55 protein-coding genes (2 of these 55 running past the window's edge) are annotated in these 57,671 nt (G+C 54.1%); 23 read left to right on the forward strand and 32 right to left on the reverse strand.

Features of this window, described 5'->3' with window-relative positions; translation table 11 throughout:
• Window positions 1-1,008 carry the 5' portion of a PSD1 and planctomycete cytochrome C domain-containing protein gene (locus F1728_RS20355; protein WP_155365616.1) on the reverse strand. The gene continues 1,425 nt to the left of window position 1, outside the view, so only the first 1,008 of its 2,433 coding nucleotides appear in the window; it begins with the start codon at window positions 1,006-1,008; its stop codon lies off the left edge, out of view.
• A gap of 367 nt (window positions 1,009-1,375) precedes the next feature.
• Between F1728_RS20355 and F1728_RS20360 the strand changes: the two genes are divergently transcribed.
• The 5 genes from F1728_RS20360 to F1728_RS20380 all read left to right on the forward strand — a co-directional run bounded on the left by F1728_RS20360 (window position 1,376) and on the right by F1728_RS20380 (window position 7,406).
• A complete protein-coding gene (locus tag F1728_RS20360) occupies window positions 1,376-2,353 on the forward strand; it encodes a threonine ammonia-lyase (RefSeq protein WP_155365617.1) in 978 nt (325 codons plus the stop codon).
• A 177-nt stretch (window positions 2,354-2,530) separates the two neighbouring features.
• The gene (locus F1728_RS20365; RefSeq protein ID WP_145043483.1) at window positions 2,531-3,298 is read left to right on the forward strand and encodes a glucose 1-dehydrogenase; all 768 of its coding nucleotides are present in this window, start codon (window positions 2,531-2,533) and stop codon (window positions 3,296-3,298) included.
• 98 nt (window positions 3,299-3,396) lie between these two features.
• Window positions 3,397-4,161, forward strand: coding sequence for a 3-keto-disaccharide hydrolase (locus tag F1728_RS20370; RefSeq protein WP_155365618.1), 765 nt, complete (start codon window positions 3,397-3,399; stop codon window positions 4,159-4,161).
• A gap of 77 nt (window positions 4,162-4,238) precedes the next feature.
• Complete coding sequence (gene xylB, locus F1728_RS20375; protein WP_155365619.1) at window positions 4,239-5,771, forward strand: xylulokinase; 1,533 nt, start codon at window positions 4,239-4,241, stop codon at window positions 5,769-5,771.
• Between the two features lie 471 nt (window positions 5,772-6,242).
• Window positions 6,243-7,406 (forward strand): sulfotransferase family protein, encoded by a 1,164-nt coding sequence (locus F1728_RS20380; RefSeq protein WP_155365620.1) that lies wholly within the window; start codon window positions 6,243-6,245, stop codon window positions 7,404-7,406.
• Here F1728_RS20380 and F1728_RS20385 read toward each other — a convergent pair whose 3' ends face one another.
• The 5 genes from F1728_RS20385 to F1728_RS20405 form a co-directional block, all read right to left on the reverse strand.
• Complete coding sequence (locus F1728_RS20385; protein WP_145190597.1) at window positions 7,407-7,934, reverse strand: hypothetical protein; 528 nt, start codon at window positions 7,932-7,934, stop codon at window positions 7,407-7,409.
• Window positions 7,935-8,176: 242 nt separating this feature from the next.
• Complete coding sequence (gene cydB / locus F1728_RS20390) at window positions 8,177-9,217, reverse strand: cytochrome d ubiquinol oxidase subunit II (RefSeq protein ID WP_155365621.1); 1,041 nt, start codon at window positions 9,215-9,217, stop codon at window positions 8,177-8,179.
• 5 nt (window positions 9,218-9,222) lie between these two features.
• Window positions 9,223-10,581, reverse strand: a complete 1,359-nt coding sequence (locus tag F1728_RS20395; protein ID WP_155365622.1) for a cytochrome ubiquinol oxidase subunit I — start codon at window positions 10,579-10,581, stop codon at window positions 9,223-9,225.
• 61 nt (window positions 10,582-10,642) lie between these two features.
• Window positions 10,643-11,602, reverse strand: coding sequence for a M28 family peptidase (locus tag F1728_RS20400; protein ID WP_228030259.1), 960 nt, complete (start codon window positions 11,600-11,602; stop codon window positions 10,643-10,645).
• A gap of 57 nt (window positions 11,603-11,659) precedes the next feature.
• Window positions 11,660-12,466, reverse strand: a complete 807-nt coding sequence (locus F1728_RS20405; RefSeq protein WP_155365623.1) for a sulfite exporter TauE/SafE family protein — start codon at window positions 12,464-12,466, stop codon at window positions 11,660-11,662.
• A gap of 126 nt (window positions 12,467-12,592) precedes the next feature.
• On the opposite strand from F1728_RS20405, the gene F1728_RS20410 reads away from it, so the two are divergent.
• Window positions 12,593-13,237: a TlpA disulfide reductase family protein gene (locus tag F1728_RS20410; RefSeq protein WP_155365624.1), complete on the forward strand. Its 645-nt coding sequence runs from the start codon at window positions 12,593-12,595 to the stop codon at window positions 13,235-13,237.
• Here F1728_RS20410 and F1728_RS20415 read toward each other — a convergent pair.
• Complete coding sequence (locus tag F1728_RS20415; RefSeq protein WP_155365625.1) at window positions 13,230-13,982, reverse strand: DUF1614 domain-containing protein; 753 nt, start codon at window positions 13,980-13,982, stop codon at window positions 13,230-13,232. The genes F1728_RS20410 and F1728_RS20415 overlap by 8 nt on opposite strands.
• Before the next feature lie 227 nt (window positions 13,983-14,209).
• Between F1728_RS20415 and aroC the strand changes: the two genes are divergently transcribed.
• Both aroC and F1728_RS20425 read left to right on the forward strand, forming a co-directional pair.
• The gene (gene aroC / locus F1728_RS20420; RefSeq protein ID WP_155365626.1) at window positions 14,210-15,352 is read left to right on the forward strand and encodes a chorismate synthase; all 1,143 of its coding nucleotides are present in this window, start codon (window positions 14,210-14,212) and stop codon (window positions 15,350-15,352) included.
• Between the two features lie 19 nt (window positions 15,353-15,371).
• On the forward strand, window positions 15,372-15,791 hold the full coding sequence (locus F1728_RS20425) for a secondary thiamine-phosphate synthase enzyme YjbQ (protein WP_145043458.1): 420 nt from the start codon (window positions 15,372-15,374) through the stop codon (window positions 15,789-15,791).
• Between the two features lie 30 nt (window positions 15,792-15,821).
• Here the strand turns inward: F1728_RS20425 and F1728_RS20430 are convergent, their stop codons facing one another.
• From F1728_RS20430 to groL (F1728_RS20485), 12 genes are all read right to left on the reverse strand, one after another.
• A complete protein-coding gene (locus F1728_RS20430; protein WP_155365627.1) occupies window positions 15,822-17,171 on the reverse strand; it encodes an outer membrane protein assembly factor BamB family protein in 1,350 nt (449 codons plus the stop codon).
• A 57-nt stretch (window positions 17,172-17,228) separates the two neighbouring features.
• A complete protein-coding gene (locus tag F1728_RS20435; protein WP_145442583.1) occupies window positions 17,229-17,966 on the reverse strand; it encodes an EF-hand domain-containing protein in 738 nt (245 codons plus the stop codon).
• 321 nt (window positions 17,967-18,287) lie between these two features.
• On the reverse strand, window positions 18,288-19,616 hold the full coding sequence (locus F1728_RS20440) for a Gfo/Idh/MocA family protein (protein WP_155365628.1): 1,329 nt from the start codon (window positions 19,614-19,616) through the stop codon (window positions 18,288-18,290).
• Window positions 19,617-19,757: 141 nt separating this feature from the next.
• Complete coding sequence (locus F1728_RS20445; RefSeq protein ID WP_155365629.1) at window positions 19,758-20,384, reverse strand: gamma carbonic anhydrase family protein; 627 nt, start codon at window positions 20,382-20,384, stop codon at window positions 19,758-19,760.
• On the reverse strand, window positions 20,371-21,471 hold the full coding sequence (locus F1728_RS20450) for a DMT family transporter (RefSeq protein ID WP_155365630.1): 1,101 nt from the start codon (window positions 21,469-21,471) through the stop codon (window positions 20,371-20,373). Before F1728_RS20450 ends, F1728_RS20445 begins: the two co-directional genes overlap by 14 nt.
• Window positions 21,455-21,664, reverse strand: coding sequence for a DNA gyrase inhibitor YacG (locus F1728_RS20455; RefSeq protein WP_145043445.1), 210 nt, complete (start codon window positions 21,662-21,664; stop codon window positions 21,455-21,457). Before F1728_RS20455 ends, F1728_RS20450 begins: the two co-directional genes overlap by 17 nt.
• A 79-nt stretch (window positions 21,665-21,743) precedes the next feature.
• Window positions 21,744-22,043 (reverse strand): FmdB family zinc ribbon protein, encoded by a 300-nt coding sequence (locus tag F1728_RS20460; RefSeq protein WP_145043443.1) that lies wholly within the window; start codon window positions 22,041-22,043, stop codon window positions 21,744-21,746.
• 40 nt (window positions 22,044-22,083) lie between these two features.
• Window positions 22,084-22,641, reverse strand: a complete 558-nt coding sequence (gene grpE, locus F1728_RS20465) for a nucleotide exchange factor GrpE (protein WP_155365631.1) — start codon at window positions 22,639-22,641, stop codon at window positions 22,084-22,086.
• Between the two features lie 85 nt (window positions 22,642-22,726).
• Window positions 22,727-23,863 carry a molecular chaperone DnaJ gene (dnaJ, locus tag F1728_RS20470; RefSeq protein WP_145190558.1) on the reverse strand — a complete coding sequence of 379 codons (1,137 nt, stop codon included), beginning with the start codon at window positions 23,861-23,863 and terminating at the stop codon, window positions 22,727-22,729.
• Between the two features lie 175 nt (window positions 23,864-24,038).
• On the reverse strand, window positions 24,039-25,658 hold the full coding sequence (groL, locus tag F1728_RS20475; RefSeq protein ID WP_155365632.1) for a chaperonin GroEL: 1,620 nt from the start codon (window positions 25,656-25,658) through the stop codon (window positions 24,039-24,041).
• Window positions 25,659-25,819: 161 nt separating this feature from the next.
• Window positions 25,820-26,110 carry a co-chaperone GroES gene (locus F1728_RS20480; RefSeq protein WP_145312224.1) on the reverse strand — a complete coding sequence of 97 codons (291 nt, stop codon included), beginning with the start codon at window positions 26,108-26,110 and terminating at the stop codon, window positions 25,820-25,822.
• Window positions 26,111-26,250: 140 nt separating this feature from the next.
• Window positions 26,251-27,957, reverse strand: coding sequence for a chaperonin GroEL (gene groL / locus F1728_RS20485; RefSeq protein WP_145442577.1), 1,707 nt, complete (start codon window positions 27,955-27,957; stop codon window positions 26,251-26,253).
• Window positions 27,958-28,678: 721 nt separating this feature from the next.
• Between groL (F1728_RS20485) and F1728_RS20490 the strand changes: the two genes are divergently transcribed.
• Both F1728_RS20490 and glpK read left to right on the forward strand, forming a co-directional pair.
• The gene (locus F1728_RS20490; protein WP_228030260.1) at window positions 28,679-30,058 is read left to right on the forward strand and encodes an ammonium transporter; all 1,380 of its coding nucleotides are present in this window, start codon (window positions 28,679-28,681) and stop codon (window positions 30,056-30,058) included.
• A 243-nt stretch (window positions 30,059-30,301) separates the two neighbouring features.
• Window positions 30,302-31,789 carry a glycerol kinase GlpK gene (gene glpK / locus F1728_RS20495; RefSeq protein WP_155365633.1) on the forward strand — a complete coding sequence of 496 codons (1,488 nt, stop codon included), beginning with the start codon at window positions 30,302-30,304 and terminating at the stop codon, window positions 31,787-31,789.
• 33 nt (window positions 31,790-31,822) lie between these two features.
• Here the strand turns inward: glpK and F1728_RS20500 are convergent, their stop codons facing one another.
• Together F1728_RS20500 and F1728_RS20505 are read right to left on the reverse strand one after the other, a co-directional pair.
• Complete coding sequence (locus F1728_RS20500; RefSeq protein WP_155365634.1) at window positions 31,823-32,512, reverse strand: potassium channel family protein; 690 nt, start codon at window positions 32,510-32,512, stop codon at window positions 31,823-31,825.
• A gap of 59 nt (window positions 32,513-32,571) precedes the next feature.
• Window positions 32,572-34,320: a TrkH family potassium uptake protein gene (locus tag F1728_RS20505; RefSeq protein ID WP_194242458.1), complete on the reverse strand. Its 1,749-nt coding sequence runs from the start codon at window positions 34,318-34,320 to the stop codon at window positions 32,572-32,574.
• A gap of 162 nt (window positions 34,321-34,482) precedes the next feature.
• Between F1728_RS20505 and F1728_RS20510 the strand changes: the two genes are divergently transcribed.
• The 5 genes from F1728_RS20510 (at window position 34,483) to F1728_RS20530 (ending at window position 39,221) form a co-directional block, all read left to right on the forward strand.
• A complete protein-coding gene (locus tag F1728_RS20510; RefSeq protein ID WP_155365636.1) occupies window positions 34,483-35,889 on the forward strand; it encodes an HD domain-containing protein in 1,407 nt (468 codons plus the stop codon).
• A 200-nt stretch (window positions 35,890-36,089) separates the two neighbouring features.
• Window positions 36,090-36,458: a hypothetical protein gene (locus F1728_RS20515; protein WP_155365637.1), complete on the forward strand. Its 369-nt coding sequence runs from the start codon at window positions 36,090-36,092 to the stop codon at window positions 36,456-36,458.
• A 266-nt stretch (window positions 36,459-36,724) separates the two neighbouring features.
• A complete protein-coding gene (locus tag F1728_RS20520; RefSeq protein WP_155365638.1) occupies window positions 36,725-37,072 on the forward strand; it encodes a hypothetical protein in 348 nt (115 codons plus the stop codon).
• 595 nt (window positions 37,073-37,667) lie between these two features.
• A complete protein-coding gene (gene folP / locus F1728_RS20525) occupies window positions 37,668-38,453 on the forward strand; it encodes a dihydropteroate synthase (RefSeq protein WP_155365639.1) in 786 nt (261 codons plus the stop codon).
• A 78-nt stretch (window positions 38,454-38,531) separates the two neighbouring features.
• Window positions 38,532-39,221 carry an SGNH/GDSL hydrolase family protein gene (locus F1728_RS20530; protein ID WP_155365640.1) on the forward strand — a complete coding sequence of 230 codons (690 nt, stop codon included), beginning with the start codon at window positions 38,532-38,534 and terminating at the stop codon, window positions 39,219-39,221.
• 32 nt (window positions 39,222-39,253) lie between these two features.
• On the opposite strand, the gene F1728_RS20535 is transcribed toward F1728_RS20530, so the two are convergent.
• Both F1728_RS20535 and F1728_RS20540 read right to left on the reverse strand, forming a co-directional pair.
• On the reverse strand, window positions 39,254-40,216 hold the full coding sequence (locus tag F1728_RS20535; RefSeq protein WP_155365641.1) for a carbohydrate kinase family protein: 963 nt from the start codon (window positions 40,214-40,216) through the stop codon (window positions 39,254-39,256).
• Window positions 40,217-40,300: 84 nt separating this feature from the next.
• On the reverse strand, window positions 40,301-40,891 hold the full coding sequence (locus F1728_RS20540) for a DUF2062 domain-containing protein (protein ID WP_149337422.1): 591 nt from the start codon (window positions 40,889-40,891) through the stop codon (window positions 40,301-40,303).
• Between the two features lie 530 nt (window positions 40,892-41,421).
• On the opposite strand from F1728_RS20540, the gene F1728_RS20545 reads away from it, so the two are divergent.
• Genes F1728_RS20545 through F1728_RS20555 form a run of 3 tightly spaced genes read left to right on the forward strand, consistent with a single transcriptional unit; the run spans window position 41,422 to window position 43,647 of the window.
• Window positions 41,422-41,793, forward strand: a complete 372-nt coding sequence (locus tag F1728_RS20545; protein ID WP_155365642.1) for an STAS domain-containing protein — start codon at window positions 41,422-41,424, stop codon at window positions 41,791-41,793.
• 33 nt (window positions 41,794-41,826) lie between these two features.
• Complete coding sequence (locus tag F1728_RS20550) at window positions 41,827-42,627, forward strand: biotin--[acetyl-CoA-carboxylase] ligase (RefSeq protein ID WP_155365643.1); 801 nt, start codon at window positions 41,827-41,829, stop codon at window positions 42,625-42,627.
• 15 nt (window positions 42,628-42,642) lie between these two features.
• Window positions 42,643-43,647: a D-2-hydroxyacid dehydrogenase gene (locus F1728_RS20555; RefSeq protein ID WP_155365644.1), complete on the forward strand. Its 1,005-nt coding sequence runs from the start codon at window positions 42,643-42,645 to the stop codon at window positions 43,645-43,647.
• Between the two features lie 1,237 nt (window positions 43,648-44,884).
• On the opposite strand, the gene F1728_RS20560 is transcribed toward F1728_RS20555, so the two are convergent.
• The 4 genes from F1728_RS20560 to F1728_RS20575 all read right to left on the reverse strand — a co-directional run bounded on the left by F1728_RS20560 (window position 44,885) and on the right by F1728_RS20575 (window position 46,992).
• Window positions 44,885-45,208, reverse strand: a complete 324-nt coding sequence (locus F1728_RS20560; protein ID WP_155365645.1) for a DUF6959 family protein — start codon at window positions 45,206-45,208, stop codon at window positions 44,885-44,887.
• 76 nt (window positions 45,209-45,284) lie between these two features.
• Window positions 45,285-45,959 (reverse strand): ankyrin repeat domain-containing protein, encoded by a 675-nt coding sequence (locus tag F1728_RS20565; RefSeq protein ID WP_155365646.1) that lies wholly within the window; start codon window positions 45,957-45,959, stop codon window positions 45,285-45,287.
• A gap of 45 nt (window positions 45,960-46,004) precedes the next feature.
• Entirely contained in the window at window positions 46,005-46,475 is a 471-nt protein-coding gene (locus tag F1728_RS20570) for a VOC family protein (protein WP_194242459.1), read from the reverse strand.
• A gap of 25 nt (window positions 46,476-46,500) precedes the next feature.
• A complete protein-coding gene (locus F1728_RS20575; protein ID WP_155365648.1) occupies window positions 46,501-46,992 on the reverse strand; it encodes a MarR family winged helix-turn-helix transcriptional regulator in 492 nt (163 codons plus the stop codon).
• Window positions 46,993-47,276: 284 nt separating this feature from the next.
• Here F1728_RS20575 and F1728_RS20580 point away from each other — a divergent pair, with 284 nt between their 5' ends.
• From F1728_RS20580 to F1728_RS20595, 4 genes are all read left to right on the forward strand, one after another.
• Window positions 47,277-48,146, forward strand: a complete 870-nt coding sequence (locus F1728_RS20580) for an aminoglycoside phosphotransferase family protein (RefSeq protein ID WP_155365649.1) — start codon at window positions 47,277-47,279, stop codon at window positions 48,144-48,146.
• A 725-nt stretch (window positions 48,147-48,871) separates the two neighbouring features.
• Complete coding sequence (locus tag F1728_RS20585; RefSeq protein ID WP_155365650.1) at window positions 48,872-50,230, forward strand: DUF1501 domain-containing protein; 1,359 nt, start codon at window positions 48,872-48,874, stop codon at window positions 50,228-50,230.
• A 116-nt stretch (window positions 50,231-50,346) separates the two neighbouring features.
• Window positions 50,347-50,652 carry a Dabb family protein gene (locus tag F1728_RS20590; RefSeq protein ID WP_155365651.1) on the forward strand — a complete coding sequence of 102 codons (306 nt, stop codon included), beginning with the start codon at window positions 50,347-50,349 and terminating at the stop codon, window positions 50,650-50,652.
• Between the two features lie 28 nt (window positions 50,653-50,680).
• Window positions 50,681-52,123, forward strand: coding sequence for a neutral/alkaline non-lysosomal ceramidase N-terminal domain-containing protein (locus F1728_RS20595; RefSeq protein ID WP_155365652.1), 1,443 nt, complete (start codon window positions 50,681-50,683; stop codon window positions 52,121-52,123).
• A gap of 81 nt (window positions 52,124-52,204) precedes the next feature.
• Here the strand turns inward: F1728_RS20595 and fae are convergent, their stop codons facing one another.
• The 3 genes from fae to F1728_RS20610 form a co-directional block, all read right to left on the reverse strand.
• Window positions 52,205-52,753, reverse strand: a complete 549-nt coding sequence (gene fae, locus F1728_RS20600) for a formaldehyde-activating enzyme (RefSeq protein WP_145190482.1) — start codon at window positions 52,751-52,753, stop codon at window positions 52,205-52,207.
• A gap of 235 nt (window positions 52,754-52,988) precedes the next feature.
• Window positions 52,989-53,858, reverse strand: coding sequence for a phytanoyl-CoA dioxygenase family protein (locus tag F1728_RS20605; RefSeq protein WP_155365653.1), 870 nt, complete (start codon window positions 53,856-53,858; stop codon window positions 52,989-52,991).
• A gap of 12 nt (window positions 53,859-53,870) precedes the next feature.
• Window positions 53,871-55,193, reverse strand: a complete 1,323-nt coding sequence (locus F1728_RS20610) for an acetylxylan esterase (protein WP_155365654.1) — start codon at window positions 55,191-55,193, stop codon at window positions 53,871-53,873.
• A gap of 316 nt (window positions 55,194-55,509) precedes the next feature.
• Between F1728_RS20610 and F1728_RS20615 the strand changes: the two genes are divergently transcribed.
• Window positions 55,510-55,974, forward strand: a complete 465-nt coding sequence (locus F1728_RS20615) for a hypothetical protein (RefSeq protein WP_228030261.1) — start codon at window positions 55,510-55,512, stop codon at window positions 55,972-55,974.
• A gap of 86 nt (window positions 55,975-56,060) precedes the next feature.
• Here the strand turns inward: F1728_RS20615 and F1728_RS20620 are convergent, their stop codons facing one another.
• Complete coding sequence (locus F1728_RS20620) at window positions 56,061-57,122, reverse strand: hypothetical protein (protein WP_155365655.1); 1,062 nt, start codon at window positions 57,120-57,122, stop codon at window positions 56,061-56,063.
• A 62-nt stretch (window positions 57,123-57,184) separates the two neighbouring features.
• A protein-coding gene (locus F1728_RS20625) for a hypothetical protein (protein WP_155365656.1) crosses the window boundary here: on the reverse strand, window positions 57,185-57,671 show its 3' portion. The gene runs 341 nt beyond the window's last position; the window shows 487 of its 828 coding nt (coding positions 342-828); its start codon lies off the right edge, out of view; it ends in the stop codon at window positions 57,185-57,187.

A 57,671-nucleotide genomic window follows, 5' to 3' on the forward strand; every position in this document is an offset into this window, starting at 1 on the left:
ATCGTGGCACTGGCAGCAGCCCATCGTGGCTCCCATCCAGACTCCCGAGAAGTTGCGAATCCGGTCGGCAGCGTAGATCGCCAGATACTCTTTCCGCTGGACACCCCCTTCGTGGGATGTCTGCAGAACGCGGTTGTATCCGGTCGCGATTTTCTGTTGTAAGCTGGGATCAGGCAGCAGGTCACCTGCCAGTTGCTCACGGGTAAACTGATCAAAGGGCAGATTGTGATTGAAGGCGTCGATCACGTAATCCCGGTAAGGGGAAATGTGGTGATCCTGGTCGCCGTGGTATCCCACCGTATCTGCAAAGCGGACCAGATCCAGCCAGTACATCGCCATCCGTTCGCCATAATGCGGCGATGCCAGCAGGCGATCAACCTGCTTTTCATATGCAGAGGGACTCTCATCCTTCACAAATGCGTCGACTTCTGCCCGCGTGGGCGGCAGTCCGGTCAGGTCGAAACTCAGGCGACGGAGTAGAGTAATTTTGTCTGCCTCCGGCGACGGTTTCAGTCCCTGCTCTTCCAGGCGTGAGAGGACGAAATTGTCAATCCAGTTCACGGGCCACTGCTGGTCTTTGACTTGAGGGACCGGGCTGGCATGGGGTTTGACATACGCCCAGTGTTGCGACCATTGTGCGCCTTCAGCGATCCATTGTTTGAACAGTTCGATCTCTTCACTCGTCAGTTTCTTGCCTGAGTCGGCAGGAGGCATGACGGTGTCTGCATCGTGACTGGAAATCCGTGCGAAGAGCTCACTCTGGTCCGGCTGCCCGGGATGGATGATGGCCGTTTCAGAGGTAGAATTCAGACCGGTTTCCTGATCGAGCCGCAAGTCGGCTTCGCGATGCTCCGCATCGGGGCCGTGACAGTGGAAACAGTTCCGGGAAAGGATCGGTCGGATGTCTCGGTTGAAATTGACCTGGGGAGGTCCGGCGTTTGCCTGTACGGGGAGCGTGAATAACGCCAGCAGAGTGATGCCTGGAAAACAGCGCAAGACTCGCAACATGGTAATTCGCCCTCAGTCGAATACACGAGAGAAGTGCCGGGAGGCAGCGAGCCCGGATTACCTGGCACATCAAACGCGAGGAAAACTGGTTTGGTGTTACCGGTCCGTAACGAATCGAGTTAACGGTAGCCGGACAAACAACATCCGGCAGGTAGGAACATGTTGGACAGAGAGAGGAATTTCTTCAGCCCTGACCTAATCATATCAGTCGCTCCGGGCACCTGCAACAAGGGTTCTCGGCTTTGCTGCCGAAAAACAGTGGGGCAAAACTTGACAATCGCCGGCGATCTCACGAACTTCAAAAGAGCAGCGGTGTCATAGCGGTATCGCTCACTCCCGACATTTTCATTCAATACAGGTTCCGAAAATGCAAGCTCCAACGTTTCAGGATATCCAGGAGGCCCTCCCCCGCGTGAGAGAGGTGCTGGCACCCACTCCCCTTTTCGAATGGCCTGGCTTGGGTCAGTTAACGGGCACTCGACTATTCCTGAAACACGAAAACCACCAGCCGGTCGGTGCGTTCAAAGTGCGTGGCGGTATTAACCTGGTGAGTACCCTGTCTGACGCAGAGCGTGAAGCAGGTATCATGGGCTGTTCGACCGGCAATCATGGTCAGTCCCTGGCATTCGCGGCCCGCAGATTTGGTATCAAGTGTACGATCGTGGTCCCGCGACATAATAATCCCGACAAAGTCCGCGCTATCCAGATGCTGGGTGCTGAAATCATTGAGGCGGGTGAAGACTTCAATGAAGCCAAACACTATCTGGAAACCGAACTGGTCGATGGGAAGCGACGTTACGTGCACTCGGCCAATGAACCCAAGCTGATTGCAGGCGTGGGAACCCAGGGCATCGAAATCTTTGAAACCCTGCCCGATCCGGATGTGGTCATTGTGCCGGTGGGGATGGGCAGCGGTGTCTGTGGCACGGGCATCGTTGCGAAACACCTGCATCCCCAAACGGAAGTTATCGCGGTGCAGGCAGAGAATGCACCGGCAAATCAGCTTTCTTGGAAAGCAGGCAGCCCGCAGACAACCGAGACCGCACAGACCTGGGCGGAAGGAGTCGCGACCCGCGCTGGAGCCGAGCTGACACAACAGATCATGCAGTCGGTGGTCGATGACTTTCTACTGGTCGGCGAAGATGAGATGCGGCTGGCGGCTTACCACATTCTCAAAGAGACCCACAACCTTGCCGAAGGAGCCGGTGCAGCGGCGCTGGCAGCTGTCTTGAAATATCAAGATCGGTTTGCGGGTAAAAAGGTGGTGGCGGTCCTCAGTGGTGGCAATCTGAATCTTGCTGAACTCCCGGAGATTTTGCGGCTCGGCTCCGAACAATCCGCATGAATTGAATTCTTTAACGCGCAATAAAACTAAAGCTCATTTATTTAATCCAGGCCCGCGAATTCGCTTTAGCGTTGGATTGGAATTCCCTCGCGGTAATTGTTACCGTAAATGTCAAACCCGGAGTGTCGCTGGACTATCCGGATTTGATCCTGCAAAACAGATCCTGCGAGGGAAAAAATGAGATTTCGAGATCGCGTCGTGATTGTCACCGGTGGCAGCAAGGGGATCGGCGAAGGCTGTTCCCGTGTCTTTTGTGCAGAGGGTGGCCACGTGGCGATACTGGCCCGGGGCATTCAGGCAGGTCAGGCACTGGCTCGCGAACTGAACGAAGCCGGCCCCGGAAAAGCGATGTTCGTGCAATGCGATGTCGGTGAGCACGAACAGCTCCGCTCCGCAATCGAACTGGTCGTCGAACAGTATGGACGACTTGACTGCATCATCAATAATGCCGGCGTGCATCCGCCCGCGATGTCCCTGGAAGAAACCAGCATCGAAGAGATGGAACAGTTGATGCGCGTCAACTTTCTGAGCACCTTCGCGGGGGCCAAATACGCGTTACCCCACTTGCGGAAAACCAAAGGGACGATCATCAATATGTCGTCGATTACCGCAGTTCTGGGGCAGCATCACTCAACGGCTTACTGCTCCACCAAAGGCGCGCAGGTCAGCTTTACCAAATCACTGGCGATTGAGCTGGGCGAAGCAGGCATCCGCGTGAATGCGATTCTTCCCAGTAATATCGACACACCACTGATGCACGACTGGGCAGCGACACTGCCCGATCCCCAGACCGCTCTGAAACGAGTTGCTGATCTGCAGGTCTTCAAGCGGATGGGAACCATCGAAGAGATGGGTAAACTGGCTTTGTTCCTGGCCACTGAGGATTCCAGTTTTATTACCGGACAGGCCATTGAAGCCGAAGGGGGCGCCAGCCTCGATTACTGATCGCAGTTATCTGTGAAAACCGCTTTCCGGGCCTCATGGGGCTCAGATTCCGATTACCGATTATTAACTCAATTCAAGATAGATCACAGGAGTAAAGTATGACTGGTCTGAAACGCGTTTTTCGTGTTCTCATTGTTTTAATGTTTCTGGGAACCGCATATCACACGTACGCCAACCTGGTCGAAGAATATAAAAATGGTCTGATCTGGGAAGAACCCAAGGTTGTGGAAACTGCCCCGCATCAGCCTCCATCCGATGCGATCGTCCTCTTCGATGGGAAGAATATGGATCAATGGAAGGGGGGCGACAAGTGGAAGATCAAAGACGGGTATGTCGTGGCTGACAAACAGAGCATCGAGACCAAACAGTCATTTGGCGACTGCCAGCTGCACATTGAATTTGCGACTCCAGCCAAAGTCGAAGGCAACGGCCAGGGGCGTGGCAACAGTGGTGTGTTTCTGATGGGAAATTATGAAGTCCAGATTCTCGATTCGTATGACAACAAAACCTACTTCGACGGTCAGGCTGCTGCCATCTACAAGCAGTATCCGCCACTGGTGAATGCCTGCCGCAAACCAGGTGAATGGCAGTCTTACGACATCATTTTCAACGCGCCCCGTTTCAATGAGTACGGCCAGTTGATCAAGCCTGCATACCTGACCGTCATTCAGAACGGCGTTATCGTACAGAACCACACGGAACTGCAGGGGGCAACTTACTACCACCAGCCGCCCTTCTATACGGCCCATGAAGATAAGCTGCCCATTGAGTTGCAGTTTCACAAGAATCCCGTCAAATTCCGGAATATCTGGATTCGCGAGCTGGCAGAAATTCATCCCGTCGGCTGTGTCTGTCCTGAGTAAAACTGTATGCTGAACCTGTCAGCAGTTTTCCGTTTCACTGCATAAGATGAACTGACCGAGAGAGAAGGAACCAAAGCATGGCTGTTTTTCTGGGTGTGGATGTAGGAACCAGTGGTACCAAAACGCTGGCGATGCAGGAAGATGGAACCATTCTGGCGTCTGCGACGGAAGAGTACCCGCTCTATAGTCCGCACCCCGGCTGGTCGGAACAGAACCCGGAAGACTGGTGGCAGGCAACAATCAAGAGTATTCGGAAGGTCCTCAAGACGGGCAAAATCAAAGCCGCAGACGTCAAAGGCATCGGGTTGAGCGGGCAGATGCACGGCAGTGTGTTTCTGAATAAGAAATATGAAGTCATCCGCCCTGCTTTACTGTGGAATGATCAACGCACCGCAGCTGAGTGTGCGGAAATTGAACAGCGGGCCGGCGGTCGTAAAAAGCTGATCAAGCTGGTCGCCAATCCGGCCCTGACCGGTTTCACTGCGCCCAAGATTCTCTGGTTGCGGAATCATGAACCGAAACATTTCGACAAGACCGTTCAGGTTCTGCTGCCCAAAGACTATATCCGTTTCCGTCTGACCGGCGAATTCGCGACCGAAGTCAGCGACGCATCCGGTACTCTGCTGCTGGATGTCAAACAGCGGAACTGGAGTCGTCCTTTGTTGAGTAAGCTCGAACTGGATGACAGTCTGCTGCCCGACGTTTATGAATCCGAAGATGTCAGCGGGCATCTGACCGCTGACGCAGCCGGTCTGCTGGGACTCTCCAAGGGAGTCGCAGTCGTCGGCGGTGGTGGAGACCAGGCTGCGGGAGCCGTGGGGAACGGTATCGTCAAAAAAGGTGTGATCTCGGCGACGATGGGAACCAGCGGCGTGGTCTTCGCACACAGCGATGAAGTACAGATCGATCCTGAAGGACGCGTGCATACGTTCTGCCATGCGGTGCGCGATAAGTGGCACGTCATGGGCGTGGTTCTTTCCGCCGGGGGAAGTCTGCAGTGGTATCGCAATCAGTTGTGCGAACAACAGGTGGCGGAGGCGAAACGCAAGAAGGTCGATCCTTATGAACTGATTTCCGCCCAGGCAGAGCAGGCGCCTCCCGGAAGCGAAGGCCTGTTCTTTCTGCCTTATCTCACCGGCGAGCGGACACCTCATGCCGATCCCGATGCGCGGGCTGCCTGGATTGGGCTGAGCTTAAGACATGGTCGCTCCCATCTGGGGCGGGCAGTCATGGAAGGTGCGACTTATGCGATGCGGGACTCGCTGGAAATTATCAAGGAATTGAATATTCCGGTCAGGGAAATTCGACTCTCGGGTGGTGGTGCCCGCAGCCCCTTCTGGAGACAGCTGCAGGCGGACATCTACGGTCAGAAGGTGGTAACCATCAACGCGGAAGAAGGACCAGCTTATGGGGTGGCGCTGCTGGCAGCTGCGGGAACCGGGGCCTATAAAGATGTGGTCGAAGCCTGTTCATCCACCATTCGGGTGGTGCAGAGTACGAGCGTAAACTCAAAGGCGAAAGGCATCTACAACAAAGCCTATCCCGTTTTTCAGGGGCTCTACTCCTCACTTAAGGAGGATTTCCCCCGCATTAATCAGCTCTTAAAGTAGGCTGGTGTCCACTAAGTCTACGGATTCCCGTAACTGAGAACAGTTTGCCCAATCAGGCCATCCGACTTGGGAAACACCTGTTTCGCAACTATTTTACGTAAGTTCAATTGTGTAACTGAGGCGAAACAGTTAGTTTAAGATGGGAATGGACGCGTACTTTGTGACGAGTCTTGATGTCTGTATTTGGCCAATCCCCACTTACAGATTAGAGTTCTTCCAAGTCTGGCTTAACGGATGCCGAAATAATCCATGACAGGTCCCCATACCCGACTGGATCAATATTGGATAGAGTGGTAGAAAAAGTCAGGCGACCTCCACTAATCCACATGCCTTCCCCAAGACAAATACAGAAAAATCGATTATATTCTAAACGCTTCAGCCAGGTTGAATGCTTCAGCTTACTGAAGGCGGGCAACACCACGACAGGCAGGCGTTGAATTGCGTTGATTAAGTGTAGGACACTCTCTGCAGATGACCAAACAATCGGTAAATAAAAATGGATCGACCCAGGGCCCGTTTTGCGTCTGGTCCGGCATCGATTTTGTCAACTTCGTCAAACTGATGCGGTTGCGTCCTACTATTCGCTGGTCCGGTATTTACCGTTTGATTTCTTCAGGCGTTCTGAGTCTTTCCAATTCCTGTTTGAGTGGACTCGAAAGCCTGATCTACAGTCGCAAAGTCAAGCAGACAAAACTCGAATCACCGGTCTTCATCATCGGTCACTGGCGGAGTGGCACCACGCTGCTGCATAACCTGATGTCGATGGATCAGCAGTTTATCTATCCCAATATGGGAGCCATGCTGTTTCCCTCACACTTTCTGCTGACCGAACGCGTGCTGAAACATGTCGTTAAGCATCTGATTCCCAAACAGCGGCCGATGGACAATATGCCCGTCACCTGGGACCTGCCACAAGAAGATGAAACATCGATCCTGTTACTGCACCTGATGTCCCCCTACCTGGCGATCGCGTTCAGTGATCAGCCCGAAGTCTATGATCGGTTTTATGAACTCGATCAGCTGACTCCCAAAGAAGACAAAGTCTGGCGGGATACCTTCCGCTACTTCATGCAGAAACTGACCTATCGCTCTGGTGGTAATAAGCGTGTGCTGTTGAAATCGCCGACACACACGTTTCGTATCCGTTTCCTGCTGGATATGTTCCCCGATGCCCGGTTCGTCTATATCCATCGCAACCCGTACAAGGTTTATAATTCGACATTGCACTTGCGGAAAACCATGTTTGGCGACAACGGCTTTGCCCCGCTCGACATGGAAAAACTTGAAGAGGATATGTCGAACATTTACGTCAATCACCTGCACGTTTACGAGCGGGATCGCCAGATTGTTCCGGAAGGACAATTACACGAAGTCAGCTTTGAAGATCTTACTGCCGATCCCGTGAGTGAACTGAAAAAAGTCTACGAGCATCTGAACCTGACCGGGTTTGAAGACCTGGAAAAGAACATGCAGCCGTATTTGAAGGATCAGAAATCCTACAAGAAAAACAAATATGAAATGGACGCCACCCAGGAAAAGAAGATCTACGAACGCTGGCAGAAAGCCTTCGAGATGTTCGGCTACGAACGGCTGCCTTCCGATGCCCTCATCAAGAAAGCCCGTGTCGCTTCCTGATCACGCGTCTGACTGATCGTTATTCTCTTTCTCAGACGACTCTGATTTCCGGTGCTGTTTCTGTCTGAGTTCTGTCAGCTGCTTTTCCAGGATCCGCTGCTGGTCCTGAATCCGTGAGATCAACGTCGTCGAGCGGACGCGCGAGGCACTCATGTCAGCAATCGCGCTCAGGATCACCCAGAACGCGATCAGCAGGATACCGCCCCAGTAGACGGCGAAGAGCCCCGGGTAGGTCTTCCAGGGCATGTAGGGAGCATCGCCAATGACGATCAGGAAACCAATCAGGATCAGCAGTCCCGAGGTTTGCATCCGCCTGCGATATTGTTTGGAGAAGAACTGGTAGTCATCATCGCTCAGTTCATCGTCATGCTGACGATGAAACCAGGAAGTGCGATGTAACTGAATCAATCCTGCTCCGAATAAAACCAGGAGTGTGCCGACAATAATGCCGGGAATTGTATCTGCCACAATGGGTACATCCTTGAGTGTTGATGGGGGAACCCCCTTGATCTGTTGAAATGTCGCCATTCCAATCTTCCCGTCTGCTCAGTTTCAAGTCTAACAAATTCGGTTTCAGATGAAACGCGTCCAGCGAAAATTTATTGTGCAGACCGGCTGAGGGAGGAAACATGGAGAAAACGGCGAAGCAGACATTTTGTCCGGATTGAAAACAGGCTGACTGGGATGCAGGGATTTGTTGTTTTTCAGCAACATTTTCCTACGCTTCTGGGAATCGGAGTTGATGCGGACAGCAATCCTTCCTGGTGATTTCAATGGTCGTCGGTCGCTGCAGCGGAAATGACTTTTGGTAGTGAACGAAAGAGGATCGTGAAATAAACGCCGACCAGAGTGATCCCGGGAATCCACCACCAGAGAGTGACGGCCAGCTTTTCGGGAGACGGCGACGTGTTATAAATCGTCAGATGATGCTCCGGATTCAGCCCGGGTAGCAGATTTGGGTAGAGCGCAGCGGTGCCACCAAAGATGAACAGGTAGATAAATCCGACCGAACACAGGAACGCGAACATCGGGCGATTCAGTCTGCGGAGCAACAGCGTGCTTCCCAGTGCCAGGAATGCCAGGACGGGCAGAATCCAGATCCACGGATGATCAGAGATACTCGCTTGAGCATGGGGCTGGACCAGATAACAGGCGGGGAACATGATCAGAGTGAGCAGGATGGAGCCTCCCCATAACCAGTTGGCACTCATTTGTGCTCTTTGTTGAATTGCGCCGTCTGTTTTGGCAATCAGCCAGAGTGCACCATGGTGCAGCAGAATCACTGCGGAGGTGATGCCTCCCAGAATCGTGAACCAGTCCAGAATGCCTGTCTGCTTGCCGATTCGGAAATTGGTCCACAGTGGTTCGAAGAAGTCACCTTCTGCATTGAGGGGGACGCCGCGAAAAACATTCGCCATTGCCGCTCCCGGAATAATGACCAACAGTCCGCTGGAGACAAACAGCATCATATTCCAGAAATGGACCCACAGGGAATCTTCGAGAAAGTGCGGCAGCTCAATACTGATGGCCCGGAAGATCAACAGCCATACGACCATCGTCAGGGGGAGATAGAAGCCGCTGAACATCGCACTCATAAATCCCGGAAAGGCCATCATCATGGTGCCACCCGCGGCGATCAGCCAGACTTCGTTTCCATCCCACAGAGGAGCGATGGACTGCATGATCTGTTTCTGTTCCGACCGATTTTTGGGCAGGATCAGGTGCAGGACCCCGATTCCCAGGTCGAAGCCATCCAGCACGACATAGGTGGCAATCATAAAGACCAGCAATATTAACCAGAGTGTTTCCATCTCGCTTATATACCCTCTTCAGTAGCGATTTCAGCATCAACTTGTGGCAGTCTGTCCGGTCCGTGGGCAATCAGGCGGGTAGCCAGGAAAAAATACAACACGGACAACAGCAGATAAAGTCCCAGAAAGCCCAGCAGGGTAAACATCACGTTCCCTTCCGAAATATTCCGGGAGGCACCGTCTGCGGTTTTCATCAATCCATAAATCAACCAGGGCTGTCGACCGATCTCAGCAGTAAACCAGCCTGCCGTATTCGCGATGAAGGGAAAGGGCAGCGAAAGCATCAGCAGCCAGAGCAACCAGCGCGTGGTGTGCAATTTCCCTTTGAACAGCATCAGGCTGCTCAGTCCCATCAGCGCGATGAAGATCGTGCCTAAACCGGCCATGATGTGATATGAGAAGTAAAGCAGTTCAATATTGTCCGGCCAGAGATCGCGATCGTAGGCGGTCAATCCCTTTACTTCCGCATTCCAACTGGCATAGGTCAAAAAGGAAAGCACGTTGGGGATAATGATCGGGTTATCGATCTTAAGTTCATCCAGGTTGGGTTGGCCGATCAAAACCATGCCGGCACCATCTTCGGTATGAAAGTGGCCTTCCATGGCTGCGAACTTGACAGGCTGATGCTTCAGCACCTGTTTCGCCTCCCAGTCTCCGGTGGGCATGACGGCGATCAGACTGGCTGTAAATCCGACGATTACGGAGACCTTCAAATACTTCCTCGAAATATCCACATGCTCACGTTTCAGCAGATGGTAGGCGGCGATCGAAGACATGGTGAAGCTGCCCGTGATCACGGCGCCGGTCATCGTATGCAGATATTGTTTGAGTGCCCAGGGATTACTCAGCAGTGCCCAGATGCTGGTAAGGTGGTAGACGCCGTTCTCATCGATGCGATAGCCTACCGGATGCTGCAGAAACGCATTGGTACAGATAATGAAGTAGCCGCTCAGCCAGGTACCTAGCAGTAAGAGAAACGAGACCCCCCAGTGCAGTTTCTTACTGAGTTTCTTTTCCCCAAAGATCAACAGGTACAGGAACGCGGATTCCAGAAAGAAGGCAAAGATCCCCTCCATCGCCAGGGTCTGGCCCAGAATCGATCCAGTGGACTTCACCAGTTGTGACCAGTTTGTGCCAAACTGGAATTCGAGCGGAATCCCGGTGACCACCCCCATGACAAAGGTCAGTCCGAATATTTTCAGCCAGAAGCGAGCGGCGACATCGGCCCAGGCGTGGCCGCGGAGTCCCAGTGTCTTGAGAATAAAAATCAGCAGTGCCAGGCCCATTGTCAGTTGGGGGAACAGATAATGAAACGAGGCGGTAAAAGCAAACTGCACGCGATGTAACAGGAGTGAATCCAGCATTCCTCTGATATCCAGACGCTGTGATCAGGGGTTGGCTTTCGCCACGTGCCCTGGTTCAAGTTTAGTTTTTAACTTCGGGAATATTCTGTAACCAGTAAATCATGACTTTGCCCACTTTTTCCAGGCTCGCACCCGAACAGGCACGGGGAACATCCCGAGTGGTATGCCAGGCCGGGTAATCGAAGTCGATGATGTCGCAGGTCGGAATCCCCGCGATTTCATTCAAGGGTAAATGATCGTCGCGGATTTCAAATTTTGCCTGGGGGATGAACTGCCTGACCCCCACTTTTTGTGCTGCCAGCCAGATGCTGCGAGTCAGCTGTGGAGCATACTTGATACTGTTCTTTTCCATGTAGATCGCGAGATTCTTATCGGCAATCATGTCGAACAGCACGCCGTAGACATATTCGTAGTCGCGCGGTTCCGATTTATATTGGTTTGCGAAATACTTGGAACCCAGAAAATAGGGATCGTTCTGTCGGAAGACCAGTTCTTCGCCATCAAAGAAAACGAAATCGACTCCGTAGCCGTGGCTGATTTTGAGCTCAGACATCAGGTTGCCGAGTTCCATCAGAAAGGCGACACCGCTTGCACCATCGTTCGCACCGATGAACAGACCCTGCGGGTTGTAGCGGTCGCGATCGGGAAAGGGACGTGTGTCGTAATGACAGGCCAGCAGGATGCGTTGTTTGGCATCCGGATTCCAGCTGACGATCATGTTGTTCATCCGCACGGGAGTGCCCCGGATGGGATGCGGCGCATCGAAGGACTGAAACTTGACCTGGGCCTTCAGCTCGCGAAAATGTTCGGCGATCAGTTTCTGCTGTTCCGCCATGCCGGTTGAACCGCTGACTCGCGATTTCAAACGACAGATTTTCGTGAGGTAGCCGAAGGAACGGGATGCATTAAATTCAGGCTCGGCGGCACAAGCGTTGTTTACCAGACAGACGAAGTACACAGTCCCGATCATCAACGGGAAAAAGAGTAAGAGAACGCGTCTGCCTGCCTGGGTAAATTGCATTTCCTGCCTGCTATCTGAAAAATCCGTTCAAAAATGGTCATCCCGCGAAGGTAGATTCTACATCAATAATAACCGGATCGACATACAAACTATAGCCACATACAGCACCGTGCGTATGAATGACTCTCCTTTACTCACCGCCAGATGTGAACCGATCCAGCCTCCAATGGACATCCCTACTGTCAGGTACAATCCGGTTGCCCAGTATATTTTACCCTGCCAGGCAAAAATACCGATGGCGGCAATGGTGTAAATTGCGACAATGAAGACCTTGTGCATGTTCGTGCGGACCAGATCGATCTTCATGAGGTTGTTCATGATTGCAATCAGGATAAACCCGATCCCTGCTTGAATGAAACCGCCATAAAAGCCAGCCAGTACCATCAACAGGTGTCCCGCCACCGAATGGCCTGCGGATTCTGCCGGCTCTGTTGCTGCCGTATTCACTTCTTCTGATCCGGTTGTCAGTTCCTCAGTGACATTCTGTGGGGGTTTTTTCTTTTTGCGTTGTCCCAGAATCATCGAGACCAGCACGCCCAGCATCACGGTTGCCAGGATACGGTTAAACCAGACACCTGTGATTTTGGTTCCCAGGAACGCCCCTAGAAAAGTACCGGGCAACGCACACAGCGCCAGAGAAAAACTGAGCTTGAAGTCGGAAAATCCCTTCTGCCTGAAACCGGCGATCGCTGTGAGGTTCTGTCCCAGGATCGCCACGCGGGCCGTTCCATTTGTGACGGCCCCCGGAATTCCCAGAAAGATCATCGTTGGCATGACGATCAGAGAGCCACCGCCGGCCAGAACATTCAGCATACCTGCAATCACACCGACGCCAGCCAGTAATAAATTCTGCCACCAGTCCAAGGGATTGACTTTCTATTCTGTCTCGGGGAAAGAGTTACCGATGGTCGTCATCTGCATCGGGGGGTATAATGCCATGCTATTGGCGTCTCAGTGTAAAATTTTCCGCAGCAGAGTACCAAGTCAATCATGGTGAATTTACGGCAAACCCCCGTAATCTTTTTTGAGGAAAAGTCGTTCTGGACCACCGTGTTCTGTTCGACACTTCTGATATTGAGCTCTGCCTGCCAGTCGTCGGAATCGACGGATCTCACTGAGGCTGCTTCCCCTTCCCAGGCGTCCAATGAGTCAGTTTCATCCGTTCCGCTGGAAATCGGGGACTGGCGGCGCGTTGAAGAACTGATTCGAGAACACGCCGGCCAGATTGTTGTCGTCGATCTCTGGTCGACCTCCTGTCCCCCCTGCATACAGGAGTTCCCGGATTTCGTTGCTTTGCAGCAGCGGTTTCCCGAATCGGTGGTCTGTATCTCGTTCAATTGTGATTACTTCGGCGGGAAACGGCACCCGCCGGAATCATTCCGCCCTCAGGTGAAGCAGTTCCTGACAAAACAGCGAGCGCACTTTCCCAATATCCTGAGTAATGTTGCTGCTGAGGAATTCTTCCCTTCCATCGAGCTGGCTTCGATGCCCGCGACCTATGTTTTTGATCGCCAGGGGAAAGTCGCTAAACGCTTTGACAATGATCATGGTAACTATGGCAAAGGGGGCTATACCTATCAGAAGGACGTGATCCCCTTTCTGAAATCTCTGGTCGAACAGCAGCAGGCTAAATAACCAGGGCCGCGATCAGACCGGAGAGGACAATCCCGTCCCAGGTTCCCGCGCCACCAATGCTGATGGAGGGAGCTTCCAGTTTTTTGAAGTCATTCCAGTGCATCAGGTCAGCACCGATCAGGGGGCCGGAAATTCCAATCACGAAAGCAACCGGGGCACGCAGTGCTTCGAAGTCGCGACCGACTTCACCCGCCATCGGGGCGAGGATTCCAAAACCCAGAATCGTGGAGCAGACAGCTACCAGCGGAGGGATGAAAAAGGGAATCACAATTCCCATGCCGGGTACCAGTCGCGACGTGCGGTTACAGATCAGAATATTCAACGCCATACCGAAAATCATAGCCAGGGTGGGTATCTGACCTCCTGCAAAGATGTATCGCGAGAGCCAGATCGCCAGCAGGACCGGAATGACACAGCCTCCCAGATTGACGGCCACGATCGCTTCCTGACGCAGTTTCTGCATCTGAGGCATGATCTGCACGCCTCCCAAGGGGCCAAAGTAGGGAACATTCACCTCTTTATCCAGCGGGAAGCGGGCGATGGGGAAGTTGATCAGCGAACCGAAGATCATGCCAAACAGGACCAGAACCGCAGCCATGGGGCTCAAATGCAGGTTTCTCAGTGCGGTTTCTGCCAGATTCACGAACATCAGGGGCAGGATGCATCCCAGAAAGATCATCAGGCTGAATAGCATGCAACCAGCGGCCTGGGCATTAGCGTAGGGATTCGGTTGCGGGCTCGACACGGGGTTACTCTTTCCAGTCTATCTCTGCGACAGAGCGGTACTTGGATACATTTACACAGGAGACCGGCGCGCCGGGCCGACTCCCGCGACATTTTAGCGGCTGAAGTCGCAATTCTGCAGGTTTTCAGCGGGAATATTCCGAACAATTCCTACCTTCTCGGTGAATTCGACTACCAGATACATCTGGTGAGGATGATTTTCCCCGACGTCCCGCTACAATTCAAAGTATGGCAGGAAATTCATTTGGACAAGCCTTTCGGATCACAACAGCTGGCGAAAGCCACGGTCCGGGCAATGTAGTTATTATTGATGGTGTTCCCCCGGGAATCCCGATCAGCGTGGAAGATCTGCTCGTCGACCTCAACCGGCGGAAACCCGGGCAGAGCAAGATTGTCACTCAGCGAAAAGAAGCCGATCATCCGGAAATTCTGGCCGGCGTCTTCGAAGGGGTGACCACCGGCACGAGTCTTGCCATCCTGATCCGGAACGAGGATCAGCGGAGCAAAGACTACAGCGATATCAAAGACAAGTATCGCCCGGGACACGCCGACTACACTTATGACGCCAAATATGGATTCCGCGATTATCGTGGCGGCGGGCGTTCCAGTGCCCGTGAGACCAATGTGCGCGTTGCTGCGGGTGTTGTCGCCAAGAAAATCCTGCAGACCGCGTTCGGCGGACAGATCGTCGGCTATGTCACCCAGGTAGGGCATCTCAAAGCCGAGATTGCCGACCCCACCACGATCACCACAGAACAAGTCGAACAGTTTGCCGATGGGACACCGAATCCCGTTCGCTGTCCGGACCACGGTCTGGCACAGGAGATGATCTCGTTTATTGATCAGATCCGCAAAGACGGGGATTCAATTGGCGGTGTCGCGGAAGTCGTGGCCCTGAATGTTCCTCCGGGACTGGGTGAGCCGGTATTCGACAAACTCAAGGCAGACATCGCAAAAGCATTATTCAGCATCCCGGCGGTGCTGGGAGTCGAATATGGTTCCGGTTTTGGCTGTGCCACCATGCGGGGAAGTGAAAATAACGATCACTTCGTCGCGGAACAAAATGAGGGTACGCCGGTCATCAGTACCGATTCGAATCGACACGGTGGCAGCCTGGGAGGCATTTCCACCGGACAGCCGCTGGTCTTCCGTGCTGCAGTGAAACCGACCAGTAGCCTGCTGATTGAACAGCCTACCGTGACCCGCTCAGGGGAAGCGACGACGATCCGTACCAAGGGCCGTCACGATCCCTGTCTGCTGCCCCGCTTCGTCCCCATCGCGGAAGCCATGCTGGCCATCACGCTGGCCGATCACTGGTTACGCTGGCGGGCGCAGTGCGAAGCGGCACCAGAGCGGCCCGACCACGTCTAACAGGAAGGAGCCTTATCTCATGGCCTGGATACAGAAACAGATCCGACTTCCCGCGCTGCCGCGCGGTTTTCATATCGTCACTCGGGAAGTACTCAGTGAAGTTCCTGAACTGTCTCAGATTGAAACCGGGTTGATGCATGTCTTCATCATGCATACCTCCGCCTCACTCTCGATCAATGAGAATGCTGATCCGGATGTCCCCGTCGATCTGGAAATGTCGTTCAACAAGATCGCCCCGGAATCGTTTCCCTATATTCATACCTGCGAAGGTCCCGATGACATGCCGGCGCATGTGAAAGCATCCATGATTGGAAATTCGTTGACGATCCCCATCAGCGGCGGGCGTCTCTGCCTGGGAACCTGGCAGGGCATTTATCTCTGCGAGCATCGCAACCACGGTGGCAGCCGACGGCTGGTCGTCACGATTCAAGGCGAATAGGCGCTGTTGACCAGCGCCTGTCACCACAGCTTATTTGCCGACACAATACAGGTGCTTGTCCGAGCGGATAAACAGGTCGCCCCCATCGATGGCAGGCGAGGCGCTGAAATCTTCTTCGTCGGTTGTCAGACGATTGACGGCCAACTGTTCCAGTTTGTCGCTGGCTTTAATCACGTACGTTTCACCGGAGCGGGAGACGAAATAGATTTTACCATCTGCAGCCACTGGCGAGGAGTAATCACTGCCGCGGAAACCGCCGCCTCCCCGTCTTCCGCCAAAACCACCGCCTCTGGCAGGTTCTTCACTGGCCGTTGATCCGCTATCGGATTCCAGTCGGCCCCGGAAGATCCGTTCGCCCGTTTTGGCATCGATGCAGTTCACGATGCCGCGTGAGAAGAAGTAGATGCGTCCGTCATAAAGGATCGGTGTTTCGATACGATTCGCATCCCGGCCCGACCAGAGCACGTTTGACTTGGTCACATCGCCACTGCCGTCTACCTTGACTGCGATCGATCCGCCACCGCGTCCTTCAATGCCATACACCACGCCGTCCTTACCGGCGATCACACTGGAACAGTAAGTGTCAGTGTCCATGGCCTCACAGTACCAGCGGAGTTTTCCATTTTCAGGATTCAGTCCCCAGATTTCATAAGGGACGCCGATCACCAGGTCGGTCCGCTCCTGGTTGACGGGGACAACGATGGGAGTCCCCCAGGTGGCGTTGAAACCCGTTGATTCCTGACGCCAGACTTCCTTGCCGGTTTCCTTATTCAGGGCCACCATGGCTTCGCTTTCTGCAGAAGCAGTGATGATCAGCAGGTCTTTGTAGAGAATCGGACTGGAAGACGAGCCCCAGCGACGGGGGTCGAGTTCATCTCCGATGATGGTCTGCCAGAGTTGATTGCCTTCCATGTCATACGCGACGGCTCCCGACTTGCCGAAATAGGCGTAGACGTGTTTCCCATCCGAAGTGGGAGTATGTGAGGCAAAGCCGTGTTCAGCGAACATACCGGTATACACATCTTCGGGCAGCACCGGTTTCACGCTGCGATCCCAGAGTATTTTACCGGTCTTGCGATCCAGGCAGATCAGATGTCGTCTGAGATCTTTCTGGTCTCCGGGCGGCTCATTCCGGCTCATCCCATAGCCCGACCAGCAGGTGACAAACACTTTGTCACCCACAATGATCGGGCTGGATGAACCGGGCCCTGGTAGAGCCACTTTCCATTTCAGGTTTTTCTGACTACTCCACTCGGCAGGCGTAGCTTGTGTTTCGTCAGAAACACCCGATCCGTTTGGTCCCCGAAAACGCATCCAGTCTGCCTGAACGCTTGAGGAAATCAGCATCAACAAAGCGAAGACAGCAACGCGGGACTGCATAAAATCGTCCTTTGAAAAACAGAATGCGCTGGTGAACCAGACGGAAACAATGGGTCTCTAGTTATCAGAGTTGTCCGATTCGGGGCGTTTCGGGCGATCGCCGTCTGAATTGCGACGTCCTCGATCACCACCACGGTCACCACGATCTCCACCACGCGAGCGGAAGCGGGCGTTGAACTGTTCTGCAGTTTTAGTCAGTTCTGCTTTATCCAGCGCCTTGTCCTTGTTGGTGTCGATGTTATCGAACATCCTCTGCATACGTTCGGGAAGCTCGTCCTTGGTAATTTTCCCGTCTTTGTTTTTGTCGTTGGCCATCATGCGTTCCACGAAGTCCCCGCCACCATCGCCGTCGCGACGTCCGAAGCCACCACCGAATCCGCCACCGGGACCACGACGATCGCCATCACGACGACCAAAGTTACCGAAGTCAGGACGGAGTTCTTCCTGTGACAGTTTCCCGTCTTTATCTTTGTCCAGTTTCTTCAGCGAAGCAGTGGCGTTTTCCATCTCTTCTTTGGAGATTTCACCGTCTTTGTTGACGTCCAGGACGACGAAAATCGGGAGCATCATCATGAAATTGCCACGTCCTCCCGGACCACGATCACGCGGACCACGTTCACCATCACGTGGCCCACGCTCACCAGGAGCTCCATCACGGGGACCCCGTTCACGACCTTCGGGGCGATTGCCACGCTCGGGACGGTCTCCTCCTTCAGGAGGTTGAGCTGAAAGCATGCTTGTGGCACTGATAGCGAGCAGGGTCGTGCCAACTGAAAGTAGACGAGTCAAACGCATCTGAGAGTCTCCGAACTGGAAATTAGAAATGTTAAGTTGATTCTATCAAAAAGGTTACAGAAAAGACCGTCGAAAGGGGGCAGAAGAAGCTCTGCCCGATCTTGCCTGTCTTAACGTAACTGCTGGAACTCAAGCTACAAAGATCAAACACGGAAGATGAGAAAATGTTTCGAAAAACTCGCTATTCACCAGAATTTCATTCAGTTCGAAAGATGACTCCAAAGTCAGCTGTTTTAAACAAAAAAACGCCCGCAGTCAGCCTGCGGGCGTTGGTCTCTGAGATTCGTGCTGAAGTGATCAGTGGTCTTCAGCTGAATCGGATTATTTAAAAGCGGTGATTCCCGGCATAGCGACGGGCGGTACCGGCATCGGGCCCCACTCGTAACTTGCGGGAGTCAGGTCTTCCTGCGAATTCATGGCTTCGTCCCAGGTAATGCTCTTACCGGTATACGCAGCCATACGACCCATGATCGCCAGCATGGTGCTCTTGGTCATATAATCACCATTGTTGATCGGGTTACCGGAGCGGATACTTTCGAAGAATTCATCGTGCTCGACCTGGTACATGTTTTTGCTTTTGTCGCGGAACTGCCAGGTCTTTTCCCCTTTGGGATCGTAGATTCGATGCTTGAAGACATCGACGCGACCCTTGGTGCCGAATACGTGATCTGATACATCGACAGCACAACCATCCTGCTGACGGCAGCGGCTGAAGCCTTTGACACCGTTGGGGTATTCGTAGACGATCGCGAAGTGGTCGTAAATGTGACCGTACTCTTTGCCGGTACGTGTCTGGCGGCCACCTGTACCACTGCAGGAGATCGGAGTCTGGTCGTTCATTGTCCAGGCCATCTTATCCAGGCTGTGGACATGCTGTTCGGTGTTGAAGTCACCAGACAACCAGGTGAAATAGAGCCAGTTGCGCATCTGCCATTCCATGTCGCTCCATTCCGGCTCCCGCTTGAACATCCACAGACCGCGGGTGTTGTAGCTGCACTGGATTGCCATCACATCGCCGACGGCCCCTTCATGAATCTGCTTGAAGGTTTCCCGCATACCCTGGTGATAGCGCCAGCAGAGGCCAGATACGATCGACAGGTTTTTCTCTTTGGCCAGCTTGCAGGTTTCCATGACGGAACGAACGCCCGGTGCATCAACGGCGACCGGCTTTTCAGCGAAGACGTGTTTTCCGGCTTCAATCGCGGCCCGCAACTGCATGGGGCGGAAGTGAGGCGGTGTGGTCAGCAGAACCACGTCCACACAGTCGATGACTTTCTGATAGGAATCAAAGCCGACGAATTTATGATCCGCGTCGACCTGCACCTGTTCGCCAACGGGGTTCTTTTTCAGGTTCTTATAACTCTTATCCAGATGATCGTAGAACGTGTCACCCATCGCGACCAGTCTGGCGTTTTTATCAGCAGCGAGTGCCTGGGCAGCTGCCCCGGTTCCACGTCCACCACAGCCCACCAGACCAACGCGGATTTCATCGCTGCCGGCGGCAAACACACTGGATTGCAGTGCGGCTGAGGGAGATGTTCCAGCAAAGACACTGCCTGTCAGAGTCGATGCAGCGACGGCTGCAGAACTGGATTTGATGAAATCACGACGCGTCGTCGACGCGGGAGTTGGAGTCTTTTCAGTATTCATAAGAGGATCCTGAGTTAATTAGTTTCATTACAAAATTGATGCTTTAGGATACCATAGCGGCTACTCTGTTTACGAGGCAAAAATGCGATCTGCTGGTAGTTTTTTGCAGAGCCTTGAACTCGTGAACAGATTACGCGTTGTTTACTGAGTGAGCCGGTCGATATGCTCGCGACCGAACCGCTGCAGGCTGGCCGTACCGAGATTCACATAATGCTGCCAGGTAGCCTGCAGGCGTTCCTGTTGTTGCGGCGTGAGGACTTTGATCTGGCGGGCAGGACAGCCGGCCCAGAGTGTCCCGGGTGGGACATGGATGCCTTCCCGTACCAGCGCCCCTGCAGCGATCAACGCGCCTTTGCCAATGACACAACGACTGAGGACCGTGGCGCCAATCGCGATCATGGCGTCATCTTCCACGACCGAGCCATGTACGATGGCCGCGTGTCCGAGCGTCACCCGATCTCCCAGGATACAGGGATGTCCATAATCGGTGTGCAGCACCGAGCCGTCCTGCACGTTCGTCTCTTTGCCAACTTCGATATATTCCAGGTCGCCCCGTAAGACACACTGATGCCAGACTGTGCTGCGGGCTTTGAGCCTCACGCGGCCCGTGACGATGGCATCGGGAGTCACCCAGGCGGTTGGATCGATGACCGGATAGGAGTGCAGCGCTTCCCAGTCACAGTCGACATCAGGATAAGGCAGTTCCGGAGGCGTCGGGATGCTGTCTGCTTTGAGAGGCCATTCTGGTGATGATTCAAGGTTGTTCATGCGAGCTGACCTCCGGTTGCGTCGTGTCATCTGGTGACGTCTTGGAAAGTGAACTGTTGGGGATCGCGGGGCGTTTCTTTTCCATCAGGAACAGACCGCCGATCGTCAGCGCCGTTCCGCTCAGGAGCCAGACCGTCAGTTTTTCATCAAAGAAGAAGACGCCGGCAAACGCAGCCATCGCGGTCTGCGAGGCATTGAGCAGGTTGACCCGTGTGACCGTGAGATGCTTCATGGACGCACCAATGGCAAAGAAGGCGATGGCATTCATGATGCCGCCCACCAGCATGACCAGGTATTGCCAGGGAGTCGTGATCCACAGGATTTCGATGCCGAGCCGATAAAAGGCCACGCCACTCAGACAGACCATACCGGTCGTACTGATCAATACCAGTGATGCGGAGATAGACATCTCCCCTCGCACGGTTATACGAATCATGACCCCACCGGCTCCATAAGCGCAGCCGGCCACACAGGCAACAAAGATGGTCAGAGCAACTGTCACCATTGATCGGGTATGGTGCTCCATGTGTTCGAATACAGATTCTTCCGCCTGATGCGCCCCCAGACTGAGTACAACAATGGCAGCCGTCAGGATGACCATGGAAGCAAACATGCGGGGGGTAATTGCTTCTTCCAGGAACAGGCGTCCCAGGATGGCCCCGGTGGCGAGCAGTGTTGCAAAACAGAGTGGAACCGTGAAGGCCAGTCCGCCCAGGCTCAGCGACCATTGGAACATGACGTTCCCGCCGAACTGCATGAGCAACCCGGTCAGAATGAGGGGAATGACCAGACGGCTGGGCGGCAGAGCCGGTAAGCCTTTGGAACCGCGATAGGCGACCAGCATCCACCCTACGATGGTCGCGGGAATGGACTTCAACGCGGAGATCCAGATGGCCCAGTCGGCGTTGTTGTCGACCGCAGCTTCCCGTAGTGAGATATTGGCAGCTGTGTAGGCCAGCGCAGAAAGCAACCCGAACAGTGTGCCTTTGACTATGGGAGACAAGCCTTCGCTCGCCTGATTCTCACTCTGATCTGTCGCGGCGGATTCAGAAGGGTTCGCTGAGGACGCGTTAGAAATCTTGTTCACCCTCTTGCTCCAGGCGCTGCAATTCAATCAGCCGCGGATCCAGATCTTCCACAATGGCATAGCGTCCATCAGACCAGCGGAAGAAATCGACATCCCGGCACTTCTTGCTGCAGAATGGAAAAGCAGACTGGTCGTCACCAGCTTTTGTAGTGACGACCTTGCGGCAAATGGGGCAGGTTTGAGGTTGGATCATGGGAGCCTCAGACGAATAGAGTAGCTGAATCGGCGTCTGATTCTCTTATAGATCATTCCCGGTCAAATTTCAAAGGTAATCAGGAATCCTTGGAACCGCTCTTGGAAGAGGATCCGGAGTCGCTGCTGGAACTTTTGGATTCGGAACTGGCGGACTGTGCTTTTGAGTCGGCTGCAGCTGCTTTTTTGTAAGAACTGCTGCGGTAATCCGTTTCGTAAAAACCGCTACCCTTGAAAATGATACCGCCGCCAGCACCAATGATGCGTTTGGCTTTCAGCTTGCCACACTCCGGGCATTTACGAAGTGGCTTGGCAGTGATGGACTGAAACACTTCCCACTGGTGATGACACTGGGAGCATTCGTAATCGTACGTTGGCATCTTTTGATTCTCTCAAAAAACAGTGAATATGGAATACTGATCAGTTTTCAGCAGGTCCTGAGGAGACAATCACTTTACTCGGACGCACCACCCGGTCGTTCAGAATAAAGCCCTGCTCCAGTTCCTGAATAACAGTCATCGATGGATATTCGTCAGAAGGCATCTGCTGCAGCGCTTCGTGCAGGTTCGGATCGAAGGGCTGCCCGACCGCTTCAATGGCTTTGACATTATTTTTCGCGAAGACATCCAGAATCTGCTTGGCCACCATTTCGACACCGAGCTTCAGGTCGTTGACGTTGTCTGCGTTTTCAGCAGCTTCCACGGCCCGTTTCAGGTTATCCAGTGCGGGGAGCATGTCCTGCACAAAAGGAGCTGCCGCGTACTGACGCAGTTCAGCCAGTTCCCGCTGATGACGTTTGCGTGTGTTATCCAGCTCAGCCTGGGAACGCAGAAAACGGTTCTGGTTTTCGTCGCGTTCAGCCAGAGCGGTTTCGAGTTGTGCTTCGACTGAGGTTGAGTTCTCTACTGCTTCCGTTTCGGCTGCAGCAGATTCCTGTGTCTGATTCTGAATGTCTTCTGGTTGTTCCTGATCTGTCATGCTTCTGACCTGTAACTTACTCTATCTATTAAAATTAAGAAGATGAATCGTTAAAACGATCTCGACTGTGATTGACCAACTCTGATCATTCAGCGTGCGTGAAATATTCCTTGAGTTTATCGAAAAACGAAACTCGGCTCGGGCTGCGATGCTTGGAAACTTCCGAGTGTTCGATTTCAGCCAGTTCCCGGAGCAGTTCTTCTTCCCGCTCCGAAATTTTGCGAGGCACATCAATCTGCACGATCACATGCAGATCTCCGCGTCGTCCACCATGCGGATTCGGCATGCCCAGCCCTTTCAGCCGGTAGACTTCACCCGGTTGTGTTCCGGCTTTGATTTTCAGTTCGTGCCGTCCTTCCAGGGTCGGAATTTCAATCTCAGCTCCCAGAACCGCCTGCGTGTAGGTAATCGGCACATGACAGCTCAGTTCCTGCTCCTGGCGACGGAACAAGGGGTGTTCATCGACGCTGACGACAACATACAGATCACCGCGGGGGCCACCATTCTGGCCCGGGTTGCCTTCGCCTCTCAGGCAGAGCTGCATACCGTTATCAATTCCGGGAGGGACTTTGATATCCAGCGTGATTTCCTTAGCGATGCGTCCGTCACCGCGACAGTCCGAACATTTTTCGACAATCACCTGTCCGGCACCACGACAGCGGGGACAAGTCGTCTGGACGCGGAAAAAGCCCTGAGACTGCACGACCTGGCCGGCTCCGCCACAGTAATCACATTCCTGAGGATCGGTTCCCGGTTTGGCTCCTGAACCGTGACAGGTTTCGCAGGGCTCCTGACGCATGATCTGGATTTCGCGTTCACAGCCTGAAGCTGCTTCCAGCAGATCAATCTCGATTTTGGTTCGCAGGCTCTCACCCTGACGCGGACGATTTCCCCCGCGAGTGGAACCGCCACGGAAGCCGAACCCTTCAAACAGGTCTCCGAATGCGCTGAAAATATCAGACACATCATGGAACTGATGTCCGCCCCCCGCGCCGAAATCGGCGGCATGCCCGTAGCGGTCGTAGTGGGCCCGTTTTTGATCGTCGCCCAGAACTTCGAAGGCTTCAGCTGCTTCCTTGAACCGTTTGATGGCTTCTTCGTCACCCGGATTACGGTCCGGGTGATTGGCGAGCGCCATCTTCTTGTAGGCTTTTTTGATCTCTACAGTGGTCACGTCGCGCGATACGCCGAGAACTTCATAATAATCGCGTTTCGTTGCCATAAATACAAACTCATCATTTTAAAGTAGCGAAATATCTCCGGTCCGCTGCGGAGGTATTTCGGTTTCAAGCAGCTCAATCAGAACTGAAAAAAACGGGCCACCTTATTTCGGCGGCCCGTCTGAGATTACATCATTTCGTCTGAGTTCGAAATTCGATTTCAGACTGCAGCCGAAATTATCTTACACTGCCTTCAACGTCGGCCAGCTTACCACCTTCGGTGCTTTCACTGCGAGTGATAAGTACCTGGGTTGTGAGCATCAGGCCTGCGATTGAGGCGGCATTTTTCAGAGCGTTCTTGACAACCTTGGCAGGATCGATGATGCCGGCTTTGAACATGTCAACATATTCGCCGCTGTAGGCATTGTATCCGTTGGCGCCACTCAGCTCTTTCACTTCGTCGGCGATCACAGCACCGTCAACACCGCAGTTTTCTGCGATCTGACGAATCGGGCCTTCCAGGGCACGGGCGACAATGTTGATGCCGATTTTCTCGTCATCGTTCTTGCCTTTGACCTTGGTAACCGCTTCGATGGATCGGAGCAGAGCCACGCCACCGCCGGGAAGAATTCCTTCTTCGACAGCAGCACGAGTTGCGTGCAGTGCATCTTCCATACGGGCTTTGGTCTGTTTCATTTCTGCTTCGGTGGCTGCACCGACAGAGATGATGGCGACGCCGCCGGTCAGTTTTGCCAGGCGTTCCTGGAATTTTTCGCGATCGTATTCGCTTTCGGTCTTCTGCAACTGTCCGCGGATCTGGGCGACGCGAGCCTGCAGGGCTTCGGTATCGCCGGCACCTTCGATCAGAGTGCAGGAGTCTTTGGTGATTTCGACCTGCTTGGCCTGTCCCAGCTGGGCCAGTTCGACAGATTCGAGTTTGATACCGAGGTCTTCTGAGATCACGGTACCGCCGGTGAGCACAGCGATGTCAGCCAGCATGGCTTTACGACGGTCGCCGAAGCCGGGAGCTTTCACGGCAGCGATATTCAGAACGCCACGCAGTTTGTTCACAACCAGGGCGGTCAGCGGCTCACCTTCGACATCTTCAGCGATGATCAGCAGGGGTTTACCGGTCTGAGACACTTTTTCCAGCAGTGGAACCAGATCCCGCAGGGCGGAGATCTTGGATTCGTGAATCAGAATGTAGCAGTCTTCCAGGATGCATTTCATGCCTTCGGTGTCAGTCACAAAGTAGGGAGAAATGTAACCTTTGTCGAACTGCATCCCGTCAGCGAAGGAAAGAGTGGTTTCGTTACCCTTACCTTCTTCAACGGTGATTACACCATCGCGACCAACTTTTTCAACCGCATCAGCGATGAGGTTGCCGATTTCGTTGTCGTTGTTGGCGGAGATGGCGCCGACCTGAGCGATTTCTGCTTTCTCAGTGACCGGCTTGGCCAGGGCTTCGATTGCTTCGACAGCTGCTTCAACGGCTTTGTCGATTCCACGACGAACAACCATCGGGTTGGCACCCAGTGACAGACCACGCAGACCTTCGGTGTAAATGGAACGAGCTAAAACCGTGGCAGTGGTCGTACCGTCACCAGCGATATCACTGGTCTTGGTTGCGACTTCATTGACCAGTTTGGCTCCCATGTTTTCGAAGGGATCTTCGACTTCCACTTCTTTACTGACTGTAACACCGTCTTTGGTGACCACGGGGTTACCAAAGTTTTTATCGATGATCACATTGCGCCCGGTGGGGCCCATGGTGATGGCTACAGCGTCGCTGATAGTTTGCACGCCTTTTTGCAGCTTGGTACGTGCGCGATCTTCAAACAAAAGTTGCTTTGCCACGCTTATTGACTCCTCTGATTAACAGGAACGAACATTTGATCGGATTGCTCCGTTCTCCCCTGCGTGATTTTGGTTTGAATTAGATTCTCAACTCAGAGCAGAGACTGAAGTGCCGTGGGCACGTTCAGTCTCAGTCCGGTATTCCGATAAAAGAACGTTCTTTATTTAATGATTTTGGCGAGAATGTCGCTCTCGCGCAGAATCTTGACTTCCTTGCCGGAAACTTCGATGTCAGTTCCGCCGTATTTGCCGTACAGAACTTCGTCGCCTACTTCAACGGCAACCGGGCAGCGTTCGCCGCTTTCCAGCAGACGTCCGGGACCAACGGCGATCACGGTGCCACTCTGTGGCTTTTCCTGTGCCGTGTCAGGCAGCACGATACCACCGGCAGTGGTTTCTTCAGCAACATTGGGTTCAATAACAATACGGTCATCAAGGGGATTCAGTTCCATTAAGTTAACTCCCGATTATTCCAGTAAGTCTGGTTGTATTTGTGAAGCCGGGATTCAGACCCGGTATAAATTGTTACAAACAACAGGCGGGGCCCGGTACAGGCCCCCGATCGATCTGCAGAGAGACCGACGATACGAGACTAGAAGCCTCCCATGCCGGGCATTCCCATTCCGGGCATTCCGCCGCCCATTCCAGGCATGCCACCCATGCCGCCCATACCACCCATGTCGTGGTGGTCGTCATGATGATGATCGTCTTCTTCTTCCTTGGGTTCTTCAACCACGATGGAATCAGTTGTCATCAGCAGGCAGGCAACGCTGGCTCCGTTTTGCAGAGTGGAACGAACCACTTTGGCAGGGTCCACAACGCCGAACTCGAACATGTCGCCGTAGCGATCATTCAGAGCGTCGTAACCATAGGAAGCACTCTTGTCTTTCTTGACGCGGTTGCTGACAACCGAACCGTCCAGACCGGCGTTTTCAGCGATTGCACGCAGCGGCATTTCCAGAACTTTCTGAACCAGAGATACTCCCAGAGCCTGGTCGCCGGACAGTTTCAGGCTTTCCAGAGCTTTGGCAGATCGCAGCAGGGCGATTCCACCACCGGGCACGATCCCTTCTTCGATGGCAGCACGCGTAGCGGCCAGAGCATCGTCGATAAGGTCTTTGCGTTCTTTCATTTCTGTTTCAGTCGCAGCACCGACATTGATCTGAGCAACGCCACCGGCCAGTTTAGCCAGACGTTCCTGCAGTTTTTCACGATCGTATTCGCTGTCGGTAACTTCGATTTCTGCCCGGATCTGCTCGGCACGACCGTTGACGGCTGCCTTGCTTCCAGAACCGCTGACGATCGTGGTGTTGTCTGAGCTGATGTGAATCTTCTTGGCCTGTCCCAGGTCTTTCAGTTCAACAGACTCAAGTTTGATTCCCAGGTCTTTGAAGATCGCACGGCCGCCGGTGAGGACAGCAATGTCTTCCAGCATGGCTTTACGACGATCGCCGTAACCGGGAGCTTTCACGGCACAGACTTTAAGGATGCCACGCAGCTTGTTGACGACCAGAGTGGCGAGTGCTTCGCCTTCGATGTCTTCAGCAATGATCAGCAGCGGAGAACCTTCTTTGGAAATCTGTTCCAGCAGAGGAACGAGTGTCTGAGCAGAGCTGATCTTTTCTTCGTAGATCAGGATCTTGGCCCGTTCCAGGTCGCAGGTCTGATTGTCTTCGTCGGTGACGAAGTGCGGAGACAGGAAGCCGCGTTCGAACTGCATGCCTTCTACCAGATCGACATCAGTAGTGACGCCACGTCCTTCTTCGACTGTAATCACGCCATCAGCGCCGACCTTCAGCAGAGCATCTGCCAGAATCTTGCCGATTTCCGGATCGTTGTTACCAGCGATGGTCGCAACAGTCTGGATGGCTTTCTTGTCATTTCCTTTTACTTCTTTAGAGATCTTACCGATCTGTTCGACAACTGCCTCAACAGCTTTCTGTACGCCACGGCTGAGGGCCATCGGGTCTGCGCCGGAAGCGATGTACTTCAGACCTTCCCGGAAAATGGCTTCTGCCAGTACGGTTGCTGTTGTGGTGCCGTCTCCAGCAACATCGTTTGTTTTCGATGCTGCTTCTTTCACCAGCTGGACGCCCATGTTTTCAAACGGGTCTTCCAGTTCGATGTCTTCGGCAACAGTCACGCCGTCTTTGGTGACCTTCGGGGTTCCCCAGCCTTTGTCCAAGACAGCATTTCGCCCTCGCGGCCCAAGCGTACTGCTTACAGCCCGCGACAATTTAGCGACTCCTGCCAATAAACTCTTTCTGGCCTCTTCGTCAAAGCTTAAAAGTTTTGCCACAGTCTCTCCTCAACCAGCAATAAATGGCCAATAATTTTGCCCATGACCACGATGATCCCTCACACGCCTCGTGCCGCGCTTCCTGTTGATCACAGGGGGCCGGTGTGTGAGTACAAATAGGTGTAAGTACGACAAAGATGGCAGGATCCAGGCTGGACCCTGTCCATGAGGCCAAGTAATTGCAATCATCATGCCAATCGGAATGAGGTGTTGTAAGATGTTATATATCAGCTGTTAACGCGAATCTCTTATTGAGGGTGGTTGACGTCAACTGCCAACTTGGCAGAGAAATTGTTGCTTTCAGGCCAGCTGCCGGAGCGTCCTAGGCAGGGAGGTTGCAGACACCGTCAAAACTGACAGAGTGTCGAGTTTCCACTCCAGACAGATGCCGGAGTGTTAATATGTGGCAGTCTGTGCTTAATCTGCAGGCAATGACCGCTGATGTTGCCTTATTAATCTGCATCCGAACTGGTGGCCCGAATCACATTCCGTAAATATTAATTTAATATGAGATGATATAAAGCATTACGTGAAATATAGATAAGGGTTGTTCAAACTGTCGCAAATCAGATTGAGGCACACTGTTTGCATTAAGACTTTTCACCAAATAAGTGCTCATTTTATTGATTGGTATTTAGGGGTCACGATCAGAAGAAATTGATTGTCCAAACAGTAGATTTAACAACATCTGACGAAGACTCCGGGAAAGGTTTGCGACAAAATGAATTGGAAACATGCGCTCATGGGCTTGACGGCAAGCCTTGTCGTTGTTTTGGCAGTATCACAGCCAGCTTGGGCTTATCAGGACGAAAAAGCTCCTGAAGAGAAACCCGCCGCAGCAGAAACTGCCGCACCTGCTGAAACAACAGAAGAAGCACCCGCAGAAGAGGAAGCTCCTCAGCTTTCATTATCAGAGCTTTACTACGCACTTGATAACAGTATGTTATTCCTCTGTGCTGTTCTGGTGCTGTTCATGCAGTCTGGCTTCGCTATGGTCGAGTCCGGATTCAACTCTTCCAAGAATACCATCAACATTCTCTTTAAGAACTTAATGGATGTCTGTGCCGGCGTGCTGGTTTACTACGCTGTCGGTTACGGTCTGATGTATCCAGGGGATGCCGGTAACGGTTACTTTGGTTTTGCACAGTTCGGAATCGGCGAAGCTGGAGATCCAGGCCCAGGAGTGCTGCATCCGCAGGTTGACTTCCTGTTCCAGGTTGCCTTCGCAGCGACTGCTGCCACCATCGTCTCTGGTGCCGTTGCCGGTCGTCTGAAATTCAGCTCTTACCTGATCTACAGTATCATCCTGACCGGTATCATCTACCCAATCAGTGGTTACTGGAAATGGGGCGGTGGCTGGTTGGATGCCATGGGCTTCTACGACTTTGCTGGTTCAATTGTCGTGCATGCTGTCGGTGGTTTCGCCGGTCTGGCTGGGGCAATTGTCCTCGGACCCCGGATTGGTCGTTTCAAAGATGGCAGATCAGTTCCGATTCCTGGACACAACATTGCTCAGGCAACACTGGGTGTCTTCATCCTGTGGGTAGGCTGGTACGGGTTTAACCCTGGTAGTCAGCTGGCCTTCGCTGGAACTGACAACACCAACGCTGTGATGCTGATCGCTACCAACACAACCCTCGCTGCAGCCGCCGGTGGTGTGGCCGCAATGATCCTGGGTTGGATCATGTACTCAAAACCGGATATCTCCATGGCCCTGAACGGTGTTCTGGCTGGTCTGGTAGGTATTACCGCTAACTGTGACAGTGTCTCTAACATCGAAGCAATTGTCATCGGCGTGGTTGCCGGTCTGCTGGTTGTCTTCGGTATCCTGGCACTCGAAAAACTCAAAATCGACGATCCCGTCGGTGCCTTCCCTGTCCACGGACTGTGTGGTATCTGGGGTGGTGTCGCCACTGGTATCTTCGGTGATTACAACATCGTAACCCAGGTGATTGGATCTGTTGTGATCCCGGCTTACGCCTTCATCACCATGTTTATCCTCTTCATGTTCCTGAAAGTCATCGGACAGCTCCGAGTCTCTGAGGAAGATGAAATGAAAGGTCTGGACCTGTCTGAGCACGGAATGCAAGCTTACCACTAGTCCAACCTGATGTGAACACTGGTACTTTGCAGGAGGTACCGTAAAGTGTGACTGACTGATGGCTTGAGAAATGACTTCTCTCGCCATCAGTTTTTTATGCGCGGTCAGTAATACAGGAGTAACGGCTGCTGAAGAAATTTCCCGAAATCCTTGTGAACCGGCGATCGCTTGCTTAATGTAACTGAAAGGTATTCAGATGTGATTAATCCTTTCGAGCCTGTGTTCGCCTCAAGGAGTGTGGAAATGGCAAAGTATGTACTGGCGTTAGATCAGGGAACAACATCCAGTCGATCAATTCTGTTTAATCATCAGGGGCAGATTGAGGCCACTTCCCAGGAGGAGTTCGAACAGATCTTTCCCTCGCCGGGACTGGTGGAACACGATCCCGAAGCGATCTGGGAATCACAACTGGCGACCGCCCGCGAAGTGATCGATCAATCGGGGGCGACGCTCTCCGAGATCGCTGCAATCGGTATTACGAATCAACGGGAAACGATAGTCCTCTGGGATAAAGAGAGCGGCAAACCGGTTTCGAATGCGATTGTCTGGCAGAGCCGACTGACGGCAGGCCGCTGTGATCAGCTGAAAGCGGAGGGGTGTGAAGGTCTGTTCCGCGAGAAGACCGGACTGTTGCTGGATGCCTATTTCTCGGGAACCAAGATTGAATACCTGCTCAATACCGTAGAAGGATTAAGGGAGCAGGCCCAGGCAGGCAAAATTCTGTTTGGTACGATCGACTCTTTTCTGATCTGGCGGCTGACGGGGGGGAAGGTACATGTCACCGATCCAACCAATGCCTGTCGCACCCTGCTCTACAATATTCATACACACGAGTGGGATGACGAACTGCTGCAGATCTTCGATATTCCCCGTTGCATGCTGCCCGAAGTTAAAAGTTCCAGCGAGGTCTATGGTGAGACCGACCCCGCGCTGTTTGGCGAGTCAATCAAAATTGCCGGTATTGCAGGGGACCAGCAGGCAGCGACCTTCGGTCAGGGCTGCTTTGAACCCGGGGCAGCGAAGAATACCTACGGAACCGGTTGTTTTATGCTCATGAATACCGGCGATAAACCGGTGCTTTCGCAGAATGGTCTGCTGACCACGATCGGCTGGAGCATCAATGGCAAAGTCACTTACTGTCTGGAAGGATCCATTTTCGTGGCCGGGGCAGCAATCCAGTGGCTCAGGGATGGGCTGCAGATCATTGAGTCAGCGTCTGAAATTGAGGACCTGGCAGGCCAGGTGGAAGATACCGGCGATGTCTTCTTCGTGCCTGCCTTTGTGGGACTGGGAGCACCCTACTGGGATCAGGATGCCCGCGGAACTCTAATTGGTCTCACGCGGGGCGCTACCAGAGCTCATGTTGCACGGGCGGTCCTTGAGTCGCTGGCATACCAGACCTGCGATGTGCTGCACGCCATGGAGCAGGATTCTCAGATCAAGTTGAAAACTCTCAAGGTGGACGGCGGTGCGGCTGCAAATGGTCTGTTGATGCAGTTTCAGGCGGATATGCTCGATGTTCCCGCGCAGCGTCCGGTGGTCCATGAAACAACGGCTCTGGGAGCCGCCTATCTGGCAGGCCTGGCTGTTGGCTTCTGGCATGATCAGGCAGAGGTGACCCGTAACTGGGCTCTCGATGTAGAATACCAGCCGCAGATGGAGGCCTCGCGACGTGAGGAATTATATCAGCGCTGGAAGCAGGCGGTGGAACGTTCGCGAGACTGGGTCTGATTCGGTCGATTTATGCGGAAATCTGCAGGGCGCTCACACATTGCTGGTTGGCAGGCGCGCCAGGTTTTGATCGGTTCCGATGATGAGCAGGATGTCTGATTCCTGAATCTGATAATCCGGGTGAGGTACACAGTCGGTTGTGTATACCTTTCCCGTATTCTTTTCGATTTCCGCGGAATTCCGTTTACGAATGGCGACCACGTTCACGGAATATTTGGAACGCAGCGCCAGCTCGGTCAGGTTTTTGCCAACGAACTCTTTGGGGGTCATCAGCTCGATCATGGTGTAGCCATCGCCGACCTGGATGTAATCTTCCAGATGCGGATTGGCCAGCAGTCGTGCCAGGTGAGCTCCCGCCTGAATCTCGGGCTGGATCACATCGGTTGCACCAACCTGAGTAAAGATCTCTGCGTGAAACTTTGACTGTGCACGACAGATGATCTTGGGGACTCCCATCTTCTTAATGATCACTGTGGTCAGCAGTGCCGATTCGAAATTTTCCCCGATCGAGATCACGCAGGCATCGACTTTGTCTACGTCCTGACTTTTGAGCGCCAGTTCGTCGGTGGAATTCAGACGAACTGCGACCGCGACATCATCTTTGACCTCATTCACCAGCTTGTCCGAATGGTCGATGGCGATGACTTCCACTCCGCTGGCTCCCAGACGTTTGGCGAGTTCGGTACCAAAGCGGCCCAAACCGATGACTGCTACTTTAATCACGGGATCAGTTCTCCTCTGGAGGATGAGTTACTTTAGATGATTTGATTTCAGGGTTCCTGTTACCCGAGGTTCACTGGCTCTTCCGGGTAGTGATATCGATAGGCGGGGCCACGGTTTGAGAGTGCGATTAAAGCCGTCAGCGGGCCGACGCGACCGATAAACATCGTAATTATGATCACCCAGTGCGACGGTGTCGTCAAACCCGCGGTGATGCCCGTCGAGACGCCGACCGTAGCAAAGGCACTGGTTGCTTCAAACAGATGATCCAGAAAGATCGCCTGGTTGTTTTCGAACATGACAATCAGCAGTGTTGACGACATCAGTACCAGGATTCCCAGTGAGATGATCGTCAGCGAACGGTGGATCAGTGCGCTGGGGATGGTGCGCCCCAGGATCTCAACCCGGTCTCTCCCTTTCAGTAGCGCCCAGACCGAAAGGATGGCCAGGGCAAAGACTGCCGTTTTCACGCCGCCCCCCGTTGAGCCGGGAGACGCACCGATAAACATCAGCAGTACGGAAAACAGTTTGGTCTGCGGTTGGTAGGCACCGAGGTCAACGGTATTAAAACCGGCCGTCCGAAATGTAACGGACTGGAACCAGGCGGAATTGAGCCGCTCTCCAAAGGTGAGATCATCGGAGGCATGAATCGATTCCAGCAGGTAGATGCCGATCGTGCCCCCGATCAAAAGAAAGAGGGTCGTGAAAAAAATCAGGCGTGAGGAAATCGTCAGCCGGACTTTCTGTGTCGGGTGATGAAACAGGGGCTTGCGGATCCGCAGGTTCGAGAAATGGGTGATGCCGTACAACATGAAATTGTAGTTTACAGCAAACCCTAATCCGCCGATGATGATCAGAGCCGGGATGACGCCCCAGATTTCCCAGTGGTGTCCCATGCCCAGGAAGCCGTCATCCATCAGGCTGAAGCCGGCGTTGCAATATCCACTGATCGAATGAAACAGGCTGAAGTAGACCCGTTCGGTGAAAGGGAGCTCCGGCCAGAGTCCCATCAGGCAGACCGCACCGAGCAGTTCGGTAAAAATCGTAATTCCGAGGATGGCCAGCACCAGACGGCGGATGTCACCGCGCTGGCTGGACTCCAGCATCTCGCTGAAAGTGACGCTCTCCCGGATCTGCATCGATCGTCCAAAAGCTGCTGCGAAGAAGGCTCCAAAGGTCAGGATGCCCAGTCCGCCGATCTGGAACAGAAACATGATAATGGTGTGCCCCGTGCGGCTCCAATAGGTTCCCGTGGGAACCACGATCAGGCCTGTAACGCAACTGGCACTGGTTGAGGTAAACAGGGCGACCAGGAACGGAGCGCCCTCCGTCGTTTTCGCGGCGGGGTCCTGAATGCGAGCCGAGGGAAACATGAGTAAGATCGTCCCCACGGAAATCAGCACCAGGAAGGAAGTCACCACAATCAGGGCGGGGTTCCAGCCACGTGACGAGACGCGCCGGATTAAGAGAATTGTCTCGTAGAGGCTTCTCAGGATGACACAAAATTCGGAGACGCCCAGGATCAGATTCAGTCGGGTCGGGGCGTCATCGGGCAGCAGGTCATGCAGACTGATTATCAGCAGGCTGGCGATCAACCAGAGCCCGCAAAAAAAGAAATGGGCCAGGTGGGTTTTGAAGAACTCTTTCCGGTCCAGATGCCAGCCGTACCGCAGCATCAGGCTGATCGTGAAATAGCTCATGGCTACGATGATCGCAGCACCCAATTCCCAGTGAACAACGGTGGTAATCTTCAGCAGTCCATGTAGAATGACTGTGGAGATCAGGCCGACGATCAGCGCAATAATTTCCAACCGTCTCAGCCTGCGGCAGCGGCGGGGATGGTGTGTCTTATAGTGGATGCGGCTGGGGAGATGCGACAGAGTCATTTGGCGCGTAAGTATTTCAATGAAATAATTTTATGAAGACCTGTTCAGATTTTATTCGTAATCAACGTCAATTGAAACAGTGAGATTATGGTGCGCGATTTTATTTCCGAAAGTTTGACTCATGACCCGATTCATGGGTATATCCCGTTTACTTCCAAAACCGGGATTCCCGATGATGAGGTCTCCGAGCAGGAAATCATCGACCATCCCTGGGTCCAGCGACTCAGGCACATTCACCAGCTTCAGACGGCCTGGTGGGTTTTTCCCTCAGCTGAGCACATGCGGTTTCAGCACGTGTTGGGAGCCATGCATCTCTCGTCGGTAGCAATTAACGCCTGGTATGATTCCTTGAGCAGCGCCTGTCGCAATGTTCCTTCTCTGCCTTACGTAGAGAGCCTGGTCCGGCTGGCGGCGCTGCTGCATGATGTGGGGCACGGCCCCTTCGGGCACTTTTTCGACGACCATTATCTGGATCAGTACCATCTCACGCATGAAGACATTGGCGCCCATATCATCGAACATGAACTGGGAGACCTCATTCGCGGGATTCGCCGGAACCCGAACGGTCACCTCAATCCGCTGGAAGAACTCGACCCCAAGCAGATTGGCTGGCTGATTCGGCGTCCTTCCGGCGATGCAGCGAGCGAGGCGGGTAACCCGGACTGGCTTTGTAAGTTGCGTGCCATGTTCAGCGGCATTTATACCGTCGACAATATGGATTTCGTTCTCCGTGACGCCTATATGTCAGGCTACAATATTCGTGCGGTCGATGTCTCGCGCTTGATTCATTACAGCTTCTTCACTTCTGAAGGGCTGACGATTCACGGTCGCGGCATGACGGCACTGGTCAACTTTATTGAAACCCGCGCGAATCTGTTCCGCACTATTTATTATCACCGTACGGTGCGTGCCCTGGACCTGGCGCTCGAAGAAATCTTTGCCGAGACCATGCAGCATCTGTTTCACGGCAATCCCCTCGAACATCTGGACGACTATCGCGGGTTTACCGAGTCTTCATTCCTCGTCGACGTCGGCCGCTTCCAGAAGAGTTCGGATCCCGCAGTTCGTGATCTGGGAGAGCGCTGGCAAGGGATTCTCTCGCGTAATGTGGAATGGAAGATGGCCTGCGAACGTCAGCTCAATTTCCATTCCGGGACTGCAGTGCACACATCGATCTTTTCGGAACCGGAACTGGTCGAAAAGCGGGTCCGCTCCAAGCTGCCCGCGGAGTTGAAGCAGCTCCCGCTGCGGATCGACGTCGCCCGGCATTACCATCGGCCCAGTGGGCGACTCCCAGCAGGTGGACAAAATTATTTGCTCGATCCCGGTACGGGGCTGACTCAGGAGCTGCACGATGATGAGCTCTTCCGGGCTCTGCCTGTCAGCTTCCTGATCTTCCGCATTTATACGCGGGATCACCTCCACGATCTGGAACTGACCACCGCGCTGAACGCCGCCCTCGGGGAAGTTTCGGATTCCAAGACCAATATGTAACTCTCCTGCAGAAAAAGACTTGTACAAGTGTGGCACTGCAGAAGATCCGCCCTGTTCTTTCGCGCAAAGAGTGGCGATGTCTTGAGGGAAATTTCCGGATTTTCCTGCTGAACAGGGCAGACAGTGGTCCTGTTATGTCGGTCGTGTCGACTCCGGAAAATCATTGACAGTGATTATTCGGCCCAGTCGATAAGTTCAACATGATAGATTTCGAACTGGAACAGATGCTGGAAAATCCCGAATGGAGTCTCGTGCTCAAGCATTACAGCGTCCTGCGACGTGAGACCAAAGAGCGGGATCCCGAATTTGATGGCTGGATCGTACGCCAAAATGAAGTTGACGGCGTCGTTACCGAACGCCTCCCCCGCATTCATGGAAAACTGATCGCCTTCGACCTGCTGAAATTTCAGCTTTCTGGGCGCGACTCCGGGGTTTTTTATAAAGTCACCCGTACTGGTGAGAATATGCTGCCCCGTCTGGAAGGGCAGCTGCAAGACCTGCAGGCACAATTGCAGGCGACAGAGGAAGACGCTCCTCCTGAAGAGCAGGAACTGGCCCGCTCCGCCTGAGAGGCTGCCACGGACTGTAATTCTCTCCCCCGCTGGAACGAAAAACGGCCCCAATTGTGCAAGACAATGGGGCCGTAGATTTCGTCGTTGCTCCTGGCTGTGACAATCTTAAATCATGTCAGCAGTCAGAGAAGACTCTAGCTCATTATGCTTTTTTAGGAGCAGGAGCAGGAGCTTTCTTTGGAGGAGCTGGTGCTTCTTCTACCTTCTTGGGAGCTGAGTGAGCTGGAGCAGCTCCTTCACAGCTGTTGCAGGGAGAAGCGCACTTGGGAGCTGGTGCACAGCATTTAGGAGCTGGTGCACAGCAGGTTGGTGCAGGTGTGCAAACTGGTGCTGGCTTGCAGCAGGTGGTGCGAACTGGCTTGCAGCAACGTACACGTGCTGGTTTGCAGCAACGAACGCGTTCTGGCTTGCAGCAGCGAACGCGTTTGGGCTTGCAGCAACGTTCACGAACGGGCTTGCAGCATTTTACGCGCTCTGGTTTGCAGCAACGGTTACGGAAACCAAATGCTTCTGCATCTGATACGCTGAAGGTTGCAACGAACAGTGTCATTGCAGCGATCAAAGAAAGTGTGACAGTTTTTCGAATCATGGTGTACTCCTCAGATTCTTAAGAAAGTGGTTCCACTTCGCCGGAAGATAAGTCACTACCTTCATCCCCCAGCGATGTCCCTAAGTCTACGCACCTAGGGAAAACAGGTCTGTTTTTCTGGTTTGGTAAGATTTGCCGGTTACGGCAAATACGTTGATTACAATACCAGAACGAATTACGATGTCAAAGTAAAGCGAACACGAAAAATAAAGTTTCTCTAAAAATCCTTTATTCCCTCAAGTATCGCATTTTAACAGTTTTAGAACTGGTTTTCACGTGTTTGAACACGATAAATCCGACCAGACCTGTCGGCTCTCACTCTATCCTAGGTCAAAAATAAAGCGACCAGCTGAATTCCTGCAGATATTTGGGAAAGCTGCGCAAAAAAAACGCTCTGTTGCGCTCATTGACTCTTTAGGTTTATTTGCTTGCAACCCTCTCGCAGTCAAAGTAAAACCAGATCTGGCTCCCTGAGCTGCTTCAAATAAACTACCTCAGAATTCACGGATTGTTCAGTGCCGTCATCTGCCTCAGAATCTTCGTCCTCACCATCAGATCAGCCACGGCTGTGGTACTGTGGGTCCCAAACCATTTCATTCGCTGAGCGGCCTTTGTTGATGGGCATTCTCAACGTCACCCCCGACAGTTTTTCGGATGGAGGAGAGGTTACGGATCGGGACGCAGCCGTCAAGAAGGGCTTACGTCTCATCGAGCAGGGCGCGGATATTTTAGACATTGGTGGCGAATCGACCCGTCCTGGCTCTGATCCCGTTCCCCTGGAAGAAGAACTCCGCCGCGTGGTTCCGGTCGTTGAACAGCTCGCGAACCAGACCGACGTCCCGATTTCCGTCGACACTACCAAAGCGGAAGTCGCCCGACAGTCGCTCGCAGCCGGCGCTGCGATCATCAACGATATCTCGGGCCTCACCTTTGATCCGGAGATGATCCCCCTGGCTGCAGAAACCGGCGCGGGAGTGATCTGCATGCACATCCAGGGAACTCCCCAGACCATGCAGGACAACCCGACCTATGACGATGTCATCGTCGATCTGAAAAACTGGTTCCAGGAACGCTTACAGGAACTGCTCTCGGCGGGAATCGAACCCGGCAGAATCGTCCTCGACCCGGGCATTGGATTCGGGAAAACCGCCGAACACAACCTGCAGATTCTCTCCCACATTCGCGATTTCCAGGATCTGGGTTATCCGATACTCATCGGTCATTCCCGCAAACGCTTCCTGTCGAAGCTGCTGGGCCGCGATGTGGAAGAACGTCTCGCGGGAACGGTCGGCGTCTCCATTGCCCTGGCCAGTCAGGCTGTCGAAATCATTCGCCTGCACGACGTCGAAGCCAACCGCGATGCAATCTCGGCCTGGAAAGCAGTCACCAGCCGCGTCACCTGATTATACAATACTGAAACTCAACCATCTTACTAACTAATACGGCTCCACAGGCAGCCCTGTTTCAAGGAAATACACAGCATGAAGATCACACTTGGTACGCGGACACTGATTCTCTCCCTCTGCGCAATGCTGGCGTTTTGGACCGTCGCCCGGGCTGCGGATCAGCCTGCTCACAATTTCGACCGCTGGGAAAAGTCCATCGCCCAGTTTGAAAAACAGGATAAGGCACAAGGTATTCAGGAAGACGGTATCCTGTTTGTCGGTTCTTCCAGCATCCGCATGTGGGATCTGAAGAAGTACTTCCCTGACCTTCCTGTCATCAATCGTGGCTTCGGCGGATCTGAAATCGTTGACTCCACACACTTCGCCGATCGGATCATTCTCAAACACAAGCCCAAAGTTATCTTCCTCTACGCTGGTGACAATGACCTCGCCCGTGGTCGCACCGCGAAAGAGGTCGCCGGCGACTTCAAGCAGTTCGTCTCCGTCGTCCATAACGCCCTGCCCGAGACCCGCATTGTCTTCATCGCCGTCAAACCCAGTCTCAGTCGCTGGAAACTGGCCGGCACCATTCAGGAAGCCAACAAGCTGATCAAAAAACAGTGTGAAAAACACGACTATCTGGCGTTCGCCGATGTCTGGGATCCGATGCTGGGCGAAGACGGCAAACCCCGTCCCGAGCTCTTCAAAAAGGATGGCCTGCATATGGAACACGCAGGCTACCTCATCTGGAAGAAAGCAGTCGAACCCTATTTCCCCCAGAACTGATCGCATTCCCGATCATTGCTAAGTTGAATTGGTTACAGGGTTTCCACACGCAGCTCATGCGCCGCCACGAACTGGTTCAGCTCGCTGCGTGTGAAGATGCCCGCGGTCGCGCCGGTGGCACGCACACAGCTGTGCCCCAGCGCCGATCCATAACGCAGGCAGTCTTCCGGGCTCGCCTCTTCCAGAAGACCATGAATGAAACCGGCGACAAACGCGTCTCCGCTCCCTGTCCCATCCACCAGGTCGACCGGATAAATCTCTGAACGTAGCAAACGCTCAGCATCCAGCAGCAGACTCCCCTGGCCGCCACAGGTGATGATCACCGAATTCGCTCCCGCTTCCCGGAACGCCTCGGCCTGTTTCAGCGGGTCTGTCTCTCCCGTGATCAGTTCCCCCTCATCATTATTAGGCAGGAAATAATCGCTTAACGGCAGAACCGGCTTCAGCATTGACCAGTAATCCGCAGCCTTCGGCGTCACCACATCCAGCACCGTAATCACTCCCGCTGCCCGGGCCACCTCGAACATGCGGGCGACATTCTCGGGCGAAAGCTCTTCCGACAGGCAGTAACCTCCCAGGTACAGGATGCGACAGGAGCGAATCTGCTCCTCCGTGACTGTCTCGCCGGTAAACAGAGAGTTCGCAGCAACCGAATGAATAAACCGGCGATCCTCACCCTGCACATTAATCACGAACGAACCGCTGGTCGGCAGCGTATCCGATTTCATGATGTACTCGCAGTGCACGCCCGAAGCAGCCAGGCTCTCTTCCACATACTGTCCGAAAACATCCTGCCCCACAATCCCGGCGATCGCGGCCCGGCGATCCAGACGTGCCAGGTCCGCGGCAACGTTCGATGCACAGCCGCCAATCGTCAGGCTCATTTCGTCCGTCAGTACCAGCTCGCCCGGACGCGGCATATGGTCGATGGCCTTGCACACATGGTCTGCGACGATGATCCCCGCACATAAACAGTCATACCTGGGAGACGACATGAGGATGTCCTTCTAAAGCGCTTCGAAATCTGTGAAATCAGGATGTGTTGCTTATTATGCGGAAGGGGATCAGGAGATCAACACCTAACTGGAATGCAGATGCACAGATTTCATGCTCTGTTCCGAGTCGATCGGCTGGGCGGGACGCACACTCTGTTCGGCTGCGTCTTCAGGGCCGTCGGTCGATTTGGAACGACGCAGGTGTTTCAGCAGTCGCAGCATGATGGGGTAGGTAATCAGGCCGAAGAACGTGCCGACCACCAGCGAGCCGATAATCAACGGAGACCCGACTTCCAGCAGCAGCTGCTTCACCGTTTCCCACCAGCCGCTGAATCCCTCGAACTCCAGGATCCGGGCGAAGTCCTTCTGCGTCAGCGAACCGCCTACGAACAACGTACCCACTTTATAGTCAAACCAGTAGATCGGCACGATGGTCAGCGGATTCGAAATGTAGACGGTAATCAGCGACGCGACCTGGTTGAACCGGAACAGCGGACGCGTCAGAAATGCGACACAGACCACCATCAGCATCTGAATGCCCACCGTCGGCGTCAACGCGATAAACATCCCGATCGCGGTCCCCAGGGCAATCGAGTGGGCACTGTCATCCAGCATGAGGATCGAGCGCAAGAGCACTCGCGGGTTCAGGGTCCAGGCTGGTTTGGCAGATGACATAGAATTTCAACAGGCTGCTTGAGGTCGCGTGATCTAAAATCTTGTTCAGAGAACTTTTACGGTCATTTGGATTAGTATATCGGCACAGTTCTGGCAAAATTCCGCAGGTTTATGAAACCTTCAACTTAGGCCGGTCATACCGTTCAATTCGGCTATCCGAATCAAGACGCTTGTAAGTTCTCTCACTTCTGGGGGTGGGACAACGACCCTTTCGGGTTAACGTTTATGTATTTTAGTTAAGGTTTTTCAAATTAGGCAACTCAAATTAACGCCCCAATTCGCACCCCGGCGGAAGATCGTCCCTAAGTCGTGACCGGGCCACAGCATCGGAATTCAGGTGAACAATCATCAGCATTGACTACGACACAACTCCTCAATCACACCAGATGAAAATCAGCGTAGATTTGAATTCCGCTCCGGAAATGGGTATGAAAGTGAGTTAAGCGCTATCTTTATTGATCATTTTCATTTCTGATTCATATTGTCTCCTTCAGGATCTCCTGAATACAGTGCACAACGGAAACCCGCTGATGGTAGAAAATCTGGAAATCTTTGATGTTGAACTGGCAGGCCCTAATCTGGTAGTCACTCCCCTCGGATCGACCCTGCAGTTCCAGTACAGCAACGTTCAGGTCGAAGCCAACAAGGTACTCAGGCTCTTTGACGCCCCCGAGATCAAAAATGTCATCATTGACCTCTCCCGCGTCGACTATCTCGATTCGATTATCATCGGCTCGCTGATCCGCCTCCTGCAACGGGCCCGGCAGACCGGCGGTCAGGCCGTCTTCTGTAATGCCTGCGAGAACATGCAGAATATTCTCAAGTGCATCAAAATCGGCAGCCTCTGGCCGCTGTTCGATACCCGGGACGAAGCGATCGCCGCTGTCACTCCCTCTGCGTAATTGTTCGATTTCTTGTCTGGAAATGAGTTGGGAATGCTGCCGTTCACTGCCGAGGATCTGAAAGCTGTTCGAACGGAAACGTTCATCGAACACCTCGATTATTTCGAGAGCCTCGCTTCCACCAATTCCTGGGCCCTGAATACCCACTGCACAACCTCCCCGGCCGCACGCGATACCAGCCTGCCCGCACTCGTCCTCACCGGCAATCAGACCGCTGGCCGTGGTCGAGGCAATAATGCCTGGTGGTCCACGGAAGGAGGACTCACATTCTCCCTCGTCGTCGACGCCAACCAGCTCGGCATCCCGCTCCAGCAGCAGCCCCTGATTGCTTTGGCGACCGGCCTGGCCGTTTGTGAAACACTCGAGAAGCAGGCCCCCGCACATCGGCTCCAGCTGAAATGGCCTAACGATGTCTTCCTCGCAGGCAAAAAGGTCTGTGGCATTCTGGTCGAAACCTCCGCCAGTCAGCCCGGCCTCGTGGTCATAGGCGTGGGCGTCAATCTCAATAACTCGTTCCTCTCCGCTGAAGCCGAACTGCAGTCGCGAGGTACCTCGCTCTACGAAACGACCGGACAGAAGTTCCCGCTCTCCTCCACGCTGATCGATCTCATCAACGCTATCGAAAACCGGCTCTACGATGTCGCGGGTGACCACGGCGATCTCATGCCCGCCTGGCGACAATACTGCCTGCTCACCGGCCGGGACATTCGCATCAACACCGGACGCGAAGTCCGGGAAGGCACCTGCCTCGAAATCGACGACGAAGGTTATCTGATCCTGCAGACCGAGACCGGCCGCGAACGCATTATCAGCGGCACCATCGAACACTTTTAAAGAATCGCCCCCGCCATGAAAAAACTTCTCATCTATCCCGCCATCGACGCCAGACGACTCACCCGTCTCGAGAGCATTTCGAACGCACTGGAAGTCGTCAACGCTCAGAATCTGGATGAAGCTCTGACCGAAATCAGAGACGCCCACGCCTTCTTCGGCAAGATCACTCCCGAACTGCTGGCCGCGGCTGAAAAACTGGAATGGGTGCAGTCCCCCACTGCCAGCCTGGAACACTACATTTTTCCCGAACTGGCCGACCACCCTTGCCAGCTCACAAACATGCGCGGCCTGTTCTACGATGTCATCGCCGATCATGTGCTCGGCTTCGTGCTCTGCTTCGCCCGCAACCTGCATCGCTACATTCGTCAACAGTCCCATTCGGTCTGGCAACCCATCGGCGGCACTGCGGGAAAACCCGACTTCGTCACCGGACCGGGACAGGTCAGCGAAGTCGACCGCAGCCACATGCACCTCTCGGACTGCACCCTCGGTGTGGTCGGTGCCGGCTCGATTGGTTCCGAAGTCTGCCACCGCGCTGCTGCCTTCGGCATGCGGGTCTGCGCCATCGATCCCCTCATTCGTGAGGTTCCCGGCGCCGTCGATGAAGTCTGGGACCTCGATCGACTCAAAGACCTGCTCACCATCAGCGACTTCGTCGTCATCGCAGCGCCGCATACACCCCAGACCGAAAAACTGTTCCGCACGCCCCAGTTCCAGCAGATGAAAAACTCCGGCTACCTGATCAACATCGGCCGCGGCGCGATCGTCGATCTGCAGGACCTGACCATCGCACTGCAGAAAGGCGACATCGCCGGCGCCGGTCTGGATGTTTTTGAAGTCGAACCCCTGCCCGCAGACCATCCGCTCTGGCAGATGGAGAACGTCATCATCACCCCGCACATCGCCGCCGCTTCGACGCGTGTCCCCGAAAGGCACCTGGAAACCCTGCTGGAGAACATCCGCTGTTTCATCAACGGCCAGCCCTTCATCACTCTGGCCAACAAACGGCTCTGGTTCTGAACGAATTCGACTGCAAAGTGAACCTCCCTGTGCTTTCAGGCAGTGCTCCTGCTGACTGCTGAAGAAACTGCCCTTGATCGACGTCCGCCGAAGCGTATGCTCTTCTCTTCTGGCTCGCGCGCGAGGCAGCTCAGCGTGCACCGGAACACGAAGCACCACTGACGCAGCGACACCTGAATCCGCACCGCTTTTCACCAGGTTTTCACGGGGGCAATCAGAACGCATGCGAAATGTTCCCCACATCTTGTTCAGGGCAGACCAGGACAGACTCCGGTCAGACAGGGACAAAATCCAGGCCACACCAGGACAAAATCCGGCCACATCGGGACAAAATTCTGTCTTGACCTCCCGGTGCCTTTCGACAGAATCAGACCCATGATCAAAACAGGATGTAGGGGCAGAGCCTGTGTGTCTGCCCGCCGAGCGACCTTCCACTCGAAACAACTTCCAATGGACATCCATTAACAATTCCCCCTGAGCGATAAGGCGCCAGGTAGCGTTTATTAAATAGTTTTCTACGTACTCATGAGGTCGACAGCGTTAGCTAAGTACGTATCCACCGTGGCCGAAGGTATGCTGTTACTCTTGTTTTCAGGACTTCAACAGCAGAAAAGAAAATGAGCCGCAGGGCGTTAGCCCCGGTTGAAACGACTTAGGTATGAACCGTGCCAATTACGAAACGCGACACGGCCACAGGCAATGCGATCCGCAAATAGCACAAAGAGAAATCCTACGCATCGGCACCAGCGAGGACAGAGAAAATAAAACCAGTGCTGATCCAACACCCCAGTGCTGATCCAACACCAGTGAAAAGCAATGATCGCGCGCAGTGTTGAATGAACAACCCGCCGGGTGGTCTCGGGTGCAATCCGAGATTGCCGCAGGCAACAGGAGGTCACAGCGCCGGGTGCCACAGTTGGCTTGTCCAACTGTGCTCGTCCAATGCCCCATCACACTCACCCACCGTGAGCGGCAAGGCGCTAGCCGCCGGTAAAAAGGAAGACGCAGATCCCAAAATCAGTAGGGATCGCTATTCCACTCACAGCACCGGGGTGGGCCCGAATGCAATTCGGGCCGAGCGCAGCGAGCAGGAAGTCGCAGCTCACTCGTTCAATCGAAAACAGAGTCGCCTGTTTCTCTCAAAGCGTGAGCCAGACAATCGTACCAGAATTCGTTCCCGCGACCACAGCTTCCTACCACTTTCGTGTCTTTCGTGCTTTTCGTGGTAGCAAAAAGATCACTCAGCGTCATCATCCTCATCTTCTTCCAGCGGCGGATCAGGTTCCAGTCTCTTTCCCATTGGCAGCGCGAGGTCATGGTCCTCCAGCACGGCCTGGTAATGTTGCAGCCTGCCCCACAACAGCTCTCTGAGGTATTCCAGTTCACCGAGTGCTTCTTCCAGATCGCCCCGATCCAGTTCCCGCCGCACCGCATCAGCCGCATGACACAGAATCGACAGTGAATCCCCCTGGATCAGTGAACCAGGATTTTCCCGCCCCGGATGCCGCATCACAGCGTAGTTCGAAGTATCCGCATAAATTTCCACGTCTGCTTGATACATGAGAGATTCCACCTGAAATTAAGAATTGAACCACGCAATCTTTTCAGAAATTTCGTGCTTTTCGTGGTAGTACTTTTCATTCATCAAGCCTGAGTTCTTCAATATATTCTGTAGTTTCAGGCTGTTGATGTCTCGCATGGTGTTGAACGAGAAGTAGCACAACCTCTATACGCCTTCTCAGGGCCGCCAGGTCAAGCGGAGTTCTTCCTTTACTATCGATAGAATTGATATCAGCGCCTGCTTCTATCAGAAGTCTCGCTATTTCTATTAATCCTTCGTAGGCGGCTCTTTGTAGTGGTGTATTCTCTTTCCACTCGCATTTATAGTTAAGACTTTTTGTTACTCCTCTTTGAATCAGGTAGCGTACGATTTCAGGATTTCCACTACATACTGCACCATAAATAGGGGTATAACATCTACACAAGTGGTTTATGTCTGCACCTGACTCCACTAAAAGTTTTACTATTTCAAATTGACCATCATGAGCGGCAATTCCCAACAGAGTTCTGTCATCTTCCCATGCCAGCTTAGCAAGTTCAGGATGTTCTTTGATTTCTCCGTAAAGTCTTTCCCAATTGTAGTCAAGTAAAGTAACTAGCATTGACTCAAATGCAGAAAGATTGTTCCAGTCAACCTGATCCCGTAGCGCCTCAATATCGACCCGCCCATCGTCCAGCAAAGGAATCTTCACAGAGTCTTCCCTCCAGTAATCAATGTGCGTTACTGTTTCAAGTACAGTTCCGAGTAGCATCACTTTCGTGCTTTTCGTGTCTTTCGTGGTAGGTAAAAAAGTCCCTTACCCCTCGACACTCTCCCGCACCCGCTGGTTCGCAGCAGCGTCCAGGATCGCTTCGTCATAACAGACCAGTTCCACCGAGTTCCCGTCCGGATCGTAGAGATAGATCGAGTGCCAGCCGAACTGGCGATGATCCGTCAGCATTATCTCAATCTCCAGCGCTTCCAGTCGCGCTTTCTCTTGTTCGAATACTTCCAGCTCCATCGCGAAAGCGAAGTGATGCAGCGTCCCTGTCCGGGCCCGGGCCATACCCACTTCGATCTCCTGCGGTCCGCTGAACTCCCAGGTCTGATCAAAGATCGCCAGCAGCTGGGGATGCCCGTCGAAGTCGTCTGCGATTTTCAGGAAGGTGCCTCCGTCAAAGTTGGCAAACAGTTCCAGTCCAATGACTTCTCGGTAAAAGGCAACCAATGCTTCCCGGTTTTCAGTTCGCAGGACCAGTTCGCCTAATCGTTTTTCACACGTATGCATATCAGTTCTCCCTGAACAGCGACTTTCAATCATTCAGACCCTGCAGCATCGCCCGCAACAGATCCGCCAGTTGGTCCCGCTCTTCTGCTTTGAGCCCGCACAACGCATCTTCTGCTTCATCCAGTCGGTCTGCGACCGCTTTATCGACTACCTTGCGCCCCTCTGCAGTCAGCAGTACCTGCAGCGAACGGCGGTCATTGGGGGAAGGCCGACGTTCGACGAGCCCCTGTTCCTCCAGACGGTCAATCCGGTTCGTCATCGCTCCCGAGGAGAGCATCACCGCCTCCATCAGTTCCGTGGGCGTCAAACCCTGCGGATCTCCCGCTCTGCGGAGCGTGGCCAGAATGTCAAAGCCTCCCACGGTCAGACCATACGGCTTCAGCGTTTCACTTACCCGTCGCTCCAGCCGTGTCGCCAGTCGCAAAACACGACCGACAACCCCCATGGGTTCAACATTGAGGTCCGGGCGTTCTGTCTTCCACTGTCTGATTAAGACGTCGATCAAATCCTGTGCCATAAATTTATGATGACTCCGCGCTCGCATGAGGAATGAATTTATCGTACGAGAAGCATAGAATTAATATAGCTTTAGGTCAAGTATCTTTACGTGAAGATACTTGAGGGAATGACTGATTAATGGCAGACTGGGCTTCACACCCGTTCGGCTGATGGTACTATTTCGGACTGTTCGGTCTTAAAGTCTGATTTTTGTCCGGAATTGGAACGCAATCTGCTTAAGTTCAATGAAACTGTCCTATTATGAAAATTTAACGATCCAATTAGGTAACTGAGGAACTCCACTTGAACCATCCCCGGGCTGAAATACAGGTTGACCTCCCCCTGGTTCGCCAACTGTTGCTGGTCGATTATCCTGCACTGGCGAATCAGCCACTGTTTCTGGTCGATGAAGGCTGGGACAACTTCATCTTTCGCATCGGCGAACATCACGCGGTCCGTTTGCCCCGCCGTGCTGCCGCGGTTCAATTTCTGCAAAATGAGCAGCGCTGTCTGCCAAAAATTGCAGATCGGCTCTCTCTGGAATTGCCTCTCCACATCCACATCGGTTCTTCCGGTCCCCGTTTTCCCTGGACCTGGAGCGTGGTGAAGTGGGTTCCCGGGCAGACCTCTGAGAAACACCACTTCCCTGACAGAGACATTCGCCTGTTGGCGGAAACCCTTTGTAGACTGCATCAGCCGGCTGAAGACGGGGCACCGCAGAACCCCTATCGTGGCGTTCCACTGCAGTCACGCAGTGAAGGAGTCGAAGAACGACTGCATCGGCATCGCGAACGTACCGACGTCGATGTCACGCGCCTGAAAGACATCTGGCGTGCCTGTTGTGAGACGCCCCCCGCTGACCAGATGGTCTGGATTCACGGCGACTTGCATCCCCGCAACGTGATTGTTCGCGATGGTGCTCTGGTCGGCCTGATCGACTGGGGGGACGTTTCAGCCGGCGATCCCGCGACCGATCTGGCGTGCACCTGGCTCTTACTGGAAACCCCCGCCAGCAGAACCGCATTCCTTGATATCTATGACGCTGAGCCTTGCCTGATTCAGCGTGCACTCGGCTGGGCACTGCTGCTGGGCCTGGTTCTGCTCGATAGTGGCGAACGCCGCCACGTCTCCCTCGGTCACGCTACTCTCCGACGCGTACTGGCCGACGCCTGAGCAGCGCATGTTCTCCCCTACCGGTTGATTTCCCTGCACGGTGATCACTCAGCCTGGTTGCTCAGCCGTCAGTTCGCCTGTACAGGCAGCACCCTCCAGTCCTTCGTCGCCCCCCTGATGTGCCACAATCCCGCTTTGTTGGCCTCTTTTGTGTTTCCTCCCGTTTTGGCACAGCTCGTGCAGTTTTGTTCTCATCAAAGTCACACAGAAAAATCGCAGGCTATACAAAAGACGGGCCACGAGGTCTCGAACGTCCTGCATTCGAAGCAGACCATCTGCCCAAAGGGGAATCACTATGTCACTCAAGTCATTCGGGATTACAGCCGTCGGTTCACGTTATTCCATTAATCCTCATATCACAGAGTTGAGCATCGAATGGTCAGACATGGTTGGCCAGTGACCTTGTATTCTACGATTCAATATCGCCAGCAGACAGGACTGGACGACAAGCCCACTGATTGGAAGGTTTATGCAATGGAACAGGGGCGATTCATCAGGCTGCGATCACTTTTCTCACTCTAAGCAAGCGGTCATTAACTACAAGTTCAGGAAACAGTTTTCGATTCGCTGTGGAATCCCGACTCTGAACTTTTTCGTGTCTTGAGTGCCTTTCATGGTAGCAAAAAACCAGTCAGTTTCGCGATCCTCTCCGTAGACCGCGCTGGACCTCCCGCTCTCCCTCTTGTTAAAATGTGATCTCTCAAATCCATCACAGGAGCAAGACGATGCAGGAACGTCTGTCGGTCAATCGCTGGTCGCGTCGCGAACTTTTACGCGTGGGAGGTCTGGGCGCCGTCGGGCTCTCCCTGCCCCAACTGCTGGCCGCTGCAGACAAGCCGGTCACCGGTCCCGCTCCTAAAGCTGATGCCTGCATCATCATCTTTTTGAACGGCGGTCCCAGTCATCTCGACATGTGGGATATGAAGCCTGCCGGCCCCATCGAGATCCGCGGCGAGTTCGACCCCATTGCCAGTTCCCTGGCCGGCGTCGATGTCTGTGAACACCTCCCCCGCCTGGCGCAACAGATGCATCGTACGACCCTCATCCGGTCCATGAATCACAGTGTCAACAATTCGCACGCTGCCGCCGTTTATGCAGCCCTCACCGGACACGACCGCGGCGAACAGGGGGGCGGTGCGAAGCCCGACGACCATCCCGCCCCGGGGGCCGTCCTCGCCAAGTTACGTCCGACCCGTCCCGGCACACTCCCCTACATCACCTTACCCTACAAAACCAAAGAGGGTGCCGCCGGCCCATTGCAGCCCGGGTTTCTGGCCGGCTTCATGGGGGCCACCTACGATCCGTTCTGGGTACTCGACGATCCTAACGCACCGCAGTTTCACGTCCGCAATCTCTCACTGCCGGCAGGGCTTGCCCAGGAACGCATGCAGGCCCGCCGCGGTCTGCTCACTTCCCTCAATCACGGGCTGGAAGCACAGTCCAACCAGACGCTCGATTCACTCGACGACTTTCAACAGCAGGCCTTTGACCTGCTTACCTCCAACCGGGCGCAACGCGCGTTCAAACTTGATACCGAACCGGACAGCGTCCGCGAACGCTACGGGCGGAATATCTACGGTCAGAGCGTTCTCCTCGCCCGCCGCCTTATCGAAGCCGACACCCGTGTGGTCACCATGTCCTGGGCGCCGCATGCGAATGCCACCTGGGACACGCACGGCCAGAACTTCCGCAGCCTCAAAACCACGCTGCTGCCCCAGCTCGACGCCGCCTGCAGCAGCCTGCTGGAAGACCTCGCACAAAGCGGTCGCCTGGAACGCACGCTCGTCGCAATCCTCGGCGACTTTGGTCGCACTCCCAAAATCAACAACAACGCCGGCCGTGATCACTGGAACTCCTGCTATTCCATCCTGCTCGCCGGCGGAGGCATCAAGCCCGGCTTCGTCTACGGCGCTTCCGATCATCAGGGAGCCACGCCCCGACACAGCCCGGTCACCCCGGGTGATATCGTCGCGACCATCTATCAACTGCTCGGCGTCGATCATCAGCATCTCCTTTACGACACGCTCAACCGCCCGCATACCGTCGTTCCCGAAGCCCGCATCATTCACGATCTGCTTGCCTGAACCGCAACAGCAGTTCTCCCTCGTTGGATTTTTTCCTCCGCCTGACATAACATGCAATCGTGTCCCCTGGAGGGAATAATGATATTCAAGCAAGCTGACTACCATGAGGATCATCCGTGATTGAACATACCGTAACCTTTCGTCTCAAGTCTGCCCCCGGTTCTGCAGCAGAGCAGACCTTCCTCGCCGCTGCCGCCGATCTGGCTGCCATCCCTGGCGTCAAAGATTTCACCATCCGCCGCCAGACCAGCCCCAAGAACGACCATACCTTCGGCATCAGTATGAAGTTCGCCACGCAGGAAGAATACGATTTCTACAGCAACCATCAGGCGCACCAGGATTTTATTCAGGAACACTGGCTGACCACCGTCGAAGACTTTCAGGAAGCCGACTTCGAATCCCTGGACACCGTCGCCCACTAAACCCCGCCATCCATCGAGGAGTTTTCGCATGTACTCACGCCCGCTTGTCCGTTTCGCCTGTCTGACAATGCTCTGCCTGTTCGCAGCCTCCACTGCAGACGCCGCCCAACTCTATGTGGGCGCCACGTCGACCGACATCACCCCCAGGCTGCCGGTCTCACTCACGGGACAGATGCGGACCCGCATTGCGAAAACAGTCGAAAGCCCGGTCACTGCGAACGTCCTCGTACTGGAATCCCGCGACGGAGACAAATCGCTGGAGCACGTCGTCTTCGTCTCCTGCGACCTGGTCTGCATCCGGGGAGGCATTCACGAAAAAGTCCGCGAAAAACTCAAAGACCAGCTGCCCGGCCTCTCGCTGCAGAAGGTCATCATGAATGCCACTCACACGCACACCGCGCCCACGATGATCGAAGGTCGCTACACCCTTCCCAAGACCGGCGTCACTCAGCCTGCTGAATTCGTCGAGTTCGCTGCTCAGAAAATTGCCGACGCCATTCAGAAGGCCTGGAACGAACGGCAGCCGGGCCAGGTCGGCTGGGGACTCGGGCACGCGGTCATCGCTCAGAACCGCCGGGCCCTGTATGAGGGAGGCTGGGCCAAAATGTACGGCAGTACCAGCGCCAAAGATTTTCGCGGCATCGAAGGCTACGAAGATCACACCATGGAAGTCCTCTGCTTCTGGAATGACAAAGACGAACTCATCGCGACCGCTGTCAACATCGCCTGCCCGGCCCAGGCCGTCGAAGGACGCAGCACCGTCAATGCCGACTTCTGGCACCCGGTTCGCGAAGCCCTCAAGAAAAAATACGGCGACCAGCTCACCGTGCTCGGCTGGGCCGGTGCCGCCGGAGATCAGGTGCCCCGTCCCATGTACCGCAAAGCCGCCGAGGCCCGCATGATGCAGCTCCGCAACCTGACACTGCTCGAAGAACTCTCGCGGCGGATCGTCGCCGGCTGGGAAGAAGCCTATGCCGGTGCCGTGCAGGAAAAACACGCCGACGCACTGCTCAAGCACGAAGTCCGCACCATCGAACTCCCGCTGCAGACCGTCAGTGAAGCAGACCACGAGCGGATCACCAAAGAGATCAAGGCCTACGCTGACGATCCCTCCAAGGTCTGGATCAAAAACTGGAAACAGCGCGTCCTCGATCGCTACGACGAACAGCAGGCCGGCACCTCCCGCCCCTATTCGATGGAACTGCACACCCTCCGCCTGGGTGACATCGCCATCGCCACAAACGACTTCGAACTCTTCACCGATTTCGGCACCCAGATGAAGTCCCGCAGTCCGGCTCTGCAGACCTTCGTCATCCAGCTCTGCGGCCCCGGCTCCTACGTACCGAATGAAAGAGCCGTCCGCGGCGGCAGCTACAGTGCCATCATCGAGAGTAACCTCGTCGGCCCCGCCGGCGGCCAGGTCCTCACCGAAGAAACCCTCAAGTCCATCAACGCACAGTTCAAGAAGTAGAAAAAAACTGAGCGGCACGGCGCTGGCCATGCCGCTCAGAAAATAAATTGCTCCGGTTAACGACCAGCAGGGTGGCCCCGCTTACAGCGTCCCGTCCAGCCCCTTCTGGTAATACTTGTGCGTGATCTCGTCCTGGTGTTCCAGCAGCCAGTCGATCGAGGGTTCGTTGTGCATCGCTTTGTGAATCGCCTGTGCGGTGGCTTTGCGATGAATCTCGAACAGCGCCTTGTGATCCAGGTTTTCATCGGTCGCGGCACCCGGATTCAGCCAGACCGAACAGATTATGCCCAGGTCGTTCGCTTTCTCTTTCGGCAGATCACCGGCCCGCACCGCATCCAGCACACCATTGGCAATCGCCGCCTGCACGGTTCCCATCAGAATATTCGTGTAGGCACTGCTTTTGACCGTCACCTTGCTCACCATCAGCGTGACCGGCCTGACCTGGATGTCCGTATTCAGAATCGCGAACACCTTCGAGTGACCCGCAGACTGCCCGCCGGTCAGCGTGGCAATCGCCGTCCCTACAGGGCCATCCAGCTCACCAATCACGACTTCCGGTTCCGCAGCCGTAAACGGCGGACCACCGGCGATCAGACATTCCCCCGTACGCATTACAATTCGATCACTCATACTGACACTCCCTGCTGGTTGAACTGAATCGGTAATTGAAACATCACCCTACCCGATCCCCCGCCAACCTGCAACCAGCCCGGTTTCCCAGGCTCGTCCACAGTATGATCCAACACGAATTCAGATTAAAATAGCAATCACAGATCCTGAGCGGCACGGCGCTAGCCGCCGGTGTTGTATCACCCGATGTCTGGAAATTACCGGTGGCTAGCGCCATTCCGCTCAGGGTAGTCACTCACTCATACCGCCGCGGACTGATCCCCGGCGCAGACCGTGCCATGTTGTCAGGCCGGTTCGGCAGATCATAGTCGATCTTCTGCGTATTCAGGCTGCGAAACAGCGGTCGTATGTTTTCGGGCAACGTCTGTACCTGCTTCGGATCATAATCGGGCACTTCTCCAATCGGCCCCGCCCACGCCGGGCGATAGGCAATCGCCAGCAGGTGCCGGTCGGTATCGCTAAAATTGGGATAATTGGCGTGGAATACTTTCTGGTTGATGATCACCGCCGAGCCCGCCCGGCAGGTCACCAGCACTTCATCTTCATGCGACAGGTAACGCCGATATGGGTTGCCGTCCGCGTGCAGTGAAAGATGCGAACCGGGAATCACTTTGAACGGGCTGTGTTCAGGCGTCAGATCATCCAGGTAATACAGCACCCGCACCAGGCAGGGCGAACTGGCACCCAGCCCGAAGATTTTCGAACCATAAGGCTGCGCGTCCGTATGAATGGCGATTCCCGGATGCCCCGGCTGTGAAACCGCGTAGGTACACGACGTACAGATCAGCTCATCCCCGAACAGCCGCTCCAGAAACGCAATCATCGCCGGCAGCGCAATCACCGAGATCGCATTCGGCGAGTCAGTCCACTGCACACCGCTGAATCCTCGCTGATGCTCACTGTAGTCGGTTCCCTGCGTCGGTAGTCGCGTCAGCTCTGCACGGATCCCCACAATCTGCTCTGCCGACAACAGGTCCGGCAGGACAACATACCCATCCACCTCCAGCGAACGAATCTGCTGTCCTGTACTCAATGCCGCCCAGTCCGTTTCAACCCGCTTCGCCGCAGCGACTTCCTCACGCGAATTGGTAAAAGATACGTCCATCACACGGCCCCCTTACTTCTTAGCCTGCTCCTCCACATGCTTCAGCACGGCATCAAAGAACGCCTTGTGAATATCCGCCGGGGCGGCGTGGCCCATCAGGGGTTTGTTGATGATCTGCTTCTTACCGCTCAGCTGGTTATAAGCCGCGTAACAGCTCGACGGCGGACAGACGCTGTCGATAAAGCCCACACTCATAATCGCATCCGCTTTCGCCCGCGTGGCGAAGTTGACCGCGTCCACGTACGACGCTGCTTTCAACTGCGTGGGATTGGGTTTGCCGTCCGCGCCGGTTTCGACCAGCTTGGGCCAGCCGTTAATCCGTCCGGCAGCACGTCCTGAATGATCGCAGATCGCAGGGACCCCCGTGGCGATGAATGTCACCCGGTCATCCAGACCGCCGGCTGCCAGTGCCTGGCCGCCTCCCTGGCTGTGGCCAATGACAATCACGGTCTTCCCGTCCCACTCCGGTTGCGCGGTCAGAAAATCAATCGCCCGTACCAGACGCAGGAACATCCCGCGGAAGTAAACCGTCTCGCGGCTCTCGCGTCCCTCGTGCCGATAGCCCTTCAGTTTACCGGCCGCCAGGTCTTTGTAGTATTGAGCCGGCTTCCCGTTCGGCAGCCCATGTGCGTTGATGTCCATCGACAGCATTCCGTTGTTTGCCCCTTTGACGGCATTCGTCAGCGACGAACTCCTTACACCGGCCCCATGCACCCACAGAATCGCCGGCAGGCTCTTCGCCTTTGCATCCTTCGGCTTCCCAAAATAACCGGAGACCGGAGCACCACCCAGGCAGTTCACCTGCACGTCGAACGCTTCAACCTTGGCGTCCTTCTGCTTGACCGGCGTCAGTTTCGGATCCATGGGAACCTCTTCGAGTTTCGCGATCTGATTCGTCCAGAACTGGTCGAAGTCTTCCGGGGCCGGCTTGCTGAGTTCGATCTTTTCCGGCGAGAACCCTGCTCCCGCAATTTTAGTCTGATTCACCGGCGCACCCGCTTTGACCACACACCGTAGAAAGCCAGGCTTGTCCGATGTGACTTCTACCTCGGTCGGTTCTTCACCCAGTGTCTTGCTCCCTTGAGGGAAACCGGAAGCCCCGCCGATGAAATTATCCACGGTAAAGCTCACCTTCTCACCTGAGACCGGTTTGCCATTCTTCGTCAGCGAAATCAGAAACTTCGCCGTCTCTCCAGTCTTGTAGATCGCATCGGGGCGATCGGTGACCACCTTCAATTCGTATTTGTCCGCAGCTTCAGCAGAAGCAGACAGTGAGAGCAGCAGCGCCAGGGTCAGGCAGGACGAGACGATATGTTTCAGAAATCTTGGATGCATGGTGTGTTCCTGTATCGGAATAGTCGTGGAAGGTGATTTCAAGTAAGTGGAATTGATTCTAACAGAACAGGCACTGAACGGAAAACGAATTCGACGTGAATTGCCCCCGGTGCATGCTGTAGCTCACCCTGTGACGATCCATTTACCAGACAGCAACGCACACCCTTGTAAAAACTACATCCCGTCCTCTTTCTCGCTCCTTTTCCCCTGATCGGGTTCAGAAATCGGATCTCCAGAGCCGATAGTAGGAATCAGACCGATTGTACGGATTACGCAAAGCAGGCAGAAACCTGTCTCAGGCACTCGAGGATCTGAAATGAGCATCACGCAACGCTGGTTACTGTTGGCCACCGGAATTCTATTAATCGCGGGCGGCGTATTCGCCTCAGACGAGCTCCGTAAAACCGAAGCAGATCCAGGTGATCAGCAGGCCGCACTGATGCTGGCCAAGCTTGCCAGCTGTCAGAAAATTACCAATGGTCTGGTGACGAAAAACTTCAAAGAGATCCACAGCGGGGCCAACACCCTCAACCAGATCTGCATCGCCACCGACTGGGCTTCCCACGATGATGCCGTCTATGCCCATCATCGCCTGGAACTCCGCAAGCAGGCGATGAAACTCGCGAAGATGGCAGAAGAAAAAAATCTCGACGGTGCCAGCTACGCTTACATGCATTCGTTGAATACCTGCATCAACTGTCACGAGTATTGCCGCGATGTTCTCAGCATCGTCGACGACTCCGAAGTCAAACTCAAAGTCGTCCCGATTCCCTCGAACTGAGTTGACTTTGTTGTCTGCGAAAAAAACGATGACCCCCACGAGGAGAGCCATCGTTTCCGTTCGCTGATGAACTGTCAGATCAAGGCCTAGCGGATACTGGGCTGTTGATCATTTTGCGCGGTCGTGTTCTCGCTATTGCTCCGAGATTTCTGCTTGGTTTTACGGAGCGAACGTTTGGTAGGTTCCCGAACGTCAATGCTCTGGCCATCAACGCGGATCAGTTGTGCGATCAGCGCGTCCTGACCATTGATGGTACCACGACGGGCCAGTAATTTGATGGATGTTCCTTCTGACAGGTCCACATCCTCAAAGCTGTCAGCAGGCCCCAGATTGACCTGGATCATTTTCTCTTGCGGTGTTTCCAGTTTCGCGACAACGAATTTTCCATCGCGACCCTGGAAGCTGGTTTTCCGCGTGCTGACGATGTCCCCTTTGAACTTCCTCAGCTTCTGCTGACGGGGCAGCTCATTCTCGATTGACTGACCATTAAACGACACGAACTGTGCCATAATCGCAGACTGATTATTCACGCGACCTTTCACGCCTTTGATCTGAATGTCATCCCCTTTGTCGAGGTTCAGCTGACTGACCTGTTCCTGGGGACCAAGGAAGACACGCTGTGTCTGGCCTTCCTCTGTCTGAATCTGGGCCAGCACCTGCTTCTGCTCAGCTGACATAATGCGCTTGGTCTGCAGCTTCTGAATCTCACCACTTAGCTGCACCTGACGACGATTGCCGCGACGCTGCATGTCACGCTGCGCCTGCTTTTTCATATCGTCAGACCGTTTGCGGCTCTCATTCTGCGCTTTTTCCAGATCGTACAGGAAAATCGTTTCAACAGCGTCATAAAAACCATCGCGGTCATAGTCGACGCCGACATGCACCCAGCCGTCCATGTCCAGCTGATAGCGACTCATGTTCCGCGTATGGTCCTGCGCGTGCTGTTTCTTCTTCCCTTGTTGTTTTGCCTGGTGTTTGTCCTGTTTCTTTTTGGAATAGTCCGTATCCCGATCGCTCCGGGACTGCGCGGACGAACCAGTCTGATCTCTCTCAGTAGAAGACTTGTTGTCATCCGCCATCACAGACAGCGGCATGGCAACAGCCAGACTGAATGCAGAAGTTAACAGCATCTGCTTATTCAAAACCATTATAAAACTCCTTTGTTTAACGTTGTTCCAGATTCAAATTCATGAGGTTGTACGAGTGGGACTCAGTCCCACCAGTCATCAGCGGTGTAATACTGGTTGGACAGATTAGAGTGGCCATACTGGTATCCGTAGCCGGCTCCATGATCTTCCCACCAGTCGGTATAGATATTGTTCTCAGGGCGATCAGCGGGTTCACCTTCATAGCGCTGATTTAATCCCTGTAACTGCTCGGGCATGTATTGCCCGTTATTGTCCATCTCCCACCAGTGTTGCGGCAGATCGTTATCGCCATAGTAGTTGTCGTAGTAGCGATACTCGTCTGCATCTTCGCGTCCCAGCTGATAGTCATATTCTTCCCGTTGATCCTGCCACCAGTCTTCATCAAACCAGGTGGAATCATCGTGCCACCAGTCTTCGTCGAACCAGGCAGAATCTTCACGGGGATTGTCGCTGTGGGGGTTATCTCTGCGGGGATGCTCACCACGTGGATGATCTCTGTGCGGTCGATCTCCACGAGGATCGTCTCTGCGTGGTGTCTCGCGTGGTGGA

Origin of the sequence: Gimesia benthica, from assembly GCF_009720525.1 — a bacterium.
GTDB lineage: Bacteria > Planctomycetota > Planctomycetia > Planctomycetales > Planctomycetaceae > Gimesia > Gimesia benthica.

Excerpts from the sequence above, each read along its gene's own strand:
- F1728_RS20385 (WP_145190597.1), bottom strand. The coding sequence starts at position 7,934 with ATGGCGACATTTCAACAGATCAAGGGGGTTCCCCCATCAACACTCAAG.
- F1728_RS20545 (WP_155365642.1), top strand. The coding sequence starts at position 41,422 with ATGGTAGAAAATCTGGAAATCTTTGATGTTGAACTGGCAGGCCCTAAT.
- xylB (WP_155365619.1), top strand. The coding sequence starts at position 4,239 with ATGGCTGTTTTTCTGGGTGTGGATGTAGGAACCAGTGGTACCAAAACG.
- F1728_RS20395 (WP_155365622.1), bottom strand. The coding sequence starts at position 10,581 with ATGCTGGATTCACTCCTGTTACATCGCGTGCAGTTTGCTTTTACCGCC.
- F1728_RS20370 (WP_155365618.1), top strand. The coding sequence starts at position 3,397 with ATGACTGGTCTGAAACGCGTTTTTCGTGTTCTCATTGTTTTAATGTTT.
- F1728_RS20565 (WP_155365646.1), bottom strand. The coding sequence starts at position 45,959 with ATGCTACTCGGAACTGTACTTGAAACAGTAACGCACATTGATTACTGG.
- F1728_RS20535 (WP_155365641.1), bottom strand. The coding sequence starts at position 40,216 with ATGTCGTCTCCCAGGTATGACTGTTTATGTGCGGGGATCATCGTCGCA.
- F1728_RS20560 (WP_155365645.1), bottom strand. The coding sequence starts at position 45,208 with ATGTATCAAGCAGACGTGGAAATTTATGCGGATACTTCGAACTACGCT.
- F1728_RS20510 (WP_155365636.1), top strand. The coding sequence starts at position 34,483 with ATGGTGCGCGATTTTATTTCCGAAAGTTTGACTCATGACCCGATTCAT.
- F1728_RS20550 (WP_155365643.1), top strand. The coding sequence starts at position 41,827 with ATGCTGCCGTTCACTGCCGAGGATCTGAAAGCTGTTCGAACGGAAACG.
- aroC (WP_155365626.1), top strand. The coding sequence starts at position 14,210 with ATGGCAGGAAATTCATTTGGACAAGCCTTTCGGATCACAACAGCTGGC.
- F1728_RS20490 (WP_228030260.1), top strand. The coding sequence starts at position 28,679 with ATGAATTGGAAACATGCGCTCATGGGCTTGACGGCAAGCCTTGTCGTT.
- cydB (WP_155365621.1), bottom strand. The coding sequence starts at position 9,217 with ATGGAAACACTCTGGTTAATATTGCTGGTCTTTATGATTGCCACCTAT.
- F1728_RS20365 (WP_145043483.1), top strand. The coding sequence starts at position 2,531 with ATGAGATTTCGAGATCGCGTCGTGATTGTCACCGGTGGCAGCAAGGGG.
- F1728_RS20605 (WP_155365653.1), bottom strand. The coding sequence starts at position 53,858 with ATGGACGTATCTTTTACCAATTCGCGTGAGGAAGTCGCTGCGGCGAAG.
- F1728_RS20430 (WP_155365627.1), bottom strand. The coding sequence starts at position 17,171 with ATGCAGTCCCGCGTTGCTGTCTTCGCTTTGTTGATGCTGATTTCCTCA.
- F1728_RS20360 (WP_155365617.1), top strand. The coding sequence starts at position 1,376 with ATGCAAGCTCCAACGTTTCAGGATATCCAGGAGGCCCTCCCCCGCGTG.
- F1728_RS20555 (WP_155365644.1), top strand. The coding sequence starts at position 42,643 with ATGAAAAAACTTCTCATCTATCCCGCCATCGACGCCAGACGACTCACC.
- F1728_RS20380 (WP_155365620.1), top strand. The coding sequence starts at position 6,243 with ATGACCAAACAATCGGTAAATAAAAATGGATCGACCCAGGGCCCGTTT.
- F1728_RS20425 (WP_145043458.1), top strand. The coding sequence starts at position 15,372 with ATGGCCTGGATACAGAAACAGATCCGACTTCCCGCGCTGCCGCGCGGT.
- F1728_RS20575 (WP_155365648.1), bottom strand. The coding sequence starts at position 46,992 with ATGGCACAGGATTTGATCGACGTCTTAATCAGACAGTGGAAGACAGAA.
- folP (WP_155365639.1), top strand. The coding sequence starts at position 37,668 with ATGGGCATTCTCAACGTCACCCCCGACAGTTTTTCGGATGGAGGAGAG.
- F1728_RS20610 (WP_155365654.1), bottom strand. The coding sequence starts at position 55,193 with ATGCATCCAAGATTTCTGAAACATATCGTCTCGTCCTGCCTGACCCTG.
- F1728_RS20530 (WP_155365640.1), top strand. The coding sequence starts at position 38,532 with ATGAAGATCACACTTGGTACGCGGACACTGATTCTCTCCCTCTGCGCA.
- glpK (WP_155365633.1), top strand. The coding sequence starts at position 30,302 with ATGGCAAAGTATGTACTGGCGTTAGATCAGGGAACAACATCCAGTCGA.
- F1728_RS20410 (WP_155365624.1), top strand. The coding sequence starts at position 12,593 with ATGGTGAATTTACGGCAAACCCCCGTAATCTTTTTTGAGGAAAAGTCG.
- grpE (WP_155365631.1), bottom strand. The coding sequence starts at position 22,641 with ATGACAGATCAGGAACAACCAGAAGACATTCAGAATCAGACACAGGAA.
- F1728_RS20455 (WP_145043445.1), bottom strand. The coding sequence starts at position 21,664 with ATGATCCAACCTCAAACCTGCCCCATTTGCCGCAAGGTCGTCACTACA.
- F1728_RS20440 (WP_155365628.1), bottom strand. The coding sequence starts at position 19,616 with ATGAATACTGAAAAGACTCCAACTCCCGCGTCGACGACGCGTCGTGAT.
- F1728_RS20595 (WP_155365652.1), top strand. The coding sequence starts at position 50,681 with ATGTACTCACGCCCGCTTGTCCGTTTCGCCTGTCTGACAATGCTCTGC.
- F1728_RS20435 (WP_145442583.1), bottom strand. The coding sequence starts at position 17,966 with ATGCGTTTGACTCGTCTACTTTCAGTTGGCACGACCCTGCTCGCTATC.
- F1728_RS20570 (WP_194242459.1), bottom strand. The coding sequence starts at position 46,475 with ATGCATACGTGTGAAAAACGATTAGGCGAACTGGTCCTGCGAACTGAA.
- F1728_RS20460 (WP_145043443.1), bottom strand. The coding sequence starts at position 22,043 with ATGCCAACGTACGATTACGAATGCTCCCAGTGTCATCACCAGTGGGAA.
- F1728_RS20540 (WP_149337422.1), bottom strand. The coding sequence starts at position 40,891 with ATGTCATCTGCCAAACCAGCCTGGACCCTGAACCCGCGAGTGCTCTTG.
- F1728_RS20445 (WP_155365629.1), bottom strand. The coding sequence starts at position 20,384 with ATGAACAACCTTGAATCATCACCAGAATGGCCTCTCAAAGCAGACAGC.
- F1728_RS20615 (WP_228030261.1), top strand. The coding sequence starts at position 55,510 with ATGAGCATCACGCAACGCTGGTTACTGTTGGCCACCGGAATTCTATTA.
- F1728_RS20480 (WP_145312224.1), bottom strand. The coding sequence starts at position 26,110 with ATGGAACTGAATCCCCTTGATGACCGTATTGTTATTGAACCCAATGTT.
- F1728_RS20620 (WP_155365655.1), bottom strand. The coding sequence starts at position 57,122 with ATGGTTTTGAATAAGCAGATGCTGTTAACTTCTGCATTCAGTCTGGCT.
- fae (WP_145190482.1), bottom strand. The coding sequence starts at position 52,753 with ATGAGTGATCGAATTGTAATGCGTACGGGGGAATGTCTGATCGCCGGT.
- F1728_RS20585 (WP_155365650.1), top strand. The coding sequence starts at position 48,872 with ATGCAGGAACGTCTGTCGGTCAATCGCTGGTCGCGTCGCGAACTTTTA.
- F1728_RS20400 (WP_228030259.1), bottom strand. The coding sequence starts at position 11,602 with ATGCAATTTACCCAGGCAGGCAGACGCGTTCTCTTACTCTTTTTCCCG.
- F1728_RS20515 (WP_155365637.1), top strand. The coding sequence starts at position 36,090 with ATGATAGATTTCGAACTGGAACAGATGCTGGAAAATCCCGAATGGAGT.
- dnaJ (WP_145190558.1), bottom strand. The coding sequence starts at position 23,863 with ATGGCAACGAAACGCGATTATTATGAAGTTCTCGGCGTATCGCGCGAC.